The sequence below is a fragment of the Chryseobacterium taeanense genome (assembly GCF_900099685.1).
In the GTDB taxonomy this organism is placed as follows: Bacteria; Bacteroidota; Bacteroidia; order Flavobacteriales; family Weeksellaceae; genus Chryseobacterium; species Chryseobacterium taeanense.
On the sequence record NZ_FNDW01000005.1, the window covers coordinates 1 to 57,671 of the forward strand.

Genomic DNA, 57,671 nt, shown 5'->3' on the forward strand with positions numbered 1-57,671 from the left:
CGTTTAAATATTTGAATGTCAGAAACTTAAATATACGAATTATTGCTATTTTTTACAAAGTTTATCTCAATTATTATCCCGAACTCAGGTTAAATAGTTTTGTCCAGAGCAAAACAGATTATCTGGATGGTTTCCAGTACTTAACAACTGGCTCTGATGTTCTATGTGTGGGGTGCCCGGCACCATCATCGGAACTCCAGTTTGTCCCAACGTCGGAGGGTTATTTTGATTTTGTGGAAAATAAGTATATTTACAATTATGCAGATCATTTGGGAAACGTACGTGTAAGCTACTTTAAAAATGGCAGTGGAATAGAAGTTCTTGGAGAAAACAATTATTATCCTTTTGGATTAAGGCATGAAGGGTACAATGACTTTGATGGAAATCCTTCGTATCAGTACAAGTACAACGGAAAGGAACTGCAGACAGAAACAGGAATGTATGATTATGGCGCAAGATTTTATATGCCGGATATTGGAAGATGGGGTGTGCAAGATCCATTGGCGGAGAAGTACACTGCTTGGAGCCCCTATAACTATGTTTTCAATAACCCTATTAATTGGATTGATCCAGACGGAATGGATCCAGACCCACCCAAAGGAAATCTTAGATTTATAATTAATTTGGGAGGTGCAGCTGATGCCGCAGATGCTGCAAAAACCAGATATAATGAAATAAAAGAGTCTTATCCTAATGACAAAATTGTAATGTTGAATTTGGATGATTTGGGTAAGTTAGAAGGTCTCGTAGAATCTAATGTTAAAAAGGCACAAAAAGAAGGTTATGGTAAGACAGTTGAAGCTTCTTTTTATGGTCATGGAGGAACAGATGGACCTGTAGGAACTGAGCCTACTTCAAAAAATTCTTTAACAGATGAAACTGGAGAAAATTTAGATAAACATCAATTGTCTTCAGAGGGATGGAAAAACATAAATTGGAATTTTGACTCTAAAAAAAGTATAGCTGGTTTTTATGGGTGTAATACCTCTGACTTTGCTACATTATCATTTGTACCTACAGCTGAAGGCTACTATAATTTTGAAAATAATAAGTATATTTACAATTATGTTGACCATTTGGGAAATACAAGGTTGAGTTATTTCAATAATGGCAGTGGAATAGAAGCTCTTGAGGAAAGCAACTACTATCCTTTCGGATTGAAGCATGCAGGGTATAATGCATTGGCAGGGAATTCTGCTTATCAGTACAAGTATCAAGGACAAGAGTTACAGAATGAGACAGGTTGGTATAGCTTTAAATGGAGAAATTATATGCCCGATGTAGGAAGGTTCTTTAATGTCGACCCGCTTGCCGAAGATTATTCTTATCAATCACCTTATAATTTTGCCGAAAACCAAGTTATTGCTTTTGTGGAGCTTGAAGGTTTAGAGAAAGGACTTCCTTGGTATCTAAACAAAAGTAAAAGCGGAGGAAAGCCCGTCTTAACATTAGGTGCTCATAATATCAAACTTCCATACTATAATCGTAACGAATATGGTGGAAGTGTTGCTGGAGATGTAGGAACTTTTGCTACTAATACATTAGGGTCAATATATAATGGTGTTGCGTCTTCATGGAATGAAGCTATGGAGGGCAAGACGCTTGGATAAATGGCACAAGAGGGAGATCGTGATATGGAGACTACTTTGAATGACATTTCAAGGAATGGACCAAAAAATGGAACATGTTGAAAATTTGGCGGCAGCTGCAATTGTTCGTAAAACAGTAAGAGGTTCAAATAAACTTAGTCCTAATAAAGATGCTTCAGGAGATCATACTTCATTTGATAGAGATGTTAATGGAAACATTTATAAGTATGAGACTTATGAAAAAACTAAATCGGGGCATTTTAATCCTACTAAGAGGTTTGATGGTGGACAAAAGGGTGGAACTCCAGGTGCACCGCATATTGATAAAACCACAAAAAAACCAGTCACAACACCTCATGTGCAAACTAAAAAAGAAACAAGAAAGCCAACACCTGATGAAACACTTAAAAATTCTAGATTTCAAAAATGAAAAATATTGAAGCAATACAAGAATGGTTTAAACTCCAATGTAATGGCGATTGGGAACATGAGTATGGGGTAAAGATTCAAACCATCAATAACCCTGGTTGGAATGTGCATATAGATTTATCAGATACTGTTCTTGATGGTTTTAAAATTGATGAAAATTTGGATAATGGTGATAGAGATTGGTTTTTCATTCAGTCAGATGGGAAGGTATTCTCCGGATCGGGTGATTCCAATAAATTGAATACAATTTTAGATAAATTTGTTACATTCGCATTAGATAATATTGGTAAATCGGATTGTGTATATACAGTATACGCAAGAATTAATTTACCTTCTAATGTAGAAGTATTTAGACCATTAGAGGCAAAAATGATTGATTTATCAAGCTTTGAAATTGTATCTATTCCAGATGTGAATTTTAAAGATTTAAAAGTTTTAAATATTGATGACTTTGAAAAATTAGATTTTACTAAATTAAATTTAGATATAAATTTTAATATAAGCGATAATGTAAAATGTGATTTAATATATTTTTATGATCACCCTAGCTTAATCATATTGTAAATAACAGCTTCCATACGATTTTAGCGTGTAGCAGATAACACAAACCCACCACAAAGCGGTGGGTTTTGTGTTTTATAGTGCGGCTACATTTTTATTAAAGAAGTCTTGCAGCAACAAAGTTTTATGATACAATAAAGTTAAAGGCACTTTTCTTGTCAACCACATGATTTTCATCCCACCCCAAAATAAAATACATTACAAATTTGCGCACCCAATTTTTTAAAAGTAATTTTGCATGAATCTAAAATAAAAGTAAAATATGTCAACTTACGTAGTTGTAGGTCTTCAGTACGGAGATGAAGGGAAAGGAAAAATAACGGATGTTTTATCGGCGAAATCGGATTATGTGGTGCGTTTCCAAGGTGGAGACAACGCAGGTCATACCGTATATGTAGGCGATGAAAAATTTGTTTTGCACCTTCTTCCGTCGGGAGTTCTTCAGTGCAAAGGGAAATGTATCATTGCCAATGGAGTAGTGGTAAACCCTAAATCTTTCATTAAGGAGGTGAATCAGATCGAAAGCAAAGGTCTTAGAACAGATCATATTTTCATCAGCAGAAGAGCGCATGTCATCATGCCTTATCACATTCTTTTGGATACCTATCGTGAAGAAGAGCACGGAGGAACGCAGATCGGTACGACCAAAAAAGGGATCGGACCTTGCTACGAAGACAAAATTGCAAGAGTGGGAATCAGAATGGTAGACCTTCTGAATCCTGAAATTTTAAGAGAGAAAATAGAGAAGAACTTGAAAATTAAGAATTCTCTTTTTGAAAAATATTATGATAAACCGACTTTAGACGTTGAAGAAATTTACAACGAATATTTAGAGATCGGAAAGCAGCTTCAGGATAGAATTGTTGATACCGAACTGGAACTAAATGAAGCAATCCAGGAAGGTAAAAACGTTTTGTTTGAAGGAGCGCAGGCTTTGATGTTGGATATTGACTTTGGAACATATCCATACGTAACGTCATCTTCTCCGTCAACCGGAGGTGTTTGTACAGGGGCAGGAGTTCCACCAACTTCACTTCAGAATCTGATTGGTGTGGCAAAAGCATACTGTACAAGAGTAGGAAACGGTCCTTTCCCATCGGAATTAGATAACGAATTAGGCGAGAAAATCAGACAGATTGGTCATGAGTTTGGAGCAACAACAGGAAGACCAAGAAGAACAGGATGGCTTGATCTTGTTTCTTTAAAACATGCTTGTATGATTAACGGTATCAATAACTTAGTAATTACTAAATTAGATGTTCTTACGGGAATCGATACGATTAAAATTGCGACTCATTATAAAACGGAAGACGGCAAAATCATCGATTATTTCACTTCTTCAACAACAAAACTGTACGACTATGAAGCCATTTATGAAGAGCTTCCGGGTTGGACGGAAGATATTACCAAAGCAAGAAGCTATGATGAACTTCCTGCAAATGCTCAGAAATATATCGAATTTATCGAAAAATATTTAGGCATCAACGTTTATCTTGTTTCTGTAGGTCCTGAGAGAAGTCAGAACATTATCAGAAAAGAATTATTCTAAAATATTGTATTAAAATATATCATGAAAGGCTGTCATTAGACAGTCTTTTTTTTATAAACTATTTGATAATGAAGAGGATATTTTAATGTTGATGATTTTTATTGAGCTTTATTTACTTAAGATCTGGTTATTTATTTTGTTATTTTGAGCATAGTTAAATTTTAGTATTGTCATATAATTTTTAAAATCGTTGTAATTTTAACATATTTTTGGCAGATATTTTGATGTTGAATTAATAACCATGGATTAAAGGTGATAAACTAATAATCTAAATTTAACATTAAATATTTATAAGGATGAAAAACATGCATCAGAATCAGGAATTTCGTTTTAATGAAGTTCTATTTGAGCACCGTAACAAACAATATGGTGCATATGTACTAAGAAATGAATCAGACAGAATTTTAACAAAAGCGCTTTTTATAGGAGCTAGCTTTTTGGCGGCAGTTTCTTTGACACCTTTAATTGTAAATGCTTTTAAAAGTGATCCTGTTATAGAAAAGACTATTTACGACAGAGAGCATATTTTTAAACAAGTTGTAACTCCTGAAAAAGATCCTCCTCTACCGGTAAAACCTCAACCGGTTCCTGAAAAAATAAAAACAATCGATAAAACAGTACCGGAGCCTAAGGCGATTGTAACTAACGAGAAAAAAGTAGTAACTCCCAAGGATGAGCAAAATGCTGCTGCTGGTTTACAAACCTCGGAAGGAAAAGAAGTACCTACAATAAAATACGTTCCTATTGCACCGCCGATTAATAATGGAGCAGGTACCCAGCAGATAGAACAGCCAAAAGTGCAACCGAAAGAAGATAATTCTCCCAGAGTATCTGTTGATGTAGAAGCCAATTTTGTCGGTGGCCTTGATTCATTCAGGAATAAAGTGATGAATAATTTCGACGGATCAGGATTTGAGTCCGGAGATGTAATGAAAACAATAATTACTTTCATTGTTGAAAAAGATGGTACGATCTCAGGTATTAAAGCTGACGGAAGAGACGCAGATTTTAATAGCGAAGCGATGAGAACGATTAAAAGTATAAAAGGGAAATGGGTTCCTGCAAAAGTAAACGGGCAACCCGTAAGAAGCTACTTCAAATTTCCAATTTCTATGAAGTTTGATAATTAATTAATAATACATATCCTGAACACTTATCCACAAAGAATTTTTTTTGTGGATAATTTTTTTTAGCCTTAAAAGGCTTGTTAACAATATTTTAACTCATTTTTCGTTTTATCGGTTCATCAATAGCAAGGAAAAATGTGTATTTTTGAAACTTAAAGTTCTAAGAATGGCAAAAATCATAGGTATCGCTAATCAGAAAGGAGGCGTTGGAAAAACAACAACAGCTGTTAATTTGGCAGCGGCATTAGGGGTATTGGAAAAGAAAATATTAATCATTGATGCTGATCCTCAAGCTAATGCAACTTCAGGTTTAGGGGTTGATGATGTTCAGTATTCTACATACAATTTATTGGAGCACAGTGTTGAAACACAAAAATGTATCAAACAGACTGCAACTCCCAATCTGGATATTGTTCCGTCTCATATCGACCTTGTAGCAGCAGAAATCGAACTTGTTGACAAGGAAGACCGCGAATATATGCTGAAAAAAGCCTTACAAAGTGTTCGGGACAATTATGATTATATTATCATCGACTGTGCACCGAGTTTAGGGTTAATTACCGTGAATGCTCTTACTGCAGCCGACTCTGTGATTATTCCTATCCAATGCGAATATTTTGCACTGGAAGGTCTGGGTAAATTATTGAATACCATCAAAAACGTACAGAAAATACACAACAAAGATCTTGATATAGAAGGTTTGCTGCTTACCATGTACGACAGCAGATTAAGATTGTCTAATCAGGTAGTGGAAGAGGTAAATGCGCACTTCCCTGAAATGGTTTTTGAAACGATTATCAGCAGAAATGTAAGGCTAAGCGAAGCGCCAAGTTTTGGAGAAAGTATTCTGAACTATGATGCGGAAAGTAAAGGAGCGGTTCAGTACATTCAGCTTGCAGAGGAAGTTTTGTTGAAAAATGAAAAATTAGTAAAGAACTAAAAAGCCGACAGCGGTAAGCTGAAAGCCAGAAAAAAATATGAAGGATAAAAAAAGAGCGATGGGACGTGGTTTAGGTGCTATTCTTAGTGCCGAATCCAAAGCAACGATCAATTCTGCTACCGATGAAGGAGCAGATAAGTTTGTAGGGAATATCGTGGAAATTTCCCTGGAAGATATTTATCCAAACCCGACCCAGCCAAGAACTTATTTTGACGAAAAAGCATTAAATGAACTTGCTCAGTCTATCAAAAACTTAGGAGTAATTCAGCCGGTTACTCTAAGGAAAGATGGGGAGAAGTTTGAAATTATATCGGGAGAAAGACGTTACAGAGCTAGTAAAATAGCCGGTCTTGAAACAATTCCTGCTTATATCCGTCTGGTGAACGATCAGGAGCTTCTTGAGATGGCGCTTGTTGAAAATATCCAGAGAGAGGACCTTGATGCGATCGAAATTGCGCTTACCTATCAGCGATTGATGGATGAAATAGGTCTTACTCAGGAAAATCTCAGCCAGAGAGTAGGAAAAGACAGAAGTACGATTACAAATTCTATCAGATTATTAAGGCTGAACCCTGATATTCAAAATGCTATCAGAAGCGGGGAAATTTCCGCAGGACACGGTAGAGCCATTATAAGTCTTGAAAATGAAGAACATCAGCAAATTCTGTTTGATCTCATCATTAAGGAAAAACTGAATGTACGCCAGACCGAGCAGGCTGCTACAGCGTTGAAAAATCCAAAATCTGCTGCTGCAAAAAGAGCCAAAGCTGAGCTTTCCAATAATTATAAAAGAGCACAGAAAACAATAGCGGATATACTGGACGTAAAAGTAGAAATCAAAACCTCCGGAAACGGTAAAAAAGGTAAAATTGTTCTGGACTTCAAGAATGAAGATGAACTGGAATATATTTTATCTCATATTAAATAAATGAAAAAATTACTTTTCACATTTTTTCTGTGTATTTCTGTAGTTGTCTTTTCTCAGGTCAATCCTAATGACACGATCCGGGTAGAATATCATCCGAAAGACAGTGTGTCGGTAGAGAAAAATAATACGAAAACGACGGAAAATGTAGTTTCTGATCTGGAAGGAGCAAATGGACCTACGAATAAAACACTTAAGCTTAATCCTACAAAGGCAGGACTATATTCTGCTGTTTTACCAGGATTAGGACAGTTCTACAATAAAAAATACTGGAAAATCCCTATCGTGTGGGGTGCTGTGGGTGCCGGTGTAGGTATTGCTGTGTGGAATGACAATCAATACCGGAGATACAGAGAATATTATATTGCCAAGCTCAACGGAACTCCCAGCGAATTTGTCGACAGTCACCCGTGGCTGGATAAAGTTGCCTTAGGAAATGCCCAAGACAGAGCCAAGAGACAGAGAGATTATGCTATTGCGATCACAGGATTGATTTATATTCTGAATATTGTGGATGCAGTGGTAGATGCTCATTTGTATGAAAGTCGTCACGATCCGGATCTTTCGTTCAGTCCCGCAGTCATTCAGGATCAGTATGGAATTGCTCCTCCAAAAACAGGAATCAGTTTAAGTTATAAATTTTAGTAAAAATATAAAACTGCATTAATTAAATACGCCTTTGCTGAGTGAAACGCCTTTGCGGAACGAAAATATAAAGGAAGATTTTGAACAAAACTTTGCGATTTTTGCGTTAAAAATACAGGCAGGAAAACAAATAAATAAAATGAAAATAGCACTCGTTGGATACGGCAAAATGGGTAAAATCATTGATGAAATTGCCACTAAAAGAGGTCATGAAGTTGTTGCCAAACTGAAAGAAACTCCGACTGCTGAAAATCTCAATAATCCGGATGTAGTCATAGAATTTTCATTACCGGAAGTCGCGTATGAAAATATCAAAGTATGCCTTGAGAATAAAATTCCTGTCATCTGCGGAACAACCGGCTGGCTTGAGAAAAAACCTGAAATTGAACAGATGGCAGTTGCAAATGAAACGGGCTTCTTATATGGTTCCAACTTTAGTTTAGGGGTTAATTTATTTTTTGCTTTAAATGAAAAGCTTGCCGATTTAATGAAAAATGTAGATGAATATTCCTGTCAGCTGGAAGAAATTCATCATATCCATAAAAAAGATGCTCCGAGTGGTACAGCAATTTCTATTGCGGAAGGCATTTTTAAAAACAATCCGAAATTTGATTCGTGGAAACTGGAAGAAACTCAGGGTAATCAGCTTGGGATTTTTGCGATCCGTGAAGATGAGGTTCCCGGAACGCACAGCGTATTCTACAGAAGTGAAGTGGATGAAATTGAGATCAAACATACGGCGTTTAACAGGAATGGTTTTGCGTTAGGGGCTGTAGTCGCAGCAGAGTGGATTAAAGACAAAAAGGGAAATTTCACAATGAAAGATGTTTTGGGGATTTAATTGTAACAAAATTCCTACATTGCAAACTAATACGGTGAATGGTGAATCGTCAATATTGTTCTGATCATTTATCGATCATTATTCATCAATTATATTATATAGATTAGGCACAGAAATTTATGAATTATTTTTTAACGTATACAGTTTATGTTCTCATTCTGTCTGTACTGATGGGAATTTCCACTTGGAAACTGTTCAAAAAGCTCGGGTATAACCCTCTATTTGCTTTTATTCCTTTTTACAATTATTTTCTTATTTTAAAAGAAACCAAGCATCCGAAATGGTGGGCGATTTTGTCTTATTTACCGATCGTAGGGCCAATTATGATGTCGGTGTTTCATTTATATTTAATGAAAAAATTCGGAAAAACACTTTTCAAGGATAAGCTTCTTACCGTAATTCTTCCTTTTATCTACATGGCAACGGTGAATTACAGCAAAGATGCAGAGGTGGAAGATGAAAATGAATTGTTCCTGACAGATGAAGAAAAGAGTGAAAAAAAGAAAGACTCTTTCATTGGTTCTGTTACTTTTGCCGTAGTTTTTGCAACAATTATCCACGTTTTTGTAACGCAACCTTTCGGGATCCCTACAGGATCTATGGAAAGAACTTTATTGGTTGGAGATTTTCTTTTCGTAAACAAATGGAGCTATGGTTACAGACTACCTATGCGACCTTTAGCTATACCATTCCTTCAGGGAACGATTATGGATACCGGTGAAAAAGGTAATCCTAAAGATGATCCGAAATCTTATGTAGATGCTGTAAAACTTCCTTACGAAAGAATTTTACAGTTTAATAAACCGCAGCGACATGATGTAGTGGTTTTCAATTATCCTCAGGATTCTGTGCATACGGCGATTGACAGAAAAGATCCTTATGTGAAAAGATGTGTAGCGGTAGCCGGTGACACTTTCGAAATGAGAGCTGGGAGACTTTATGTAAACGGAAAACCGGAAACAGTTTTGGGAGACCAGGAAATTCAACACGCTTATTATGTGGAGACTGGAAGCGAACTTGATATTAAAGATCTTTTCAAAAAATTAGAATATATTTCAATTATTCAAGTGGATAATTCTAGCCGTTATTTTGAAGAAGCTGTTAAAAAATATGGTATTAATCCAGCAAATACAGTGTATTTAATGCAGCTTACAGATAAGAGATTAAAGGCTATTAAGGAGCTTCCTCAGGTTGTGTCTGTTCATGAAGATGTGATGCAAAAGGGATATGCATCTATTAACTATAGGGATGCAATGAGAACGAAAATAGATACAACACAATCTATTTATCCTATTAACAAACCTTGGAACCAAGACTGGTATGGTCCTCTTAAAATCCCCAAAAAAGGAGATGTTGTAACTATTAATCAGGAGTCTCTTCCAATGTATCAATGGATTATTTCTGAATATGAACATAACAGTTTAGAAAATAAAAACGGGAAAATTTTCATTAACGGAAAAGAAACCAATCAGTACACAATTAAACAGGATTATTATATGATGGTCGGTGACAACAGAGATGCTTCCCTGGATGCAAGATTCTTTGGTTTCGTTCCTGAAGAAAATATTGTTGGAAAGCCGATGTTTACTTGGATGAGTATTGAAGGGGTATTTAAAGATTCTAGCTCTTCTTATCAAGCAGACGGGTGGAGAATCCGTTGGGACAGAATGTTCAAAGCAACGAATACAGGTGAAGCCAACAAAACTTCATACTGGTGGATTGCAGCGATGATTCTTATTTTATTCTTCGGCTGGGAATATTTCGTGAAACTATTTAAAAAGAAAAAAGCAGAAGACGATTAATATCTGATGTTTAAAAATAAAATATTTAATAGAGTTCTCCTTGCGGGTAGCTTTATTGTAACAATTTTAATTATTGCAAAACTCTCCGGGGTTTTGCAATATGCTTATGTACCACAGGCTGGTGGTGAGCCCAATATTAAGAAAAACTCATTTGTAATCATTACAAATATTCTTCCTTATGAGAAATTTAAGCTGTTAACTTATAATCAGAATTCCAAAGAGTTTGGTAAAGGTGTTTATGTCCAAAGGTTAGTGGGGATAGAAGGAGATAAGGTTAAGATTAAAAATGGAAACCTGTTGGTAAATAATGAATTAGTGAGAACAGGAATTAATTTAAAACATTTATATAAAATTGACAGAGCATTTGTCAATGATTTGATGTTAAAAGGAATGTCAGAAAAAGAATTCTATCAGTTTGATAATGACTATTTTCTGACTAACCTAAGTGGAAACGAATTGAATGATAATTTCTTTTATGAAAGGTTTATCAATCCCAACCCTGATCCGGAGATTGTCAAAATGTATCATAAAAACTGGAATGCAGATAATTTTGGGCCAGTAACAATTCCTCCGGGAAAAGTCTTTTTTCTTGGCGACAATCGAAATGCAAGTTTAGATTCAAGATATATAGGATTTATTGATGAAAGTGAAATAATCGGAAGAATTATTTATCCTAAAAATTAAAGTATGAACAATATATTATTACCGGTATTTTATTTACCGCCAATTTCCTGGTTTTCGGTATTCCTGAATCCTGAAAACGAAATTTTATTTGAACAGTTTGAACATTTTCCGAAACAAACTTATAGAAACAGAGCCAATATATATGGCGCAAACGGAAAATTATCTTTAATCATTCCGATTTCCCATAATGGAAAAAGAGAATTTAAGGATATCGAAATTTCTTACCGCGAAGACTGGAGAAATCTTCATTGGAAATCTATTAAAACAGCCTATCAGAGTTCTCCCTATTTTGAATTTTATGAAGATAAACTTAAAAAAATATTCGAGATAAAAGAACAAAATTTATTGGATTTTAACCTTAAAGCACTTGAGGTTATTCAGCAAATTCTTAAAACAGAAAAGGCATGGTCTTTGAATGCAGAATACATCAAAAATCCTCAGGAAATCAATTTCAGAGAAAAATTTTCAGCTAAAAACCCATCAGAATTTGAAGTGGAAGAATATTATCAAACATTTTCCGATAAATCAGGTTTTTTAGAAGATTTGTCCATTTTGGATCTTATTTGTAACAAAGGGCCTGAATCCCTGACTTATATTAAAAATATTAAACAATCATACTAACATGAAAAAGGTATTATTAGCCGCTGTTTTTTTAGTGGGATTCGGCTTCTCGCATGCGCAGGAAACTAAAGCAAGCGTTGATCCTATGAAAGATAAAGATCTTATGACATGGTATCATAAAGACTTTTCTGCTACGAAGGTTTATGGAGTAAATACAGAAAACGCATATAAATATTTAGAATCTAAAGGTCTTAAACCTAAAACGGTAGTTGTAGGTGTTCTGGATAGTGGTGTTCAGGTAGATCATCCTGGATTGGCTAAAAATATATGGTCAAATCCTAATGAAGTTCCGGGTAATGGAAAAGATGATGACGGTAACGGATATATCGACGATGTTCACGGATGGAACTTCATCGGTGGAAAGAACGGAGATATTGACATTGATAATATGGAAGTAACACGTGTTGTTGCTAAATACAAGCCTGTTTTTGAAGGAGAAGATTCTACAAAAAACAAAGCAAACCAAGCTAAAATGCCAGAGGAATTTGCGATGTATATGAAATCCAAGGAAATTTTTACCAAGAAAAGTGTAGAAGCAAGACAAGGTTTTCAGACTTATACAATGATTAATGAAGCAATTCCGACAATGGTGAAGTTGCTCAATGGTAAATCCATCACTCCTGAAAATATTGCGTCAATAAAGCCTGCAGATCAAAAAGAAGCTATGGCAGTTACGGTTTTGAGTCAGGTTGCCCAAAGTCCTGAATTTAAAGGTAAATCTGCTGCAGAATTTGAAAAAATAATGCGTGATCAGATTAAAGAAGCATTAGATTATTTTGGCCCACAGGAAAAACAATATAATCTTGATTATGATCCGAGAAAAGAGATTGTAGGAGATAATTATGATGATTACTCTGAAAAAAATTACGGAAACAACCATTACGAAGGCCCTGATGCAATGCACGGAACACACGTTGCAGGAATCATTGCAGGACTTCCAAACGGAACTGAAATACAATATGGGGTAGCTTCAAAAGTGGCTAAAATCATGTCTGTAAGAACGGTTCCGAATGGTGACGAAAGAGACAAAGATGTTGCGAATGCCATCCGATATGCGGTTGATAACGGTGCAAAAGTTTTGAATATGAGCTTCGGAAAGCCGGTTTCACCAGGTAAAAATGTAGTTTGGGATGCTTTCAAATATGCTCAGGATAAAGGCGTTTTATTGGTAAAAGCGGCGGGTAACGAGAATGAAGATGTTGCAGAGCATTTGGCTTATCCTACTAATTTTAAAAATGTAACCGATGAGAAACCTTTTGTAGATAATGTAATTGTCGTAGGAGCCAGTACCAATGATAACAATGCTCTAAGAGCAGGCTTCTCAAATTACAATAAAAAGATGGTTAATGTATTCGCTCCGGGTGATGAGATTTATTCTACCATTCCACACAACGAATATAAATATCTTCAGGGAACCTCGATGGCATCTCCTGTTGTAGCAGGTGCAGCCGCCGTTTTATTGGCATATATGCCTAATCTTACACCGGCCCAGATTATTGAATCTTTAGTGAAGTCAAGCAATCCGAGTACAGCAAATGGATTTGCCGATTTCTCTCAGGCGGGCGGAGTTATTGATGTAAAAAAAGCCGCAGAATATGCTTATACAAATTTTTATAATGGAAAATCAGCTTCAGGAAAAAGAGTTCAAAAATCCGTAAAAAAGGCTGTTAAAAAATAACATATCAATCTGTAATTAAGGTTGAATCATACAAAGTCCGAAAATTTCGGACTTTTTTTATTTTTATCTTTCAATTTTGGCACGGTTTTTTGTAATTTTATTATAACAAATAATAATAAACTACAAAATGAAAAAGTTACTATTTACAGGGATGTTAGGTGCATCACTTTTTGCGGTGTCTTGTTCCGGAGTAAAAAATGCCCAAACGGCTCAAAGTCAGAGGTCAGAATTTCTAAAAATGAAAGGTGACTGGCAAATCGTTAGTATCAATTATGATAAAGAATTTAAAATTAAACCATTTGATGATGGCATTGATGCGCAGTGCTTTGTAGGAAGTCACTGGAGACTGATTCCTAATAACTGGACAGGTGCTTACACCGTGAACGGGGGAGGAACGTGTGGCGCAGGATTTACACAGCCTATCAAAGTTGATGTGACAAGCGGAAATACTTTCAGTTTCAAGAAAATAGCAGAAGGTACAAAGGCAAAGCAAAATACTATGGGTTATACACTTACCCTTATCAGTCAGTCGACAGACCAGTTTTCACTAGAACAGAATATTCCTTTTGACGGAGAAAATGTAAGAGTTGTTTACAACTTTGAAAGAACAGGAATGAAGTAATTAACATAAAATAATAAACAATGAAATTTACAAAAACAAATATAGGAGGCCTATTTTTAGCGTCAGCATTAGTACTTACCAGCTGTGAGGCAGTAAAGAACTCAAATCACCAGCAAAGAGGGACCGCAGTTGGAGTAGCATCAGGAGCCGTAATCGGAGGTATTTTAGGAAATAATGTAGGAAAAGGAGGAAATGGTGCTATTGGAGCAGTTTTAGGTGGAGTAATTGGTGGTGTCGCCGGTAATGTAATCGGTTCTAAAATGGATAAACAGGCTAGAGAAATTAAAGAAACATTGCCTGGTGCTGAAGTGGAAAGAGTAGGAGACGGTATTAAAATTACATTAAACGAAAGTATCGTAAATTTTGATTTCGATTCTTCTGCACTTACAGGTGCTGCCCAGAACAATCTTGATAAATTAGCTCAGGTTCTTATCAATAATCCTGACACCAATATCAATATTTACGGACATACAGACAGCAAGGGCAGCGATTCTTACAATATGTCTCTTTCGGAAAGAAGAGCAAATTCTGTAAAAAGCTATCTTATAGGTAAAGGAATTGCGTCAGGAAGAATGTTTGCAAAAGGGGAAGGCGAGAGTATGCCAATAGCAACAAACGATACCGATGCAGGAAGAGCAAAAAACAGAAGAGTGGAGTTTGCCATTACAGCCAATGAGAAAATGATTAATGACGCAAAGAACGGACAATAGTAATTAAACATATAAATATTTTCATCAATAACCGCATTTGCGGTTATTTTTGTATTTTTATCGTAATATTCTCTGAAAATTATTATTTTTGTATCTGAAATAACATAGATGAAGAAATATTTAAAACTGCTCCGTGTCGAGCAATGGGTAAAAAACCTGTTTGTTTTTGTTCCGTTATTTTTCTCCGGAAACATAAAAAATATCGATTTACTTACTAAAAGTATTTTCGCGTTCATTATTTTCTCTTTGGCGGCAAGTGTCGTTTATATTCTGAACGACTATAATGATATCGAAGCAGACCGCAAACATCCCGAAAAAAGAAAAAGGCCTCTGGCGAGTGGCGCGATTTCAAAATCTCAGGCTATAGGTATTTTCGTAATCCTTATAGTTCTTGATATTTCGCTGGTGTTTTTTGCACAGTCTTATTTTCATGAGAATCTCTGGAAATTCGCAATCATCATAGGATCTTATTTTTTAATGAATCTGGCTTATACATTCAGATTAAAGCACGTTCCTATTATTGATATTTCTATTATTGCTTTGGGGTTTGTTCTCAGAGTTTTAGCAGGAGGATACATCACCGGAATTACTATTTCCCAATGGGCTATTTTACTTACTTTTGTGCTGGCGTTGGTACTTGCCATCGGTAAAAGGAGAGGAGAACTTATCAATGCCCAGGTTTCTGGAAAAACAAGAAAAGCTTTAGACGGATATAATGTGCAGTTTGCTGATATTGCTCTTTCAATTTCGGTAACGCTGGCAATCGTCTGTTATATTATGTTTACGCTTTCACCGGAAGTTCAGGCAAAATTCCATCAACGTGTTTTTTATACAGTAATATTTGTTGTATTTGCTTTTTTGAGATATCTGCAGCAAACGTTGGTGTACAACAGAACAGAATCTCCTACCAAGATCGTCTACCGCGACAGGTATATTCAGATCACTTTACTGCTTTGGGTTGCTACATTTTTAATTCAAATTTATTTTAAAAAATGAAGCCGAATTTTATACAGAAAGTGACCAATTGGGGAAATTATCCGATTGTAGAAAAGGAAATGAGGTCTGATGACAGTTTCCGGAAAATAAAAGATTTTGTATTAAATAATAATGAGGTTATTGCAAGAGGGAATGGTAGGTGCTATGGAGATGCTTCATTGGGAGAGCATATATTTTCTACAAAAAAACTAAATAAATTTATCAGTTTCGACAGATTGAACGGAATCATTGAATGTGAATCCGGCGTTCTGCTTTCTGATGTTCTTGAAATTACAGTTCCACAGGGTTATTTTCTGTATGTAACTCCAGGTACAAAATTTATTTCTGTAGGAGGTGCCATTGCATCAGATGTTCATGGTAAAAATCACCACATGGAAGGTTGCTTTTCAGAATATGTTGTTGAGTTTAAATTAATGATTGAAAACGGCGATATTATCACCTGTTCTAGGGAAGAAAACCAAGATAAATTCTGGGCTACCATTGGAGGAATGGGACTTACAGGAATTATTCTTACTGCAAAATTCCGCTTAAAAAATATTCAGACAGCATATATACGCCAGGAAAGTATTAAAGCGGAAAACCTTGATGAAATTTTCAGTTTGTTTGAAGAAAGTGAGAACTGGACTTATACTGTAGCCTGGATCGACTGTCTTCAGAAAGGGAAAAATATCGGCAGAAGTATTTTAATGAGAGGCGAACATGCTTTTCAGCAAGAGCTTCCGCAACATTTAAAAGAAAAACCTCTGAGGCTTAAGAAAAAGTTTGAACCAACCGTGCCGTTTTATTTCCCGGGATTTGTTTTAAATGCCTTGACGGTAAAGATTTTTAATTTTTTTTATTTTAAAAAACAGTCTAAAAAAGAAGTGACGAATATCATTGATTATGAAACATTCTTTTATCCTTTGGATTTCGTAAAAGACTGGAATAAAATTTACGGAAAATCTGGGTTTATCCAATATCAGATGATGATCCCGAAGCAGACAGGTAAAGAAGGAATGAAAAAAATTCTCGAAACCATTGCCAATAGCGGAAACGGATCTTTTCTGGCTGTTTTGAAGCTGTACGGAAAAGAAAATCCACAGGCTTACAACTCTTTTCCTTTTGAAGGATATTCTTTGGCGCTGGATTTTAAGGTAAATTCAAAACTAAAAAAACTGATTGACCAACTGGATGATATTGTTGAAGAGTATAATGGAAGAATTTATCTTACCAAAGACAGTATGAGCAGGTCTTCGCTTACCAATTATCTCAAAAATGTTCAAAGTTCAAAATTTGTGTCTTTGCAGCATAAAAGAATTATTAATAATATTTAACACAGATGATTGTTATAGGGAGTACATCGGAAGTCGCACAGGCTTTTGTGGAAGAAGCTTTGAGGGAAGGAGAAAAATTTGAAAAAATTTATCTTATCACCTCCAGTAGGGATACTTCTGAAAGATTTGCAAGGCATATTGATGTAAAGTTTCTTCAGCAGGCTGAGGTTATTGAGATTGATCTAATGAAAGATATCGATTACAGCCAGTTTGAAAATATCAGTTCAAACGTTTTGTTTTGCGCCGCAGGATACTTAGGCGACGGGACAGAAGATGGATTGTATGATAATAAAAATACGGAAAGAATAATTGACATCAATTATGCGAAGCTGGTGCCGGTACTCAATTATTTTGCACAAAAATTTGAAAGCAGGAGGTCAGGGACAATTATCGGGCTTTCGTCTGTAGCAGGAGATCGTGGGAGGCAAAGTAATTTTATTTACGGCAGCGCAAAAGCAGCATTTACAGCCTATCTTAGTGGCTTAAGAAATTATTTTTCCGACAAAAAAGTACACGTCCTTACAGTGAAACCTGGCTTTATGGCAACAAAAATGACGGAAGGACTGCCTTTAAACCCTAAATTGACAGCAACGCCCGAACAGGCTGCGCGCTGTATCTTTAAAGCTTTTAAGAAAAAGAGAAATGTGGTGTATGTATTGCCTATTTGGGGTGTAATAATGTTCGTTATCAGAAATATTCCTGAGTTTATTTTTAAAAAATTAAAACTGTAATTACTTATAATCAAGTTTTTTAAAATGATTTTATTTAATTGAAATTATTTTTAATAAAAATATCTTTACGACATTTGCGTTACAATAAATTAAACGAAAAATTCCAATGAAGAAATTGTATTGTTTTGATTTTGACGGAACTCTGACTTATAAGGATACTATGTTTATGTATCTTAAGTTTTATGATCCTGTGAAATTCAGATTACAGTTTTTAAAGCATATTCCGCTTTTTGCTTTACTAAAGTTCAGGCTTTTAGAAGCCGAAAAAGTAAAAAAGAGCTTTATTGGTTCCATTCTTAGAGGACAGACACAGGAAAAAATAGAAAAAAAATCCAGACAGTTTTTTGAACTGCATTATCCGAAAATCATAAGGGAAAATGCATTGGATTTTATCCAGAATATCGACAGAGAAAATACGCACAGTCTTTTGGTAACCGCTTCTCTTGATATTTGGGCTAAACCTTTTGCTGAGGCATTTCAAATGAAGCTGGTAGCGACAAGAGCCGAGTTCAAAAATGGTATTTTTACTGGAAATTTTATTGGCAAAAACTGCAACGGAAAGGAAAAACTGATCCGGATTCAGGAAGAAATTATCAATAAGAAATATGATAAAACCATTGCTTTCGGAGATACTTCAGGAGATAAGCCAATGCTTCAATGGGCAAATGAGGGACATTATCAATTTTTTCACTAATTTTGGGTACTGAAAATGAATGTATAGGATTTAGCTTTTACTTAAGCTAATATAGTCCTTATGTATGTGTTTTCAGGTGCAATCATATTCCGTAGAAATAAAATCTTCAAAGTAAAATGAATAAAATATACTTAGATAACGCTGCTACAACCCCTCTTTCAGAAGAAGTTATCGATGCCATGGTAGATACCATGAAAATGAATTTTGGAAATCCTTCTTCAACGCACAGTTTTGGTCAGGAAGCAAAGATTCTTATCGAAAATGTAAGGAGACAGGTGGCAGATTATCTTCACGTTACTCCTGCCGAGATTATCTTCACCTCTTGCGGTACAGAATCCAACAATATGATTATCAAATCGGCTGTTGAGCATTTGGGAGTACACAGAATCATAAGCTCTCCTCTGGAACATAAATGTGTTTCTGAAAGTATTCTCGATATGAAGAATAGAAAGGGAGTAGAAGTGAACTATATTCGGCCTAATGAAAAAGGAGATATTGATCTTGCGAAACTGGAAGAATTACTGAAATCTTCGGATAAAAAAACATTGGTAAGTTTAATGCACGCCAATAATGAAATAGGTAATCTTACTGATATAAAAAAAGTAGCTGAACTGTGTAAGACCTATCAGGCGCTTTTCCATTCGGATACAGTACAAACGATGGCTCATATGGCGCTGGATTTTTCTGACATACAGGTGGATTTTGCGTCATGCAGTGCTCATAAATTTCATGGACCTAAAGGTATAGGTTTTGCCTTTATAAGAAAATCAAGCGGATTAAAAGGAATTATTACTGGAGGACCACAAGAAAGGACTCTAAGAGCGGGTACAGAGAATGTGGCGGGAATTGTTGGTTTAGGAAAAGCTTTGGAGATTTCTCTTAATAACTTGGAAGAATATGCCAGTCATATGCAGGATATTAAATCTTATGCCGTAGAAAAACTTACAGAAGCCGTTCCCGGAATTAAATTTAATGGCAGAAGTTCAGAAAAAGATACAAGTCTTTACACCGTGTTAAGCGCTTTACTACCTTACAAAAATTCTTTAATAGGTCTTCAACTGGATATGATGGGGATTGCAATTTCACAAGGTAGTGCATGTTCTTCCGGTGCTTCAAAGCCTTCTATGGTCATGATGATGGTTCTGTCTGAAGAAGAAATAGATCATTGTACTCCTCTAAGAATTTCGTTTAGCCATCTTACTACAAAAAATGATATTGATGCTTTAGCTGATGCCTTGCATGAAATTTCTAAAGATTTTGTTATAGAAAATACAAATGTCGAGCATAGATAATTCTATCGCTTAAATGGCGTAATTTTGGGTTTCTATTCATGGAGATAAGAATATAATATTAATTTAAATAAAAAAACAAAAAATGGCTTTAGAAATTACAGACAGCTCATTTCAGGAAACGGTTTTAAAATCAGATAAGCCGGTATTAGTAGATTTTTGGGCAGTATGGTGTGGACCTTGCAGAACATTGGGACCAATCATCGAAGAGGTGGCAACAGATTTTGAAGGGAAAGCAGTAGTAGGAAAAGTAGATGTAGACAACAATCAGGATATTTCAATGCAGTATGGTATCAGAAATATTCCTACAGTCCTTATCTTTAAGAACGGTGAGGTTGTTGATAAATTAGTTGGAGTAACTCCAAAACATGTGATCGCTGAAAAACTAAGTGCTCACTTATAAAATAATAAGTTTGATAATGAATGCCTTCCAATTTTGGGAGGCTTTTTTTTGGAAAATAATTTGCACGTAAGGAAAAAAGTCGTACTTTTGCCATCACAAAAAAGAAACAAGCTCTTTATAAAAAATGATCCGGTAGTTCAGCTGGTTAGAATGCCGCCCTGTCACGGCGGAGGTCGCGGGTTCGAGTCCCGTCCGGATCGCAGAAGTTTTATCAATTTCTTTAAAAAATTGATCCGGTAGTTCAGCTGGTTAGAATGCCGCCCTGTCACGGCGGAGGTCGCGGGTTCGAGTCCCGTCCGGATCGCAGAAGTTTTATCAATTTCTTTAAAAAATTGATCCGGTAGTTCAGCTGGTTAGAATGCCGCCCTGTCACGGCGGAGGTCGCGGGTTCGAGTCCCGTCCGGATCGCAACTATTACATCAAAATAGTACAAAACGCTTTAAAATGTATGTTTTAAAGCGTTTTTTTATTCCTTCCTGTTTATCCCATAGATTAAAAAATTAAACTCAAAATCTTATCCACGCCTAATCTGGTCTGACTGCTGATGGATGAATTTTGATGTTGCTTTTATAGTGCTAAAATTTTTTAATATCAGTAAACTAATCTGGTAGAAACAATTCGGATAGTTTAAATCTCCTAAAAACAGCCAATTCAAACTCAATAAACAAATTACTCTGTAAAATGGAATCGAGTGAAGTGAACGAAAGTTATCTGACAAAAAAGAAAGATTATTTTGGACATCTCCGGAAAAAGGTATAATTTTCTCTATAACTGAAAAAGCTTAATTACCAAACCAAATTTTATGAGAAAAATTCTACTTACCGGAGCTACCGGATATATTGGGAAACGAATGATTAATGTAATTGCAGCTCAGGGCTATCAGGTTATCTGCTGTTGCAGAGATAAAAGCCGCTTTTCCAAAAGTGTAGATGTAGACGACGCGCAGATTGAAGTGGTAGAAGTAGATTTTCTGAAACCTGAAACACTGGGAAATATTCCGAAAGATATTTGCGGAGCGTACTATCTGATGCATTCAATGAGCAACAGCAAGGATTATGCAGAAATTGAAAGACAATGTGCGATTAATTTCTCTAATTATATTGAGACGACCGACTGTAAACACATCATTTATCTTTCCGGTTTGGCAAATGAAAAAGAGCTTTCTAAACATCTGAATTCAAGATTTGAAGTCGAAAAAATTCTGATGACATGTAAAGTTCCGGCAACGGTTTTAAGAGCGGGAATTATTATTGGTTCTGGAAGCGCTTCTTTTGAAATTATCAGGGATTTGGTAGAGAAATTACCGGTAATGATCGCTCCAAAATGGCTTCACACCAAATGTCAGCCTATAGGAATTGCCAACGTTCTGGATTTTCTGATTTTTACCCTCTTTAAAGAAAAAGCTTATCATAAAAATTTTGACATTGGTTGTGATGATGTGTTGACGTATAAACAAATGCTTTTAGAATTTGCTAAAATAAGAGGATTGAAAAGAAAAATTTTCACTGTTCCCGTAATGACTCCGAAGCTGTCTTCATATTGGCTGTATTTTATCACTTCTACGTCTTACAATCTTGCTTCTGCTTTGGTTGGAAGTATGAAAATCGAAGTCGTCTGCAGACCCGAAAGTCTTTCTGAAATCAAACAAATTACCGGAGTCAAACCATTTTCTTATGATACGGCTTTAAGAAGAACTTTAGCAAAAATTCAGGATAATGAAATTATTTCCAGTTGGAAAGATAGTTTTGTCAGCAGCAGAAGCGATTCAAGTCTGAAAGATTATCTTGATGTGCCTAAACATGGTTGTTTTACAGATTTGCGGACAGCTGAATATGATGACCGTGAACAGTGTGTCAATAGAGTTTTTTCGTTAGGGGGAGCTAACGGCTGGTATGGGCAAAATCTCTGGAAAATTCGTGGCTTTCTGGATTTACTGGTTGGCGGACCAGGTTTGAGACGTGGACGAACACATCCTGATAATCTACATGAAGGCGATGCGCTGGATTTTTGGCGCGTTCTGTATGCCGATAAAGAAGAGGGAAAGCTCATTCTATTCGCAGAAATGAAACTTCCGGGAGAAGCTTGGTTGATGTTTAAGGTTTATAAAGGAAAGCTCTGGCAAAAAGCAGTTTTCAGACCACATGGATTGACGGGAAGACTGTATTGGTATTCTGTCCTGCCGTTTCATGGAATCATTTTTAAAGGAATGGTAAGAAAACTTGCAGGAAGGTAAAAGAATAAATTTGATAGTAATACTATTATTAAAAATAATTTTACTATAAATGGTATAAATATTGCTATTGATAAAAGTAGTATTAATAGTAATGGAATTTCAATTAAAATTTAAAGTCAACGAGCATCTTTACCTTAAAGATCCTGAAAATAGCGAAATAGGAAAAGCCATCGTGAAGAATTCTATAGAATTAATTCATGAAATGGGCTTTGAAAATTTTACATTTAGAAAACTTGCTCTGAAGATAGGTTCTACAGAAGCAACAATTTATCGTTATTTCTCTTCCAAACACAAGTTGCTTACCTATATTTTGAACTGGTACTGGTCATATCTTGAATTTATCTCAAAGTTTCGATTATCGGAAATAAACGAGCCAAAAGATAAAATAGAAAAGCTGTTGAACATTATCACACATCATGAGGACTACGAAAATAATATTGAAGATTATGATTTGCGAAAGCTTCATGATATCGTTATTTCTGAAAGTAGCAAATCATATCTTGTAAAGGATGTTGATGAAATCAACAAAGAGATGGTTTTCAGTCCATTAAAAAGCCTGTGTAATTTTATAGGTGAAATCATTATACAGGCAAAGCCTGATTTCCCTTATCCTAAATCTTTTGCAAGTACTTTACTGGAAACCTCTCATAATCAGCATTTTTTTAGTGAGCACCTGCCAAGGCTTACAGATAATGATGTAGAAAGAAAAGGACACAAAAAATATGTTTTGGATTATTTGCGTTTCATCACTTTTACTCTGATAAAATAAAAATACACAAATGGAAATCTCTTCTAAAAAATATGGTTATAATCTTTTTAAATATATTACAAAAGAAAAAAAAGATGTTACCAATGTTTATTTTTATGCCATACTTAATGGTTTGGTGCAACTGACTGTTCCGCTCGGGATACAATCCATTGTGAGTTTTGTAATGGGAGCCACTATGGCTACTTCTATCTATATCCTCATCGCATTCGTTGTTTTGGGTACATGGCTGGTAGGTTATTTTAGGCTCAAGGTAATGCAGATTATAGAAAAGATCCAACAAAAGATATTTGTTGAATTCTCCATAGCATTTTCAGAAAAACTTCCTAAAATTAATCTTTCTGAAACTAGGAAATACTATCTGCCAGAGTTGGTTAATCGGTTTTTTGATACGCAAAGTCTTCAAAAAGGGATATCAAAAATTTTACTTGAAATTCCCACTGCATTAATTCAGATTTTTTTTGGCATCCTGTTGCTTTCATTTTATCATCCGCTGTTTTTGGTTTTTGGTGCGCTCGTTATCATTTGCGTGGTTATTATCTTCAGATTTACAATGGAGAGTGGAATTAAATCAAGCATCGAAGAAAGTGACAAAAAATATGAAGTAGCTTCCTGGCTGGAAGACATTGCGGCATCCATCAAGACTTTTAAACTTAATTCCCAAACCGAAATTCACCTCAAAGGAACAGATGAAAGGGTGGTTGATTATCTTGACCATCGAACATCTCATTTTCGCGTTTTGATTTTTCAGTATAAAACCATCATTGCTTTTAAAGTAATAATTACGTTGTTAATGCTTGTTATCGGAACTTACCTTTTAGTGAATCAGCAGCTTAATATAGGGGCATTTATCGCTACTGAAATCGTAGTTCTCAGCATTATGATGGCTGTGGAAAAACTGATTATCAGCCTTGAAAGTTATTATGACGTTATTGCAGCATTGGCAAAACTTCATAAAGTAACAGAACTTCCGGAAGAAAATACGGGCACCCTTACTTTTGAAGAACAGAAAAGTGGTTTTGATATCAAGTTTAAGGACGTAAATTTCACCTTCAACGACTACCAGAAAATTCTTGAAGATGTAAATTTTAATATTTCTGAAAATACGTTAACTATTATATCAGGGCAATTAGGTTCAGGCAAATCTTTACTTATCAATATGATGACCGGCTTTTATGAACCCACCTCCGGAAGTATTCTTTTTGATAAAATTCCACTGAAAAATATTGATAAAATATCACTTAGGAACCAGATAGGAATGTATCTGGAGGATATGACCATCATCAAAGGAACAGTATATGAAAACATTATTCTTGGCCACAATGAAACATCTGCAGAACAGATTCTGGATATTGCAGAAGAGATAGGCATTGAAAACTTCTCAAGCCAGTTCAGCAACGGGTTTTTTACTGAAATCAGCGAAACAGATACGGAAATATCATTGAGTTCGAAAAAGAAAATTCTTCTTTTGAGAGCTTTGGCAGGTGGAAGAAGATTATTGATTCTTGACGACCCGCTTGACGGAATGGATGATGACTTTAAAACTAAAATGACATCATATCTCATACGACGTAAACAAACGACTACAGTTATTATCGTATCACAAGACCAGATGCTTATCAGTAATGCAGATCAGCATCTTCATCTGGAAGAAGGAACTGTTAAGAATTTATTTAATAAAAATTAAAAAATGAAACTGAAATCTTTAGATAAAATATATCTCATCAATAAAAAATCAAGAGTAAAAAGATGGTTTCTCTTTATATTTATCGGAGGTATTATCGTTTTATTTTTGCCCTGGACACAAAATATAAAAGTTACAGGAAATGTAAGTACGCTCTATCAGGAACAGCGTCCGCAACAACTGAATTCCCCGATTCCGGGAAGAATTATCAAATGGTATGTGAAAAATGGAGATTATGTAAAAAAAGGCGATACTTTGCTTCAGCTCTCTGAGGTAAAAGAAGATTATCTGGATCCGCTTTTGGTAAAGAGAACGGAAATACAAGTGGAAGCTAAAAAAGGTGTGAGAGATTATTACGAAGCCAAAGTAGGAACTACCAACAGCCAGATCCAGGCTTTGAATTCTGCGAGAGATTTAAAATTAAACCAGCTTAAAGTAAAAATCAGTCAGCTAAACAATAAATTGGCAGGAGAGGAGGCCGAACTGGAAGCGGCGAAAAACGAACTTAGAATGACATCAGATCAATACGAAAGACAGAGAAAAATGTATGATGAAGGTCTGGTATCACTCACACAATTCCAGCAAAGAAGTATCTCTTATCAGAACGCGCTGGCAAAAAAAACGGCAACCGAAAATAAACTGGCGCAAACCCGTCAGGAAATTGTAAATGTGGGTATCGAACAAAGCACTACCATCCAGGATTATAATGAAAAACTGAGTAAAACCGAAGGTGATCGTTTTCAAAGTATGGGGCAAATTGAAGGAAGTGACGGCGATATTGCAAAGCTCGAAAATCAGGTGGCCAATTACAGAGCCAGACAAGGATTGTATTTTGTGATTGCTTCGCAGGACGGACAGTTAGTGCAGATCAACAAAGCCGGAATAGGGGAGATTCTTAAGGATGGTGAAAGTATTGGTGTAATTGTACCTGAAAAAGTAGATTATGCTGTTGAAATTTATATCAAACCTGTAGACCTGCCTTTGATAAAAGAGGGACAACGTGTGATGTGTATTTTTGATGGTTTTCCGGCGATTGTTTTCTCAGGATGGCCCAACTCAAGCTACGGAACTTTTGCAGGTAAAGTAATTGCTGTAGAAAATAATATCAGTGCTAACGGAATGTTCAAAGCTTTGGTGATTCAGGATAAAAATGAAAAACAATGGCCACCGAAAATCAAAATGGGAACAGGTGTACAGGGCATTGCTATTTTGAATGACGTTCCTGTCTGGTATGAATTATGGCGAAATATCAACGGATTTCCACCGGATTATTATGAAGTGAAAAACGAAAAATCTGCAAAAGATGAAAAGTCTAAAAAATAAAATTTCAGCGCTTCTCATTCTGTTGTGTATTCAATTTTCTTTTGCGCAGGATTCTCTGAAACTTTCTCATCAGGAATTTCTGAATATTGTGAAGAATTATCACCCGCTGTCTTTCAAATATCAACTTCAGAATAAAATCGCCAAAGCAGAGATTACCAAAGCAAGAGGTAATTTTGATCCGGTCATTGCCGGAAAACTTGGCGAGAAAAATATTGACGGAACACAATATTACGAACAGAAAAATGTAGAGCTTGGAATTCCGACCTGGTACGGAATCGACCTTACCGGAAGTTATAATTATTTGGATGGAGAAAAAATTAATAACAGCGATACAAAAGGAGGCTTGTATCAATTCGGGATCACAATTCCTCTGGCAAAAAATCTACTGTATGACAAGAGAAGAGCAATGCTAGATCAGGCAAAATTCGGATTGAAAATGACGGAAGCCGAACAGACCGTTCTCACCAACAACCTTCTTCTGGATGCTGAAAATACGTATTGGGAATGGGTGAAAAATTATGAAATCTACAAATTACAGAAATCTGCGGTTGAAATTAACCGAAAAAGGCTTAATCTTACCAAAAAAACGTATGAATTCGGAGAAAGACCGGCAATTGATACGGTGGAAGCTTCATCTCAATTGCAGAGTTTTGAGCTTCAGGAAAGAGACGCTTATTTGAATTTTGTAAAAAGCACTCAGGAACTTCAGATGTATTTTTGGAAACAAAATCAGGAGTTTTATGAAATTGGAAAGCTTATTTTCCCGTCTTCGGGTCTTGAGGAGCATTCCGCATATACCGATTATGAATTTCTGGTGCAGAATTTAGAATCTAAACAGCTTCAGAATCATGCTTCACAGGAATATTATTTTCAGAAACAGAATATACTGGAAAGCGAAAGAAGGCTGAAATGGCAAAGTTTTCTTCCAAAATTAGATTTCACGTATAATTTTTTCAATAAAGAGAATTACCGTGCCGATTTTCTTCCTTTGTTTGATAATAATTTTCAGTACGGACTAAAGCTGGAAATTCCAATATTTCAGAGACAGGCAAGAGCAGATTATGAAATTGCCAAGCTGAAAATTTCTCAAAACCAGCAGGATTCTCAGCTTAAAATTCGTGAACTGAGCACAAAAATTGAAACCTATAAAAATGAAGTGAATAATTATTTCACACAGATTGATATTTCTACGAAGAATCTGAATAATTATCAAAGACTTCTGAATGCAGAAGAAATGAGATTCAGCAATGGGGAAAGTTCATTATTTCTGATCAATTCGAGAGAAAATAAACTTTTGGAGGCAAAAGAAAAGAACCTTGAACTCAAAGCTAAATTCCTTAAAAGTTATAATAAACTTAAATGGCTGAATGAGAATTTTTTGAGGTGAGAATTTTAAATGATATGAATAAGAAAGTGTTTATTTTATTCGCTATTAAATTTTGATAGTAAACTTGTTTAAACTAATTTCAGCATTAACCGCAAAAGTTGCAAAAGATAATCACAATGAAATGATTGTATATTTAAAGTTTTTAAAAGAATAAAAATCGAAGATTTTTTAAGCTATTGTAATCTTTTTCATTTGTAATTATCAACTTTAAATAAAATTTAAGCTCGTCTTTTGCAACTTTTGAGGTCATATAAAAGTTTAAACAGCCATAGTATTAAGATTAAAAAGTCTTTAAGTCCAATGGATATAGATTCTTTAAAGAGAAATAATATCAAAATATTTCATGGGAAATTGTTAACAGAGCAGATTCCGTTAACAGTCAATGAAATGTGACTTTAGTATAGAATTCAAGAAACAAATACTCAAAATCTAATATTTTACAACATCATTGTTTTATAAACTATCTTTTGGAACTGAGCCGAACAACTAATACTTTGGATGAAATAAATGTTAATTCTTAAATTTCATTAATAAACTTCAGTTGCAGAACCATTTTTAATGTCCTTTCTCAGGCAGTCTCCGTTTTTTTACGGTATTTTATGCTTGTGCTTTTATTATTCAGATTTAGGTCTGATATTTGTACTGAGTAGCAAAACTATTTCGGTAATTTTATTTATGAAAAACATATCTGTAAAAAAATCATTTCTCTACACATTATTTATCGCTTCATTACTCGTTTCCTGTAAAAAAGATATTGAGAAAATTAACGATAAGACCAATGATACTACATCAGCCGTTGCGGAAAATTCTGAAGAAAAAGATTCTTCAATAGTAAAAAAAGATTCTGTAATACAGAAAGAATCGTTACCACCGGCAGTTCAGGAGTATGGTTTCTATAATGCTTACATTTTTCCTAAAGATAAAAAAGTTAGAGATTCTCTTTTCGCTTCATTCAATAAGAAATTTACAGAGAAAGAGCGCTATGCAATTCTCGCGTTGAACAGGCTTGATTCTAAGAATAAATGGAATGCCGATACCTTGGTAGTTCCTGCCAAAATCGACACCACTTTAATGGAATATTCTCCGTTTCCGATGCAGCTGGATGTATTGAGTCCTGTTAAAAAGTTTGTTGTATTCTCATATCCTATTCAGGCTTATGGGGTTTATTCCAATGGAAGCCTGGTAAAATGGGGTCCGACGAGCATGGGGAAAAAGTCTGCCAAAACAAAAACCGGCCTTACTTTCGCCAACTGGAAAAAGAAGCTTGCTATTTCCACCGTAAGCAGCGAATGGAAGTTACCTTATAATTTTAATATTTTCAACCTTGATGGTATCGGATGGCATCAGTATGATCTTCCGGGATATCCTGCATCGCATTCTTGTTTAAGATTACTGTTGAACGATGCAAAATGGCTCTACAGCTATGCAGATACATGGGTTCTGAATCCGGGAGGAGCCACTACCAAAGCAAAAGGAACGCCTGTCCTGGTGTATGGAGATTATCCGTGGGGCAAACGCAAACCTTGGAGAAAATTACTCAATGACCCAAATTCCAACAATATTTCTGTTGACGAAATGACCAAAATGATTGAACCGAATATCGAGAAAATCCTGAAAGAACAGGACAACAGAGAGAAGGTAGTAGATTCCATCAAAGCAGCAAAAGCAGTGATTGAACAAATGCCACAGACTACAAGAACAGTTGAACCTTAAATAAGTTTTAATTATTATATAAATATTTCCGCTATCAGAAAACTGATGCTTTGAAGTGCAATAAAAAGTGCGCAGGTTTTACCCAAAACCTGCGCACCTTTTGATCAAAACCTAAGCACCTTTCCCCTAAAACCTGCGCAGCTTTTTGTAGATGGCAGGAAGTTGCTTCATAATAATTTCTTAACATCTCTGATTTTTTAGCGATTACGAATATTCAATCAATCTAATTAATCTTTTCAAATTGTAAAGTAGATTCCTCGGCAAATCTTCTTAGCTTCATCATTTCGTCTTTAGCTTTATGTTGCCCGAATCTTGCCGCGGCATAGGTAACTAAAATGCATATAATCATGGCAAAAGAAGCATTCAGCGCCCAGGGAAACTCCTTGCTTTTAATCTGCTTTTCTACATAAAACATAGAGAAAAATACCATCCACAAAATAGAAAAGGAAAAATAAAGAAACATGAAAAATGTCCAGACCGCAGAACTTGGGCCGAAAACCCCACGTATTACGATCTGATCGTCTTCTGTTTCTATCCGTAAAGAAAGTCTGGGTTTCCAGTAGCCTTCATCTTTTGTTTCTACACAGATAGTAGCCACTTCTTTATTGATGTTTCCTGAAAATTCATCTTTATGCGCTGCAAGATATTTTTTGAGATTTTCCGCATACTCTTCTTTGGTGAGATGGGTAAACATCTTGAACCGTGGTCTGGTTCTTATTTTGTCAAGTGTTGTTTCTTCTGTATTCATATTATTCTTGATAAGGTATTGGATCTTCGAGGGTGAAGCGTAAAGACATTTGCCTGTTTTTTCTTTCAATAAGCATCTCTATTGTTTTTCCTTCTTCAGATTTCATGAGTTCCATTATTTTCTGCAGGGTCATATCGGCAGTTTTCTTTCCGTTAATGCTTATCAGCCGGTCATCTTTCTGCAATCCCGCTTTTGCTCCCGGCGAATTTTTACGGACACCGGCAATCGAAAATATAGGCTTTAAAGTAAAATTATATTGCAGATTATTATTTAAAACTTCAACACCTCCCGACAGGTTACCTTGGTTTTTGGCAGGAAGGTTTACCAGATCTTTTGTCCATTCCAGGCCATCTTGTCTGAAGTCCAAGCCACTCATATTAAAATGGAAGGGATCATTATAATTCCGGTTTTTCCTTAAATATATTTTTTCATGAGGATAATCAAAAACAACCGTAAAACGTCTCATAATGTCTCCGCCTAAAGATCCTTTTCTGTTTTCAACAAGATTGACATGCTGAATAGAATATTCATCAGGCATTGCGGTAAGAGGTTTTTCAAACTTAAAATTGCCTAAATAAAAATTATGAATTCTGCTTCTCTTACCATAAATATCACCATTAAAACCTCTTCCGAGAAAATCATCAATATTAGGACGGTTGTAAACAAAATCTTTGATAAGTTTGGGAAAGAGCCAGATCGGGTCGCTGTTTCCGAGGTCGATCAGAAGTTTGGAGCTTTTTCTTTCCCTGATCATCTCTACATCGGCAGTGATGTAAGGTTTGCTTTTTTCAATGCTTATATCCAATTCACTAAAATTCCTGATTTTTTTCCAGAATAGATTTTCATCCTTATAAATGGTAATCTTTTTTGAAATATAGTCGATAAAGACAGGATGATTCTTAAAAAAATGATACCCGATAATTCCGTTAACGGGAATTCCGACATGTGAAGAAATGTTGAAATCCTGATCCATAATGATGAATACGGTCATAGAATTATTGACGAAGTTCTTTCCGATTTTCCCGATATTATCATCCGACCGAAAACCGTCAATGCTTTTGTCACCACCCAAACCCGAAAATTTTATTTTTTCAATGTTGGTAAGCTGTACTTCTTTATTTTCAAGACTGAAAATAGAGGTCTCCGCAACTCCTGTATCCAGCAGAAAGGTAAGGTCCGCGCCGTTGATGTTTACCGGAATAAATATTAAATTGTTGATAAATTTAAAAGGAATCACTGTTTTTTTTCCTTCCTGAATTTCAAATGCATTTTGGGCGTTCGTAAGAATACCAAAGAAAAATACCAGGAAAAAATAATTCAGTTTCATTTACTGAATTTAATCATTTTATCTTTACAAAAAGAAAAAAGCACTCTCGAATGTAAGAATGCTTATCTATTTTATATTGAATAAGTGGAATATATGAATTTTTGCAAATCTTATTTTGAGAAGAATTCCATCAGATCCATATAGTTTTTCTGGTTTACACCGTGTCCGCTCATATATTCTCTGAAACTGAAGTAACAGCTGAGGTCATAGAGCAGATCCGCTGCTTTTCTTCCCCATTCCAGAGGAATTACCGCATCATCAGTACCGTGCGAAATGAAGAAGCGCAGTTTTTCAAGCTTTTTCTTGTCTTTTACGATGTCAGTTAGTAATTTTTCTTCGGGATAACTGCTCAGGCAGGCTACCAAATTGAACATTTCAGGATATTTCAGGGCAAGCGCATAACAAAGAATTCCTCCCTGGCTGAAACCGCAAAGATGGGTTTTCCCCTCTGTGATTCCGTAATGATTGATAATTTTAAGAATGCTTTCCAGAACACTGTTTAATGATTCGTTTGCCTGCTTGGTATCCACAAAACGGTCAGGATTGTTGAAATCGATATCGTACCAGGAATATCCTTCAAACTGAGTCGATCTCGGTGCCCGGAAACTTACAATGATCCAATCTTCAGGAAGTGTTTCCCTGAAGCTGAAAAGATCCTGCTCATTACTTCCGTATCCGTGAAGCATAAATAAAATAGAGGTTTGCGGTGTGATATTTTCGGGTTCTCTTACGATGTAATCTAAATTCATGAAGCAAAGATAATTAATAATGACTTATACTATAAAAATGAGACCATCTGAAATGTGATGACAATCTGTCTTATTTCATCAACCATTTTTAATTTGAGTAAAAATACAGTTTTGAATATTTATTAATTTAGCATTATTTGTAAATCTTCGTTGGAAATTTTTCATAAAACGTATTTTTATATTGATAAAAAACCTATATTTGAAACATTAAAAATCTATTTGGAAAAATGAAGCAATTTTACAAATCAAAAAGTTTACTTAGGCTTTCTTTTTTATTCGCCGTATTATTTTCGGTAATTTCTGTTCTTAACTCCTGTAAGGATGACAATGAAGACGAATTCACAGATCATATTGTGCAGTTCGAGGCAAAAATAAACGTGAATGGTCCGACTCCTGCACCGTCTACACCTCCAACAGTGAATTTTAAAGCTGTTGTCACCCAGATAGGAACAAGTCCTGAGACAACTTTCGATCCAACAGGATTAATTTGGACATCAGGAGATCAGTTTATCAACTCAAGTCAGTCTCAGTTAAATCTTGCTGCAAATGCAGTTCTTCCATATTCAGATTCTGAATTGGTTGTAAATATCTACGTTGACGGAGAGCTAGCCAAAACGAATAAAGTAACCGGGTCAGGAGAACAAAACGTTTCCACTTTCTACAGTTTCTTAGAATTATAAGAATAAAATTATTCAAACATAAGAGAAAGGCCGCTTTTAGCGGTCTTTTTTATGGAGTGGATTTGATTGACTAAATGTGCTATAAAAATCGGCGCGGAATTGAAAATTCCGCGCCGATTTTCTTTATGAATAAGAAGTCCTAAATTACTTTTACAATAAAATAATTTTTCTTTCCTTTTTGAAGCAATAAAAATTTACCATCAATAAGATCACTCTCATTAGCCGTAAAAGTATCATTTACTTTCTGTTTGTTTACGGAAATTGCATTTCCTTTGATCTCTCTGGAAGCTTCACTCTTAGACTTTAGAAATCCTGATTTTTCAGAAAGAAGATCAATAATATTTATTCCCAATGCATCCTCTTTTCCGATCTCTTTCTGTGGAACACCATCGAAAAGTTCAAGGAAAATTTCTTCATCCAGACTTACCATATCTTCAGCGGTAGAACGTCCGAAAAGGATTTCAGAAGCTTTAAGAGCTTTTTCATATTCTTCTCTTCCATGAACCCAAACCGTTACTTCTTCCGCTAATTTTTTCTGAAGTTTTCTTTCGTTTGGAGCGGTTTTATGTTCTTCAACTAAAGTTTCAATTTCTTCTTTTCCTAAGAATGTGTAGAATTTAATGAATCTTTCGGCATCATCGTCCGTTGCGTTCAACCAGAATTGGTAGAATTTGTAAGGTGAAGTTTTCTTTTTATCGAGCCAGTAGTTTTCTCCGCTTTCTGATTTTCCGAATTTAGAGCCATCAGCTTTAGTAATTAAAGGAACAGTTAATGCAAATGCTTCTCCCTGAGCTTTTCTGCGGATTAATTCCGTACCTGTCGTGATATTTCCCCACTGGTCAGAACCTCCCATCTGAAGCTTTACATTATTGTTTTGATATAAATGCAGGAAATCATATCCCTGAATCAACTGATACGTGAATTCCGTAAAACTCATTCCTTCAGCACCGGATTCTCCTGAAAATCTCTTCTTCACGGAATCTTTTGCCATCATATAATTCACCGTAATATTTTTTCCTACGTTTTTTGCAAAATCTAGGAAAGAAATATTTTTCATCCAGTCGTAATTATTTACCAACTCGGCTTTGTTGGACTCGTTCCCTGAAAAATCAAGAAATCTTGAAAGTTGATTTTTAAGGCAGTCAACATAATGAAGCAGCGTTTCTTCATCCAGAAGATTTCTCTCCGCAGACTTCCCTGAAGGATCACCGATCATTCCTGTGGCACCGCCAACTAATGCAATCGGTTTATGACCATGCTGCTGAAAATGAGCAAGTATTTTTATCTGAATAAGACTTCCGATATGTAAAGAATCTGCGGTAGGATCAAAACCGATATAAGCCGTTGTCATTTCCTTATTCAGTTGTTCATCCGTTCCGGGCATCATGTCTGCAAAAAGACCGCGCCATTTCAATTCTTCAATAAAAGAGTTCATTATTTTTAACTTTAAAATTTAATGTGCAAAGATAATCATTTCAGGGAAATAAGGACTAAAGGAACATCTTCATTTATAACTCATGGAAACTTTTAATTTATTTTTCAGGAGCTATTTCCTGCTCTCCGCACTCGCTATTTTTTGGGTTTCGGGGGCGCGGCAAAGCCGCGCTCCCGAAACCCAAAAAATGAGCTCAGACAAATGCTGCGATCAGGGCTAAACTTCATTCGGTAATACAAACTTTACATAAAAATTCATTTCATATCATGCTCATTGTATTTTCAGCTGAAAACGATTATATTTGTTAATAATGAACGACGAACAATTATTCCAGCTTATTGCTAAAGCAAAGGAAAAAGACCAGAAAGCTCAGACCAGGCTCATCAACATCTTTTGGGTTGATGTTTTTTCTTTTGTAATGAAAAAAGTTCATGATGAAAATGATGCCGACGAAATTACGGTGAATGTTTTCTCTAAGGTTTTGTCAAAGCTGGATATGTATGATCCTCATTTTCAATTTAAAACCTGGGTGCTTACCATTGCCCAAAATACGATCATTGATTTCTGGCGAAGAAAAAGCCGTGAAAACCAGGACCCTACCGAAAATCTAGAGGAAGTAAAAAATCAATATGCTAAATCTCCCGAAGAACTCATGATTTCAGACGAAGAACAGAAAAAGATTATTAAAATCATTGAGTCTTTAGATGTGAATTATCAGGATATTATCAGATTACGATTCTTTGAAGAAAAAAGTATTAAAGAAATTGCAGAAGAATTGGGAATTTCTGTTGCCAATACAAAAGTTCGCGTGATGCGGGCAAAAAAGGTTTTGGCAGAGCTACTTAAGAATAATGAATTTAATGATAATTAAATTTGAATAATAATCTGATTATAACTTTCATCAATCCTGATCTTTGATTGTTTCGATAAAAAAATCACTAACTTTGACCCTCAATTTGAGATGTACATGGAGGATTTAATTCAAAATACAACTGTTCAGAAACCAAAATGGATCCGTGTAAAACTTCCTACCGGTAAGAATTACAGAGAACTGCGAACTTTGGTTGATAAATATAAATTAAATACAATCTGCCAGAGTGGAAGCTGCCCGAATATGGGAGAATGTTGGGGAGAAGGAACGGCAACTTTCATGATTTTGGGAAATATCTGTACCAGAAGCTGTGGATTTTGTGGGGTAAAAACAGGAAAACCACTTGATGTAAACTGGGATGAACCTGAAAAAGTAGCTCGTTCGATAAAATTAATGAAAATCAAACATGCTGTTTTAACCTCGGTTGACCGTGATGATTTGAAAGATATGGGATCAATTCTTTGGGCGGAAACCGTAAATGCAGTAAGAAGAATCTCCCCGGGAACGACAATGGAAACATTAATTCCGGATTTTCAGGGAATTACGAAACATATCGACAGATTGGTTGATGTAGCACCAGAAGTGATTTCCCACAATATGGAAACCGTAAAACGTCTTACGAGAGAAGTGAGAATCCAGGCAAAATATGAAAGAAGCCTAGAAGTTTTACGATATCTGAAAGAAGCAGGACAAAGAAGAACGAAAACCGGCGTAATGCTTGGTTTGGGTGAAACTAAAGATGAGGTTTTCCAGACTATTGAAGACATCCGAAATGCAAATGTAGACGTTATTACTTTAGGTCAGTATTTACAGCCAACGAAAAAACATCTTCCTGTAAAAAGATTTATCACTCCCGAAGAGTTTGATGAGCTAGGAGACTTTGCGAGAAGTTTAGGTTTCAGACATGTTGAAAGTTCGCCTTTAGTCCGAAGTTCTTATCACGCAGAAAAACATATTCATTAAAATATAAATCGCTTCATTCCGGAGCGATTTTTTTTTAACACCTAAAGTAATTAAATATTATATTTAATGATGTTTCAGATTTTAAGATTATGTTCTTTTTTAATTAATACTTAGTTTAAATTTGACTTTATAGGTTAATATAGTAGAAGTTTATATCATTTTGGTTAAAGCAAAAATGATTATTTCTGCCGAATTTTGCACTTCTAAAGAAGATAATGAAAATAGATAAAAAAATTCTTCCGCTGGCAATCGGTGGTCTGGGAATAGGGACAACAGAGTTTACCATTATGGGGTTGCTTCCGGATATGGCAAAATCTTTACAAATCAGCATTCCTGAAGCAGGACATCTGATCTCGGCTTACGCATTCGGAGTTGTGGTGGGAGCTCCTTTACTGATCGGCTATTCGGTCAAGTTTCCACCGAAAAAAGTACTGATGGCACTGATGGTCATCTTTACCTTGTTTAATGCCTTATCTGCAATAGCACCAGACTATACCACGATGATGATTATTCGTTTCCTGTCCGGACTTCCGCATGGTGCTTTTTTTGGAGTAGGAACCGTAGTGGCTGCCAGAATGGCGACGAAAGGAAAAGAAGCATTTAATATTTCACTAATGTTTACAGGACTTACGATAGCCAATCTTGCCATGGTTCCTTTGGTTACCTATATTGGTCATACTTTTCACTGGAGATGGTATTTTGCCATTGTTTCGGTGATAGGTGTGGCGGCTCTTCTGTTTCTGAAGCTTTGGCTTCCTACGTTAAAGTCTGATGAGGAAACGCACTTTATGGAAGAGATTAAATTTCTTAAAAGAAGACAGGCATGGTTTGTATTGATGATTACGGCAATTGGATTTGGTGGTTTATTTACCTGGTTTAGCTATATCACTCCACTTATGACTATTATTTCGGGGATAAAAGAAAGCTATATGGCTTATGTGATGATTCTTGCCGGAGCGGGAATGGTTGTAGGAAACCTTGTTGGAGGCTATCTTTCGGACAGGTTGAGTCCTGAGAAAACATGTTCTTTATTATTGTTTTTAATGATGATTTCTTTGATCGGCGTATTTTTTCTTTCGGAGTATCGCAATGTATCGCTTACGCTTACTTTTATATGCGGTGCTTTGTCGATGTCTGTTGCTGCACCTATCAATATTATGATGATGAAAGCCGCTCCAAAAAGTGAAATGATGGCTGCTGCCTTTATGCAGGCTGCTTTTAACATAGCCAATGCGATGGGCGCATTTCTTGGTGGGATTCCTTTAGAGAAAGGATATGCATACAATTATCCTCCATTAGTCGGAGTGGTAATGACCCTCATAGGCTTGATTATCAGTATGAGATACAAATATCTTTATGCGTCGCAGGTGAAACCTGATCAGATTGCGGAATGTGCTTCCTGCGAAAAATAAAAACAGGCTGTCTCAATATTGAGACAGCCTTTAGTTTTTTTTGTATTGTTGAATAGGGTGCTTACGCATCTACTTCATTGCCGTTTTTGCACCAATATAAAGCGTTGTAAAGATTTCCTTTCGGAAAAGATTTAAATTCCCCGGGCATTAGAACACTGAAAATATCAGTAAAGTTCTGTACGCCTTCTTTGTCTGTAACAATTGCAGTTCTGTTCCACTTTGTTAAATTTTTTAATCCTACAAGCGCATCCTGTAACCAGGCTCCCATCGTAAAATTATCCAGATCTGTATCAAGATATAATAGATAATTTAGTTCGTTAAATTGATCCACCTTCTGTTTTACCCTCGGAATTACCAGGTTTTCAAAATCTTCTTTGGTCACTTCTCCTGTTGCATTGAAAGCCGCAACATTTTCCGGAGCTTCTGGAATAATCGTTATCATATTATAATATTTTTATTGTGGTTTAGATTTTAGGTTGATAACAAAAAGCAAACCATAATTAATATTCAGTTAATATAAAATTCAAATCTTTAAACATTGTGGTATTTTTTATTCTAAATCCAATATAAGTTTATTGTAAAGGCATTATTTTTGAAGCCTTATATACCACACAAATATTTTTATTATGAGAACCATTTACAAAATAGTTATTCCCGTTTCGTTGGGAATGATAGGTTTATTTATCTTAAGTTCATGTTCGGTAGGAATTCCAAAAGGGGCAACTGCCGTACAAAATTTCAATGCCGACAAATATCTTGGAAAATGGTATGAGATCGCCCGCTTCGATTATAAATTTGAAAAAAATATGGATAACGTAACAGCTACGTATTCCAAAAATTCGGACGGAACGATAAAAGTAGATAATAAAGGATATAATTACATTAAAAAAGAATGGAAACAATCTGTTGGTGAAGCAAGATTTGTTGATGATAAATCGGTAGCGCATCTTAAAGTTTCATTTTTTAAACCAATCTGGGCGGGCTATAATGTAGTCGATATTGACGATAATTATCAATATGCTCTGGTAATGGGAAACAGCTTAAAATACCTTTGGATTCTTTCCAGAACTAAAGAAATTCCTGAAAGCATCAGACAGAGATTTTTAGAAAAAGCAAAAAAAATAGGTTACAATACCGACGAACTCATCTGGGTAAAGCATAATTAATTCAAAAATGAGAAGCGGAAGCGTCAACAAGATTGATGCTTTCGCTTCTCATATAAAAGATGTATTAATTTACCCCTCTATATTCCTTCCACTCCTCAAAACGATAATCAATGATCTGTTTCATAAGATCATAATTTTCGTATGTATCTTCAATATGATAAAAAGTTTCGTATTCATAATCATTTTCTTCAGCTTTAGCATCAAAAAGATTGACATAATCATCGGCAAATGAACTGAATTTGTTGCCGAAATCTGTCTCGTCTTTATAATAATCTTCCGCAAAAGCATTTCCCATTGCATTCAGGTCGTATTCTGAAAATTTCCCGTCCATTGCATCCATAACAAACTCTGCTCCGGTGATTTTTCTATGCTTCAGTTGCTCGATTTCCTCTTGTGAATCCTCCAGCAGTTCCTTTGATGCTAGCCCTTTATCAATACACCAGTTGATAAACATTCCCGTGTGTGTGGCTCCGTTTTTCTCGACTAGACCTTCAGGGAAATCGCCGCCGTAATGCCAAGAAGCATCGTCATATTTCGACATATCTTATTTATAGTTTTAAACAATTTTAACCAAAAATAGAAAAAATCAATTTATATTGCCGGTCATGGAGAATTTTCCGTCATTTGCGGAGAATTTTTTTCAATGTTTAATATATGAAAAATGCTGTTCTCATTACTATTGGTGACGAAATCCTTTCCGGAAATACAGTAGACACCAATTCTAACTTCATCGCGAACGAACTCAAAAACATAGGAGTAAGAGTTTCACAGATACTTACTATCTCAGATGAAATTGAAATTATTAAAAATGCTATTAAAGCTGCTTTCGAAATTGGTGATTTAATCATCACAACCGGAGGATTGGGACCTACAAGGGATGATAAAACCAAGAAAGCGATTGCAGAATTTTTCAATGATGAAATAGCTCTTGATGAAGAAACTTTTAATCACCTCAAAGCTTATATGGAACGACGTGGGCGTTTAGAAATTCTGGAAAGGAACCGCGAGCAGGCTTTCGTTCCGACAAAATCAAAAGTTTTTCAGAATCATTACGGAACGGCACCGTGCATGATGATGGAACAGGACGGGAAACTGCTTTTCAGCCTTCCGGGAGTTCCTTATGAGGTAAAACCGCTTATCAAAGATCAGATTATTCCTTATCTTCAGCAGAAGTTCAGCCTGAATTATATTTCTTCAAGAATCGTTTCCGTAGTGGGAATTCCCGAAAGCATTCTGGCCGATATGATCGAGGACTGGGAGCTGGCTTTACCACGGAATCTGTCGCTGTCGTATCTTCCTGTCGGAACCCGTGTTAAATTGCGACTCACGGCAACCGGCGAAAATGATGCAATTTTACAGCAGCAGCTTGAAGAGGAAATTCAGAAAGTATTGCCTTTAATTAAAGATCATGTCATTGCCACTTCAGAAGATAAAATTGAAAAGATTTTGGCTGAAATTTTATCGGAACGGAAACTGACGGTTTCAACGGCGGAAAGCTGCACAGGTGGAGAACTTGCGAAGATGATTACGTCGAATCCAGGCAGTTCTACCTATTTTCTGGGAGGAATTGTTGCGTATGCAACAGAAAAGAAGGTCGAGATTTTAAAGGTAAAAAAAGAAACGATAGAAGAATTTACAGTAGTCAGTGAACAGGTTGCTGCAGAAATGGCGGAGGGCTGCCAAAAGCTATTCAAAACTGATATTGCTTTATCTACAACAGGCGTTGCCGGTCCCGGAAAAGGAGAAGATGGTAAAGAGGTGGGAACCGTTTTTTATACCATTAAAGTTAACGAAAAAGTGGTAACCTCAAAACTCTATATGCCGCATCTGGATCGCCTGGATTTTATGCATTTTGTATCACAGAAGGTGATTCAGGATCTGGTTGGTATTTTAATTTCAGATAAAAACCATTCATAAAAAATATGAATTAAAATATTTTAAAAACAGAAAATTTTAAAGTAACAAATTTTAAATTAAACATACATATTGTATAAATTGTAATTATAATGAAAAAAATAACGCTTTCTTTGCTTTTAGCAGCAGGGATTTGTTCACAGAATGTGAACGCGCAAACTTCAGACAAAGGCTTGGATCTTAGTCTGATGGATAAAACCGTTCGTCCTCAGGATGATTTTTATAACTATGTGAGCGGAACATGGATGAAAACGGCTAAAATCCCTTCTGATAAACCGACTTGGGGAAGTTTCAACAAGCTTGCGGAAGATACCGATAATCATTCCATGACCATCCTGAATTCTTTACTTAAAGATAAATTTGCTGATGGAACAGAAGGTAAAAAAATCCAGGATCTGTATGCTACCTACATGAATATGCAGAAGAGAAATGCAGATGGAATTAAACCTATTCAGGCAAATATCAAGAAAATTGATGCTATTAAAAACCTTACAGATCTTCAGAATTATCTGACTTCCGTGACAAAGGAGGGTGAAAATACATTCTACGGCTGGGGAGTAGATGCAGATCTGAAAGATTCTAAAATGAATGCAGTTTATTTAGGAAATGCATCATTAGGATTGGGAAGAGATTACTATCAGAAAGTAAACGAAAAAAATACGGAAGCTCTTAACGAATATACAAAATATGTGGCTTCCATGTTGAAAGAGTTAGGATACAAAAATGCCGATGCAGCAGCAAAAGGTATTGTAGACTACGAAAAAAGCATTGCTCAGACCTATCTTACTAACGAGCAAAGCCGTGACAATACGCTTCAGTATAATCCTGAAACAATGGCCGAACTTAAGGCCCTTGTAAAAAATGTAGACCTTCCGACTTATCTTAAGAATGTTGGTGTCAATACAGATAGGGTAATTATCGGTGAATTAGGATACTACAAAAACTTAGATAAATTTATCAGCACTCAGAATCTTCCCGTGATTAAGGATTATCTTAAATTCCACATGATTAATGGAAGTGCTTCTTACCTAAGCGAAAAATTAGGGGATATGAGATTTGCTTTTTATGGTAAATATTTAAGAGGTCAGCAGGAACAGAGAGCTTTAAACAAGAGAGGTTACGAACTAATCAACGGAACCTTGGGTGAAGCTTTCGGGAAACTTTATGTTGAAAAATATTTCCCTGCAGAAGCCAAAGCACAGATGGTTGAGCTTATCGACTATTTGAAGAAAAGTTTTGCCGTACACATCAATAATTTAGCGTGGATGTCTTCTACAACAAAGGAAAAAGCAATGCAGAAATTAAATAAATTCACTGTGAAAGTTGCATATCCTGATAAATGGAAAGATTATTCTAAATTAACGATCGTTCCTGAATCTAAAGGAGGGAATCTTTATTCAAATCTTCAGAATATTACAGAATGGCAGTACAATAAAGATTTAGCTAAAATCGGAAAACCGGTTGATAAATCAGAATGGGGAATGACTCCACAAACGGTGAATGCTTACTACAACCCGGTAAACAACGAAATTGTATTCCCTGCAGCAATCTTACAGCCGCCTTTCTTCAATCCTAAAGCTGATGCAGCGGTGAATTTCGGTGGAATCGGTGCCGTTATCGGTCACGAAATGAGCCACGGATTTGATGATTCCGGTGCACAGTTCGATGCAGACGGAAACCTTGTTGACTGGTGGACTCCGGAAGATAAAGCCAACTTTGAAAAAGCTACTAAAGCCCTTGCCGCACAGTACGACAAATATGAACCGGTAAAAGGAACTTTCGTAAACGGAACATTCACCAATGGTGAAAATATCGCCGATTTAGGTGGTGTAAATATTGCTTACGATGCTCTTCAGATGTATTTAAAAGATAAAGGAAACCCTGGACTCATCAGTGGTTATACACAAGATCAAAGGTTCTTCCTTAGCTGGGCAACCGTTTGGAGAACAATGTCTAGTGAAAAATACATGGTAAACCAGGTAAAAACAGATCCGCACTCTCCGGGATATTTCAGAAGTTTCGGACCTATTATTAATGTTGATGCTTTCTACAAAGCATTCGACGTGAAGCCGGGAGATAAATTGTATAAAGCTCCTGCAGACAGAATTAAAATCTGGTAATCATTACCCAAGAATAGTAAAACCGTTCAGCAATGAGCGGTTTTTTTATTTAATGAATTATAAAAAATAAATTCAACATAAATAATATCTTGAACTTTGAATCTGGAACCTTTTCACTATTTATTGATTATCATTAATCACTTATCATCAAAATTTGTATATTTGGTAAGTTTGTGTAAGAATCAAAAATATTTTTAATGAAAAAGCTAAATATTGGAATACTTGCCTTCTCAGGACTTGTATTTTTAAATTCATGTGGTACAGCAAAAACAGCAGATACGCAAAAACCGAAAACCGTGGAAGAAGTTGTTGCAAAGCCGGTAAAAGAGCAAATGAAAGAAGAAGGAATCAATTTATCATACATGGATAAAACCGTTCGTCCACAGGATGATTTTTTTAGCTATGTGAACGGAAATTGGGTGAAAACCACTCAAATCCCATCAGATAAAGCTAGTTGGGGATCTTTCAATGCACTGAGAGAAAATGTAGATGATGCTTCCTTGGATATTTTAAACAAAATTTTATCCGAATCTTATCCTGCGGGTTCTGAAGGTCAAAAAATCCAGAATCTATATGCCTCTTTTATGGATACGGCGAAAAGAAATGCAGAAGGTTTGTCACCAATCAAAGGAGATTTAGCAAAAATTGATGCCATCAAAAATCTTAATGATTTGCAGAATTATTTACTTGAAGCTACTAAGCTGGGAGATAATTCTTTCTATGGATGGAGAGTAGGTGCAGACATGAAGAACTCTAAAATGAATGCCGTTTATCTTGGTGGCCCTGATCTTGGTTTGGGAAGAGATTATTACCAGAAAGTAAATGAAGCCAATGCCAAAACCCTGGCGGAATATCAATCATATGTAGGGAAACTCTTTGGCGTTTTAGGGTATAAAAATGCTGAAACTTCTGCCCAAAATGTAGTTGATTTCGAAAAACAGCTGGCCAATTATTTATTAACTCTTGAGCAAAACAGGAATGCTAATCTGAGATATAATCCAAAGAACGTTTCTGAACTTCCGGCTCTTGTGAAAAATGTAAACCTCGAAAAATATCTTAAAGAAGCAGGTGTTAATACAGACAGGGTAATCATTGGAGAACTGAAGTATTACCAAAATATGGATTCTTTCCTTACGCAGAAAAATCTCCCTCTTTTGAAAGATTATCTTAAATACCATCTAATTAATGGAAATGCAGGTAATCTGGATGAAAATCTCGAACAGATCAGATTTGATTTCTATTCTAAATATCTTCAGGGACAAAAAGAACAGCGTCCGATGAACAAGAGAGGACTTTCTCTCGTAAACGGTGTTCTTGGTGAAGCTTTCGGTAAATTATATGTTGAAAAATATTTCACTCCGGAATCTAAAGCACAGATGGAAACGTATATTGATTACATTTTAAAATCATTTAAGCAACATATAAATGATATGGATTGGATGTCTCCCGCAACGAAAGTGAAAGCTCAGGAGAAATTATCTAAATTCACGGTAAAAATTGCCTATCCGGACAAATGGAAAGACTATACCCAGCTGAAAGTAGAATCTCCCAAAGCTGGCGCAACATTATACTCCAATCTTCAGAATGTTTCCGCATGGCAATATCAAAGAAGTCTGGATAAAATAGGAAAACCTGTAGACAAAACAGAATGGGGAATGAGTCCGCAAACAGTAAATGCATATTACAGCGGATCAAACAACGAAATCGTTTTTCCGGCAGCAATCCTTCAGCCTCCGTTCTACAACCCAAAAGCAGATGCAGCAGTTAACTTCGGCGGAATTGGTGCAGTGATCGGTCACGAGATTTCCCACGGATTCGACGACAGTGGCTCCAGATTCGATGGAGATGGAAACCTTAATAACTGGTGGACAGATGAAGACCGTAAGAATTTCGATGCAAAAGTTGCTCAATTAGCAGCTCAGTACAGCGCTTATGAGCCTGTAAAAGGAAGTTTTGTAAACGGTAAATTTACCAGCGGTGAAAATATTGGAGACCTTGGTGGAGTCGCGGTTGCTTACGATGCACTTCAGATGTATCTTAAAGATCATGGAAATCCAGGGTTAATCAGCGGTTTTACGCAGGATCAGAGATTTTTTATGAGCTGGGCAACCGTTTGGAGAACAAAATCTACGGATCAGTATATGACCAATCAGGTGAAAACAGACCCGCACTCTCCGGGAGTATTCAGAGCATTTGGCCCTTTGGTGAATCAGGATGCATTTATAAAAGCATTTGATATAAAACCTGGTGACAAAATGTACAAAGCTCCTGAAGACAGAATAAAAATTTGGTAAGAAAAACCAAAAATTGTTAGAAGAGAAAAACGCATCAGAAATGGTGCGTTTTTTTATTTATTTTTTCATAGATTAGTGATATCGTAAAATGTTGATTTTTGATTAAAATTTATTATTTAAAGTAAATATTTCAAGAAAAATCTTAACAAAATTTTGTATGTTACAGTTTTTTTTTAAATTTAAACATTGGATTGGTCAGTTATTTGATGCTGATAAATACGATTCACACCAAAATAGAAAATCTCAAAATAACAATAATATGGCAATGTTTAATTATGGCGTTGGCGGAAACGAAGTGAAAGTAGATGCTAATGAAGCTATTCAGAACATACAGGAAAATAAATCTCTGATCGTGAGCCAGCTTACCACAGATGAATCTTATGTTCCTGAAATTGTAACAGGTCTAAAGACTGTGGATGACGTCTTCAAACATTTCCAGCCTTCTGTAAGTGTGCAGCACGAAACGGAAGACGGCAATGTAGTAGAAGAGGAATTCCGTTTTCAGAATCTTGCGGACTTCACCCCGAAAAATCTTACCCAGAAATCAGCGTATCTTCAGCAGCTCAGCATGGAGCAGGAACAGTACAATAAGATCGTACGTCAGCTGAAAACCAATAAAATTCTGCGTAATATGCTGGAGAACGATCAGACGAGAGCTGCGTTTATCGAAGTATTAAAGGAAGTGGCCCAAGAACTTGAAAAATAATCTAAAGACTTACATTAATCATGGATAGTAAATTACAGGCAGCTGAAAACCAACAACAGGGACAACAGCAACACGCAGGGCAACCTAAGGGCAACCCGCTTGCCGAACTCAATAAAATAGGTGGTTTCGGTTTCGTAGAATCCGTTGTAGACGGTATCGCAAACATGAATCCTACAAGAAAAGCCAGAAAAGAAATTTTCCTTACTGATGGCAATAAAGAAGAAGAGAGAAAAGAGCTTCTTCAGAAAATAAATCTTTGGGTAAATCTTCTGGAAGGCAACGATTCGGCCGATAAAATGGCTGAAACGTGCAAATCTAAAGCTCAGGCCGCAGACCAGAGTTTAAAATCAAATCTTAAAAATACATTAGACGCAGTGCGTCAGCTGGAAACAAACTACAGAACCGTAGCCCAGTTTTATAAAAATACAGAACTTGATAAGGTTGATAATGTTAGCATTGTCAATGCAAGCTTAGATCAGGTTTCCGATCTTGATAATCCTTTGTTTATTGATGCGATTGCAGAAGAATTTAAAAACTATTACGATCGCCTTGATCTTAGGGATAACTATTCGATTTTAGCAATTCCGGGATATTTAGGATCAAATAAAGTTATCGAAAAATGGGCGAAGATCTGTAATGAAAATAAGGTAATGATGGTTACCGATTTTGCCAATCTTGACAAACCGGATGATGTGGTAGATCTTTTCCATTCTGCAAATCTTACGGGAGGTGAACTTCACAGAAGTAATGTTATTATGACGTGTAATTGGCTTGTGGGACGTGGTAAAGCAGAAGAAGTAGGGGAGGAAGAAAATGTAGAACTTCCGCCATCGACTTCACTGGCAGGAAAAATTCATAAAACACTGATGTCTCAGGTGGCAGCAGGTAAAAAGCATGGTAATATCAATGAAGTAGATGCCGTAAAATTTGAGTTAAAGAAAAGCGAAATTTCACAGCTGGAAAAAATGGGACTTGTTCCAATGGTTAATGAATACGGTAAGATCATGGCGTTTTCAGCGAAAACATTGTTTACTGGAGATAATATCGGTCTTCAGACATATTCTGTTGTTCGGGTTTTCGACTACGTAACTAAAGTTTTATTGGATTTCCTAAACAGAAGAGCTTTCGAAAACTGGAATGCTAAAAATGAAGATGATCTTAGAAGACAGATTGTTCAGTTCCTGGATAATATTAAAGGTCCGGATAAACTGATCGAGAAATTTAAAATTGTTCGTTTTGAGCAGGATAGAGTCAATAAAGACAGAGTTTGGCTGGATATTCGTCTTACACCGTATTTCCCGACAAAGAGTTTTGTTATCAAACTTGACGGTCATAAAGGAGATGATGGAAACGAATGGGATGCAGAATACGCTCAGGAATAAAAATACAATATACAATAAAAACCGATGAAAAATACATCGGTTTTTTTCTATCAAATCATTAAATATTTCAACATGAAAGGCAGATTATTATACTTTTTGCCGTTAATTATTTTTCTTTTCGGTTGTGAGGAAAAAAAACTCCAACAAGAACACAAAATTGATCTTTTTGCAGACGAACGACAGGAAGGGAAAGCATACATTATGAACGAACAGGAATGCTTTGATGCCAGTGATCTAGTGTTATCAAGCTCTGACATTAAGCTTACCGACAGTTCAACCGGTCGTGGACGCGCAATTTTTATCTATAAAATAAAATCCGGCGAAGTATTAAAAACAACAAGAGATTCAGTGATAAATTTTCCTGTGCAGATTCTGTCTGATCAAAGGCTGAAACTGAAATCTCCGATGTACGTTTATCTCAAAAAACTTGAAGGTTACCGATTCATCGCAAAAGACAAACATCTTAAGTATCAATGGCTGAAAGCAGCTCCCGTTTATTCTGTAAAAGCTGAAAAATAAAATTTTATCTTTGCATACTCCAAATCTTTGGGTTATCAGAATCATAAAGATTTAATTTAAAAAGAAACAAAAGCTTGAAAAATACAACTTCAGCAAACTTTAAACACATCGGCACCAAACTGTTGAACTGGTATAAAATAAACGCCCGAGATCTTCCTTTCCGGCAGACAAAAGATCCGTATAAAATATGGATTTGTGAGATCGTTTTTCAGCAGACAAGAATTAATCAGGGGCTAAACCACTACAATAATTTTATTGCAAGATTTCCTGACGTTAAAACATTGGCAGAAGCTGATGAAGATGAGGTTTTGCTATATTGGAAAGGATTGGGATATTATTCAAGAGCTATCAATATTCATAAAGCGGCACAGCAGATCATGAATGATTATCATGGAATTTTCCCGCATGAATACGAAGAGATTCTAAAGCTGAAAGGAGTCGGGAAATATACGGCTGCAGCAGTTTCCAGTATTTGTTTTAACGGTAAAATTCCGGCGGTTGACGGAAATTTTTATCGAGTTCTCAGCCGGGTTTTTGCTGATGATTTTGATATTTCCAATTCACGGGCTTTCAGTTATTTTTCGGAATTGGCTCATTTAATTTTACCGGATAATGTCGGTGATTTTAATCAGGCAATGATGGATCTGGGCTCTGAAATTTGTAAGCCGAAAAATCCACTGTGTACAGAATGTCCTTTAAACGATGATTGTCTGGCTTTTTCTTTAAATAAAATTTCGGAATTTCCTGTTAAAACAAAAAAAACAAAAGCAGAAGATTTAGCTTTAAAATATTATTTCGTTCACAGAAACGGAGAATTTTTAATTCAACAGAGAAAAGATGATTTTATCTGGAAAAAATTATTTGAATTTCCGCCTGAAATTTCTGATGAATTAATTCCTTTTATCAAAAGTGTAAAAACGGTCAGTCATAAATTAACTCACAAAAACTTAAGCATCGAAATTTTTAATGTTGAAGTTGATACCGAAGAAATCTGGCAGAATTTTATAGCTGAAAATAATTACATCATTACTGATGTTGAAGGATCTCACGAAAAGTCCTTCCCAAAACCATTGGAGAATTATATTGAGAGTTATGATACAGCGTACAGAATCTTGTAATATGCAAGAAACATTCATAATATTTCTTGCTGAGTGAAACGCCTTAGTGAACTTGAAATATATATTACAACTATAAAAAAATCTTCATGCGCTTTGCGTTAAAGATCAAAGTTTTCAATCAATATCTAAATTCAATTCAAAACCCATTGAAATCCTGAAATTTGTATTCTCAAATCTAAAATGGAATTTGTATTTTTGCAGAATGTTTAAAAACGCCATTTTTATTTTTGCAGCTTTGTTTTTGGTATCTTGTGGCAAAGATCCTGTTCCAAAGCCTTATGGAGAGCTTCGCCTGGAATATCCTGCGCCGAAATATCAGAAGTTTGAAAATAACTGTGCCTATACGTTTGAATATTCAGATTTTGCCAAAATCTCAGATGCTAAAAGACCGTGTTGGTATTACCTGAATTATCCTAAAATGAAAGCAAAAGTATTCGTGACTTATTATCCGATAAAAAACGATTTTGCAGCACACATCCAGGAAGCGGAAAAAATGGTCTACGAACATACAATAAAGGCGAGTGCTATTGATACAAAGTCATTCGAATATCCTGAAAAAAAAGTGTACGGAAACTTTTACGAACTTAAAGGGCAAAGTGCTTCTAATCTACAGTTTTACATTACCGACAGTACAAAGCATTTCGTAACGGCTTATTTATATTTCAATACAAGACCAAAACCGGATTCTTTGGCTCCGGCAGTAGATTATATCAAAAAAGATATGAAACATCTGCTTGACACATTTGAATGGAAAAATTAATTTACTTTAAAAATATTTTGAAAATAATATGAAACTTTTAGTTGTAGGAAGTGTTGCATTCGATGCAATCGAAACACCATTTGGAAAAACTGATAAAATTTTAGGAGGGGCAGCAACATATATAGGGATCACTTCATCTGTTCTGGGAGTAAAATCCGGAATTGTTTCTGTTGTGGGAGGAGATTTTCCCCAAGAGCATCTGGATATGTTTACTGACAGAGGTGTAAATATAGAAGGAATTGAGATTGTAAAAGACGGAAAGACTTTTTTCTGGTCAGGAAAGTACCACAACGATCTCAATACGAGAGATACGCTGGCTACAGAAGTAAATGTTTTGGAAAACTTCGATCCGAAAATTCCGGATTCTATGCAGGATGCTGAGATTTTATTATTAGGGAATCTTCACCCGGGCGTACAGCTTTCCGTTCTTGAAAAAATGCACAACCGTCCGAAACTGGTCATCCTTGATACCATGAATTTCTGGATGGATACCGCATGGGATATTTTAATGGATATGATCGCGAAAACAGATGTTATCACCATTAATGATGAAGAAGCAAGACAGCTTTCCGGTGAATACTCTTTGGTAAAAGCCGCGAAAAAAATTCATGAAATGGGTCCAAAATATGTAATCATCAAAAAAGGTGAGCATGGTGCTCTGCTTTTCCACAACAATAAGATATTTGCCATTCCTGCATTACCTTTGGAAGATGTATTCGACCCTACAGGAGCAGGAGATACTTTCGCAGGTGGTTTTGCAGCTTATCTGGCGAAAAAAGGTAAAATTGATTTCGAAACCATGAAGTCTGCTCTAATAGTTGCTTCTGCAATGGCTTCTTTCACCGTAGAAAAATTCGGAACAGAAAGAATTCAGGAAGTAAATGAATCTGATATGTTCGGAAGATTAAGACAATTTAAAGAATTAACAACTTTTGATGTAGAACTACAGTAAATACTTCTTTTTTAAGAAATATTTATAATAAAAAATTTAGTGTAATTCGTTAAGAATTCTAAATTTGCAACTTGTTTAAAATAGTAAAATGACAAATAAACTTAAGATCACTTTTCTTTTTGGAATTTTCATCATGTTGTTTGGTGGAAATACAATGAATGCTCAGCTGAAACAAGGAGATTTAGTGGATGGTATTGCTGCTGTAATCGGTGATGAAATTGTTTTGGAATCTGATGTGAATGAACAGATGAATTATGCAAAACAGCAGGGAGCTTCTAACATGGATAAGTGTGATTTTTTGGAAAACCTTCTCAATAATAAACTTCTTGTCTACGAGGCAAAAAAAGACACATTGATTGAAAACCGTTCTGCTGCCATCAAAGAGCAGGCTAATGCAAAATATCAGCAGCTACTTTCTCAGTTTCCTGACGAAAAAACCATGCTTGCCGCTTATAAATTCAGAAACGGATACGAAATGAAAAATGCGATCGAGAAAATCGATACGGATCAATATTACGGACAGGCAAAATACCAGAGAATTACGGAAAAAGCCGATGTTACCCCTAATGAAGTAACGGACTTTTACAATATGTATAAAACTCAGTTGCCGGAAGTTAAAGATGAAATTTCATTGTCGCAGATCATGGTATTTCCTAAACTTACAGATGCACATAAAGACGATCTTATCAACAGGCTCAAAAAAATTAAAAAAGATATCGAAGGAGGAGAAAGTTTCGAAAGCCAGGCAAGGATTTATTCTGAAGATCCGGGTTCTGCATCGAACGGAGGTCTGATGAAAAACATCTCCAAAGGGCAAATGGTAAAACCTTTTGAAGCCGCCGCACTGAATCTTCAGGAAGGAGAAATTTCAGATCCTATAGAATCTGAATTTGGATATCACATCATACAGCTGGTGAAAAAATCGGGTAAGATTTACGATGCAAGACACATTCTTCTGATGGCAACACCTACGGATGAAGAAGTCAAAACTGCAAAAGCAAAATTAGACAGTATCCGAGGATTGATTATCAACGGCAAAATGAGTTTTAAAGATGCTGCTTTTAAATTTTCTGATGATAAAAGAACAAAATTTAATGCAGGAGTGATTACTGGGGCAGACGGTTCAAGTAAAATAGAAAGAGAAACGGTTCCGGGTAGCATCAGTTATGAATTGGCTGGTCTTAATAAAGGCGATATTACCAATGCTTTTGAAGACAAGGACGAAAGAGAAAGAAAGGTAGTAAAGATCATTAGAATAGATGACGTAATTCCTGCACACAAGATAACGCTTGAAACCGACTACGACAGAATCAAGCAGTTGGCACTCAACAAGACAAGAAACGAAATGCTGGAAAAGTTTGTTAATTCAAAACTTCCTACCACATTTATTTCCATTGACGGCCGCTACGACAGCTGTGCTTTCAAAGGAAACTGGAAGAAAGATTCAGTGAAAAAATAATAAATTGCCTTCAGAAATTTCTGAAGGTTTTTTTATGCCTGAAAGTCCCGTAAAATCACAGGTTTTATTATTTTTACAACATGAGCAATTTTATAGATTTTAATTCAGCAAAAAAGCTTCACGAAATGCAGTCACAGCAAAATAAAATTACAGAACTGTTTAATATACAGTATCCTATCATTCAAGGAGGCATGATCTGGCATTCCGGGTGGAAGCTGGCTTCGGCAGTTTCAAATTGCGGAGGTCTTGGTTTGATAGGTTCTGCAAGTATGTATCCTGATATTTTGCGGGAAAATATTCAGAAATGTAAGAAAGCTACTGATAAACCTTTTGGTGTAAATGTAGCGTTGCTTTATCCCAATTTACAGGAAATTATAAATATCATTCTGGAAGAAGGTGTAAAGATTGTTTTCACATCTGCCGGAAGTCCTAAAGCTTACACAGAAACTCTTCAAAAGGAAGGAATAAAAGTAGCTCACGTAGTTTCATCTACAAAATTTGCCATGAAATGCGAAGATGCCGGAGTGGATGCCATTGTCGCAGAAGGTTTTGAAGCAGGAGGTCACAATGGGAGGGACGAAACGACTACTTTCTGCCTGATTCCGAACGTTAGAAAACATATTTCAAAGCCATTAATCGCTGCCGGAGGAATTGCCTTAGGATCTCAAATAAAAGCTGCCATGATTCTCGGGGCAGATGGGGTACAAATCGGATCCCGTTTTGCGGCAACAGCAGAAGCAAGTGCGCATGACAACTGGAAGAAGAAAATAACCGAACTTCAGGAAGGTGATACACACCTTACGCTGAAAGAACTTGCGCCTGTAAGAATGGTAAAAAACAAATTCTTTAATGAATTGGAGGAAATCTATAATATCGGAAGAAATAAAGAATCTTTGATAGCTTCTTTAGGCCGTGCAAGAGCTAAACGCGGAATGTTTGAAGGTGAAATGGAAGAAGGTGAGCTGGAAATCGGACAGGTTTCTGCTTTAATCGATGAAGTACTTCCGGTTGAAACTGTTTTTAAAAATTTATTAAACGAATTTGAAGCAGCTAAAATGCCTGTATTTTAACGTTTAATAATTTACATTCATAATGCATTATTGAACATCAGTAAAAGAAACGAAGCGGGCTTTAGTCCGCTTTAATTTTTATAGACGTAAAAATTGCTTTTAGCCTAAACTTAAAGATTCAATTTCAGATAAAATATTTTCTCTTGCACGGAGTTCATATTTTTCTTTAAAATATTCAGTTTTAAAAATACTTTCATACTTCAGAAAATGTTCAAGTACTTTTTTTCTTCCCGGTTTATATAGAAGGTCAGGATATATGGAGTATTCTTTTCTGATTTTTTGAGTGTAAGAGACATATTTTTCAGACTCACTTCCGAGAATCGAAAGATCTGCATCAAGAAGATAATTGATATCATTATCATCAGACTGTTTGTGAAATTTTGTAGCAATGATCTGATCAGAAACTTTTTGAATAAAAGTTGAATCAAAACCTAGCTTTTGAAGGTTTTTTCTGGCAACTTCTGCACTTTTTTCTTCATTGGATTTTGAAACAGCATTATAAATCACATCGTGATAGAATACAGCAAATGAAACAGCTTGAAAATTTTCAATGTTATTCTTTATATCATCAAGTTCGGAAAACATACATTTAAGATGGTCAAAATTGTGATAGAATCTGCTCTTTTCACAGTATCTTTTATCTAATTCAGACCACAGGTTTTCAACGAGTTTTAAATCTCCTGTTAAGCGATTACAGCATTTTGAAAATCTTTCTTTAAGGAACATTCTAAAATTTTTAAGATAAAAAAAGGAACTTTTTAAAAAGTTCCCTGATTTGCTTCTATAGCCTGTTTCAGCTCTGCCCAGCCACCACCATTATGACCGTCTTTTAAACCTTGTGAATTCAGATATTCCAGCGCTTTTCCGCTTCTGTTACCACTTCTGCAGAAAATGACCACCGGCTTTTCAATAGACAGAATCTCTTCCTGTCTGTCTTCTACCTCACCCAAAGGAATATTTTTAGCTCCTTCTATATGTCCGTCCATCTCAAGCTCCATAGGCTCGCGAACGTCGATTAATTCATAATTTCCTGATTTTAAAACTTCTGCTAAAGACATAATGATTTTGATTTATTAAATACTTAACGAAATTACGTAAAATTAATGATAATTAACTACGTGTTCTAGAATAATGTGTACCCTAAAATAAGAGAAATGGTCTGATATTTTGAAGTCATGTAAAGATAATTTTGTAGAAGATTTCTTTGCGTTGTTGCACGCAATTCGACCAAAAATCTGTCATTATATTTATATCCGACACCAAATGCAAGATTACTGCCGGAATCAATCTTAATTTCTGTGAAATCCATTTTAAGTTTGGAATTAAGCTCAAGATCCATTATGTATGCAGCGTTTAAGAAAATCTTTGATTTGTTATTTAGAAAGAAATAATATCTCACCCCAAACGGAACTTCTATGGATTTATAATCCACCTCTCTTGTCGATTTTGTTTCAAAATACTGACCAGCATATGCAATCGATTCTTTCTCAGTCTTATAGTATTGATAAGTTGGCTCAACAAACAGAGCCCATTTATTTTTGTTGAATGGAAGTATAAACTCCGCCTCAATTCCTATTCTGAAAGATGTTTTACGATCGAATTTCGTAGTTTCAGCTGATGAATATGGTGAATATAATGAATTGGTAACTTCAAATGAAGAGAAATTAATTCCAGGTCTGATATTTAAATTGAAAAGATCTGCCTTTTCCGCCGGTTGATTATAATTTATTGCAACATTCCCATCACTACAAGAGTTATATCTCATAAATAAGTTTGCAAGATCTTTGGTCTTGTATTTTGCTGCATCAATTTTTTTGTTTTCAACCCCGCAATTTAAAATTTCAGCAAGTTGCTTTTTATAATCTTCATTATGTGCAATTTGGTTAGTGTCAATATAATAAGATTTATAGATTAACTGCTTTGTTTCAGAGTTGTTAATGTTGAAAAAAAACTTTTGGATTTCTGAGTTTTCATAATATAAAAGATCAGCCTTTCCGTCGATTATGTATTTAAGAAATACTGTTTTCTCTTCAAATTGGGGCTTTCTTTCATAGGACATATCGGATAACTGCTCAGATGAATAGTCAATCATTACCTTTTTTCTGACATATTTGCTTTCACTACCGATTCCGAATTCCTGAATGTTTGCAATGTTTTCTCTTTTAATATCAGCCGACCCTTCGATTTTATATTCAAATTCTGTGGGATTATTTTTCCAGTCAAGATTTTTAATTAAAACTTCACTCTTTTTACCCGAGTTATTAATAAAATATCCTTTTTCGAATTTGATTTGCGCATTGAATAGGCTAACTGAGGAAATGCAGGCTAATAGAATTATTTTCTTCATGGTTATTATGAATTTCTCCTTATGAGATATTAATTATTAAAGCCGCAAATTTATAAAATAATCTTAGTTTTGCAAGGTAAAATCATGAATTCAAACGCAGAAAAATATTCACAGCTGATAAAAGCCAGGGCACAAAGTTTTGGATTTCAGAGTTGTGGTATTTCGAAAGCTGGTTTTTTGGAAGAAGAAGCCCGTCCTTTAGAAGCTTGGCTGAAAAATAACTTCCATGGCGAAATGAAATACATGGAAAATCATTTTGATAAAAGACTGGATCCGAGATTACTCGTAGAAGGTTCAAAATCAGTAATTTCACTGTCTTATAATTATTTCCCTGATGAACAGATTTCAACACTGGATAACTTCAAGATTTCAAAATATGCCTATGCAGAAGATTATCATGAAGTAATAAAAGAAATCCTGAGAGATATGGTTTCCGGGCTTCAGGAAGAGATTGGCGAATTCGCATTTCGGGTTTTTGTAGATTCTGCACCCGTTCTGGAAAGAAGCTGGGCCAGAAAATCAGGAATTGGATGGGTCGGTAAAAATGCAAATCTTATTACTAAACAGAACGGATCATTCTATTTTCTGGCAGAAATCATCTGCGATCTGGAACTGATTCCCGATCATGAAACAACAGACCATTGCGGCACGTGTCGAAAATGCATTGATGCCTGTCCTACAAATGCTATCGTTTCCGAAAAACTGATTGATGGAAGCAAATGTATTTCTTACGCTACCATTGAATTAAAAGATTCTATTCCCGATTATTTTAAAGATAAAATGGATGACTGGATGTTCGGTTGTGATGTGTGTCAGGATGTTTGTCCGTGGAACAGATTTTCAGCACCTCATCATCAAACCAAATTCAGACCTAACGAATCATTAAAAAATTTCAAAAAAGGAGAGTGGAAAGAACTTACACAGGAATTGTTTTCAGAAGTATTCAGAAAATCACCGGTTAAAAGAACCAAATTTGCCGGCTTAAAAAGGAATATTGAATTTTTGGAGAAAAAATCGGATAAATTGTAAGATATTTTTGGGGGATAAAATCCTGTCTGGAATTTTTCAGGTTCCAAAATAAAAAGGGTAAACAACCATTCCTTAAATTCAATATTTAAAGAGGTTAAGATTTTGAAAGTTAAAAGCTAAAAAAAAAAGACTTTCAGGAGATTATATCTCACCGAAAATCAACGTTTTTTTTGTACTCTTTTAGGAGCAACTTTTACTCTTATTTTAAATCTTTTGTTTGATTTAGAGTTTTTCTGCATATTTGTGAACAATTTGTACTTAAATTTAAGAAAAAATTAATTTAAAACAAATACTTTTGAGAAAATTAATATTAAATTTTTATTAACTATATTTAAAGAAAAGGCTGTGAAAAAGATGCTATTTATCATTCTTAAAACCTTGGGTGTCATTGTCGGAATTGTTTTGCTGTATGTTGCTTTGGGATATCTGTTGCCTTTTATTGAAATTTCGGCTAAAGATGACGGCCAGGAGAAAGAAATTCCTATTTATATTTATACTAATGGGGTACATACGGATATTGTGATGCCTGTAAAAAATAACCTTCACGACTGGAGTGCTGAAATCCCATTTGAAAATACAAAATCAAAAAAAACAGATTACCGTTACATAGGAATTGGCTGGGGCGACAAAGGTTTTTATCTTGATACGCCTACTTGGGCAGATCTGAAGTTTTCTACAGCTTTCAAAGCTGCGTTCTGGCTTAGTGAATCTGCGATGCATTGTACTTACTATCAGAAAATGAAAGAGGGAGATGACTGTAAAATGATTTTGATTAGCAGGAATCAGTATAAAAAGTTGGTACAATTCATAGAACATAAGTTTGATAAGGATCAAAATGGAAAATTTATCCTGATTCCCACCAAAGCGGTCTATGGTGATAATGATGCATTCTACGATGCCAAAGGAAAATATAGTTTTCTCGATACCTGTAATACCTGGGCGAATAACGCTCTGAAAGCGGCAGAGCAAAAAGCTGCACTCTGGACTCCTACCGATTACGGTATATTTTTGCACTATAAATAATTTTCTAGAAACGACAATGTAAAAATGATGGTGTTCAGAAATATCTATATAATTTTGAACATGGAAATATGATATATTCGACCACTTTTTATAAAGTGGTTTTTTATTTTGAGTCTGTAAAGTCTGGAATGTGGTATTTTTATTGCATTTCCAAATAAAAAAATAATGAAACATAGACTTTTTCGCGAGCAGCAGCTGAATTGCGATATAGACACAGCCTGGAAGTTTTTTTCTTCTGCGGCCAATCTCTCCAAAATTACTCCGGAAGATATGAATTTCGTTGTCCTGACGAAATTTGAGAATGATGAAATCTACGAAGGGATGATTATCGATTATTTTGTTTCGCCATTGTTCGGAATTAAAATGAAATGG

The 57,671-nt window shown here is 35.6% G+C and carries 55 protein-coding genes and 3 tRNA genes (1 of these 58 running past the window's edge); 49 read left to right on the plus strand and 9 right to left on the minus strand.

The window, feature by feature from the left end; translation table 11 throughout:
• The 30 genes from BLR30_RS17900 to BLR30_RS08730 all read left to right on the plus strand — a co-directional run.
• A partial coding sequence (locus BLR30_RS17900; protein ID WP_317041390.1) for an RHS repeat domain-containing protein occupies positions 1-1,610 on the plus strand: 1,610 nt, incomplete at its 5' end.
• Between the two features lie 67 nt (positions 1,611-1,677).
• Positions 1,678-2,019: a polymorphic toxin type 24 domain-containing protein gene (locus tag BLR30_RS08590; RefSeq protein WP_228400747.1), complete on the plus strand. Its 342-nt coding sequence runs from the start codon at positions 1,678-1,680 to the stop codon at positions 2,017-2,019.
• Positions 2,016-2,582, plus strand: a complete 567-nt coding sequence (locus tag BLR30_RS08595) for an immunity 53 family protein (RefSeq protein ID WP_089857190.1) — start codon at positions 2,016-2,018, stop codon at positions 2,580-2,582. The genes BLR30_RS08590 and BLR30_RS08595 overlap by 4 nt, the downstream gene beginning before the upstream one ends.
• A gap of 259 nt (positions 2,583-2,841) precedes the next feature.
• Entirely contained in the window at positions 2,842-4,128 is a 1,287-nt protein-coding gene (locus BLR30_RS08600; RefSeq protein ID WP_089857193.1) for an adenylosuccinate synthase, read from the plus strand.
• A gap of 296 nt (positions 4,129-4,424) precedes the next feature.
• A complete protein-coding gene (locus BLR30_RS08605) occupies positions 4,425-5,258 on the plus strand; it encodes an energy transducer TonB (RefSeq protein WP_089857196.1) in 834 nt (277 codons plus the stop codon).
• A gap of 163 nt (positions 5,259-5,421) precedes the next feature.
• On the plus strand, positions 5,422-6,195 hold the full coding sequence (locus BLR30_RS08610; protein ID WP_089857199.1) for a ParA family protein: 774 nt from the start codon (positions 5,422-5,424) through the stop codon (positions 6,193-6,195).
• Between the two features lie 37 nt (positions 6,196-6,232).
• Positions 6,233-7,123 (plus strand): ParB/RepB/Spo0J family partition protein, encoded by an 891-nt coding sequence (locus tag BLR30_RS08615; protein WP_089857202.1) that lies wholly within the window; start codon positions 6,233-6,235, stop codon positions 7,121-7,123.
• Complete coding sequence (locus BLR30_RS08620) at positions 7,124-7,765, plus strand: DUF5683 domain-containing protein (protein ID WP_089857204.1); 642 nt, start codon at positions 7,124-7,126, stop codon at positions 7,763-7,765.
• Positions 7,766-7,904: 139 nt separating this feature from the next.
• Complete coding sequence (gene dapB / locus BLR30_RS08625; RefSeq protein WP_089857590.1) at positions 7,905-8,606, plus strand: 4-hydroxy-tetrahydrodipicolinate reductase; 702 nt, start codon at positions 7,905-7,907, stop codon at positions 8,604-8,606.
• Positions 8,607-8,725: 119 nt separating this feature from the next.
• The gene (gene lepB, locus BLR30_RS08630; RefSeq protein ID WP_089857206.1) at positions 8,726-10,408 is read left to right on the plus strand and encodes a signal peptidase I; all 1,683 of its coding nucleotides are present in this window, start codon (positions 8,726-8,728) and stop codon (positions 10,406-10,408) included.
• A gap of 6 nt (positions 10,409-10,414) precedes the next feature.
• Positions 10,415-11,092: a signal peptidase I gene (lepB, locus tag BLR30_RS08635; protein WP_089857208.1), complete on the plus strand. Its 678-nt coding sequence runs from the start codon at positions 10,415-10,417 to the stop codon at positions 11,090-11,092.
• A gap of 3 nt (positions 11,093-11,095) precedes the next feature.
• Entirely contained in the window at positions 11,096-11,713 is a 618-nt protein-coding gene (locus BLR30_RS08640) for a WbqC family protein (RefSeq protein ID WP_089857210.1), read from the plus strand.
• A gap of 1 nt (position 11,714) precedes the next feature.
• On the plus strand, positions 11,715-13,391 hold the full coding sequence (locus tag BLR30_RS08645; protein WP_089857212.1) for a S8 family serine peptidase: 1,677 nt from the start codon (positions 11,715-11,717) through the stop codon (positions 13,389-13,391).
• A 127-nt stretch (positions 13,392-13,518) separates the two neighbouring features.
• Positions 13,519-14,013 carry a lipocalin family protein gene (locus BLR30_RS08650; RefSeq protein WP_089857214.1) on the plus strand — a complete coding sequence of 165 codons (495 nt, stop codon included), beginning with the start codon at positions 13,519-13,521 and terminating at the stop codon, positions 14,011-14,013.
• A gap of 20 nt (positions 14,014-14,033) precedes the next feature.
• Positions 14,034-14,723 carry a YiaD family glycine zipper/OmpA-like lipoprotein gene (locus BLR30_RS08655; protein WP_089857216.1) on the plus strand — a complete coding sequence of 230 codons (690 nt, stop codon included), beginning with the start codon at positions 14,034-14,036 and terminating at the stop codon, positions 14,721-14,723.
• Positions 14,724-14,831: 108 nt separating this feature from the next.
• Positions 14,832-15,719: a decaprenyl-phosphate phosphoribosyltransferase gene (locus tag BLR30_RS08660; protein ID WP_089857219.1), complete on the plus strand. Its 888-nt coding sequence runs from the start codon at positions 14,832-14,834 to the stop codon at positions 15,717-15,719.
• Positions 15,716-17,032: an FAD-binding oxidoreductase gene (locus BLR30_RS08665; RefSeq protein WP_089857221.1), complete on the plus strand. Its 1,317-nt coding sequence runs from the start codon at positions 15,716-15,718 to the stop codon at positions 17,030-17,032. Before BLR30_RS08660 ends, BLR30_RS08665 begins: the two co-directional genes overlap by 4 nt.
• A 5-nt stretch (positions 17,033-17,037) precedes the next feature.
• Positions 17,038-17,763, plus strand: coding sequence for an SDR family NAD(P)-dependent oxidoreductase (locus BLR30_RS08670; protein ID WP_089857223.1), 726 nt, complete (start codon positions 17,038-17,040; stop codon positions 17,761-17,763).
• Between the two features lie 106 nt (positions 17,764-17,869).
• Positions 17,870-18,457 (plus strand): HAD family hydrolase, encoded by a 588-nt coding sequence (locus BLR30_RS08675; RefSeq protein ID WP_089857225.1) that lies wholly within the window; start codon positions 17,870-17,872, stop codon positions 18,455-18,457.
• Between the two features lie 116 nt (positions 18,458-18,573).
• Entirely contained in the window at positions 18,574-19,749 is a 1,176-nt protein-coding gene (locus BLR30_RS08680; protein ID WP_089857227.1) for a cysteine desulfurase family protein, read from the plus strand.
• A gap of 82 nt (positions 19,750-19,831) precedes the next feature.
• The gene (gene trxA, locus BLR30_RS08685) at positions 19,832-20,149 is read left to right on the plus strand and encodes a thioredoxin (protein WP_042721093.1); all 318 of its coding nucleotides are present in this window, start codon (positions 19,832-19,834) and stop codon (positions 20,147-20,149) included.
• 126 nt (positions 20,150-20,275) lie between these two features.
• Positions 20,276-20,349: transfer RNA gene (locus BLR30_RS08690), tRNA-Asp, on the plus strand.
• A gap of 30 nt (positions 20,350-20,379) precedes the next feature.
• Positions 20,380-20,453: transfer RNA gene (locus BLR30_RS08695), tRNA-Asp, on the plus strand.
• Between the two features lie 30 nt (positions 20,454-20,483).
• Positions 20,484-20,557: transfer RNA gene (locus tag BLR30_RS08700), tRNA-Asp, on the plus strand.
• A gap of 394 nt (positions 20,558-20,951) precedes the next feature.
• Complete coding sequence (locus BLR30_RS08705) at positions 20,952-22,382, plus strand: SDR family oxidoreductase (RefSeq protein WP_089857229.1); 1,431 nt, start codon at positions 20,952-20,954, stop codon at positions 22,380-22,382.
• 91 nt (positions 22,383-22,473) lie between these two features.
• A complete protein-coding gene (locus BLR30_RS08710) occupies positions 22,474-23,151 on the plus strand; it encodes a TetR/AcrR family transcriptional regulator (RefSeq protein ID WP_089857231.1) in 678 nt (225 codons plus the stop codon).
• Between the two features lie 10 nt (positions 23,152-23,161).
• Positions 23,162-24,835 (plus strand): peptidase domain-containing ABC transporter, encoded by a 1,674-nt coding sequence (locus tag BLR30_RS08715; RefSeq protein ID WP_089857233.1) that lies wholly within the window; start codon positions 23,162-23,164, stop codon positions 24,833-24,835.
• 3 nt (positions 24,836-24,838) lie between these two features.
• Positions 24,839-26,155, plus strand: coding sequence for an HlyD family secretion protein (locus BLR30_RS08720; protein WP_089857235.1), 1,317 nt, complete (start codon positions 24,839-24,841; stop codon positions 26,153-26,155).
• Positions 26,136-27,542, plus strand: a complete 1,407-nt coding sequence (locus tag BLR30_RS08725; protein ID WP_089857238.1) for a TolC family protein — start codon at positions 26,136-26,138, stop codon at positions 27,540-27,542. Before BLR30_RS08720 ends, BLR30_RS08725 begins: the two co-directional genes overlap by 20 nt.
• A gap of 675 nt (positions 27,543-28,217) precedes the next feature.
• Positions 28,218-29,255 (plus strand): L,D-transpeptidase, encoded by a 1,038-nt coding sequence (locus tag BLR30_RS08730; protein ID WP_089857240.1) that lies wholly within the window; start codon positions 28,218-28,220, stop codon positions 29,253-29,255.
• A 223-nt stretch (positions 29,256-29,478) separates the two neighbouring features.
• On the opposite strand, the gene BLR30_RS08735 is transcribed toward BLR30_RS08730, so the two are convergent.
• The 3 genes from BLR30_RS08735 to BLR30_RS08745 form a co-directional block, all read right to left on the minus strand.
• A complete protein-coding gene (locus tag BLR30_RS08735; RefSeq protein WP_089857242.1) occupies positions 29,479-30,003 on the minus strand; it encodes a hypothetical protein in 525 nt (174 codons plus the stop codon).
• Between the two features lies 1 nt (position 30,004).
• Complete coding sequence (locus BLR30_RS08740; RefSeq protein ID WP_089857244.1) at positions 30,005-31,330, minus strand: PDZ domain-containing protein; 1,326 nt, start codon at positions 31,328-31,330, stop codon at positions 30,005-30,007.
• Between the two features lie 110 nt (positions 31,331-31,440).
• On the minus strand, positions 31,441-32,079 hold the full coding sequence (locus BLR30_RS08745) for an alpha/beta hydrolase (protein ID WP_089857245.1): 639 nt from the start codon (positions 32,077-32,079) through the stop codon (positions 31,441-31,443).
• A 227-nt stretch (positions 32,080-32,306) separates the two neighbouring features.
• Between BLR30_RS08745 and BLR30_RS08750 the strand changes: the two genes are divergently transcribed.
• A complete protein-coding gene (locus BLR30_RS08750) occupies positions 32,307-32,759 on the plus strand; it encodes a hypothetical protein (RefSeq protein WP_089857247.1) in 453 nt (150 codons plus the stop codon).
• 139 nt (positions 32,760-32,898) lie between these two features.
• Here BLR30_RS08750 and tyrS read toward each other — a convergent pair whose 3' ends face one another.
• Positions 32,899-34,194 (minus strand): tyrosine--tRNA ligase, encoded by a 1,296-nt coding sequence (gene tyrS / locus BLR30_RS08755; RefSeq protein WP_089857249.1) that lies wholly within the window; start codon positions 34,192-34,194, stop codon positions 32,899-32,901.
• A gap of 310 nt (positions 34,195-34,504) precedes the next feature.
• On the opposite strand from tyrS, the gene BLR30_RS08760 reads away from it, so the two are divergent.
• The 3 genes from BLR30_RS08760 to BLR30_RS08770 all read left to right on the plus strand — a co-directional run bounded on the left by BLR30_RS08760 (position 34,505) and on the right by BLR30_RS08770 (position 37,440).
• Positions 34,505-35,065 carry an RNA polymerase sigma factor gene (locus tag BLR30_RS08760; protein WP_089857252.1) on the plus strand — a complete coding sequence of 187 codons (561 nt, stop codon included), beginning with the start codon at positions 34,505-34,507 and terminating at the stop codon, positions 35,063-35,065.
• 96 nt (positions 35,066-35,161) lie between these two features.
• Positions 35,162-36,028, plus strand: coding sequence for a lipoyl synthase (gene lipA / locus BLR30_RS08765; RefSeq protein WP_089857254.1), 867 nt, complete (start codon positions 35,162-35,164; stop codon positions 36,026-36,028).
• Positions 36,029-36,243: 215 nt separating this feature from the next.
• A complete protein-coding gene (locus BLR30_RS08770) occupies positions 36,244-37,440 on the plus strand; it encodes an MFS transporter (protein ID WP_175443632.1) in 1,197 nt (398 codons plus the stop codon).
• Between the two features lie 61 nt (positions 37,441-37,501).
• Here BLR30_RS08770 and BLR30_RS08775 read toward each other — a convergent pair whose 3' ends face one another.
• Positions 37,502-37,882 carry a SpoIIAA family protein gene (locus tag BLR30_RS08775; protein WP_089857256.1) on the minus strand — a complete coding sequence of 127 codons (381 nt, stop codon included), beginning with the start codon at positions 37,880-37,882 and terminating at the stop codon, positions 37,502-37,504.
• Between the two features lie 184 nt (positions 37,883-38,066).
• On the opposite strand from BLR30_RS08775, the gene BLR30_RS08780 reads away from it, so the two are divergent.
• On the plus strand, positions 38,067-38,606 hold the full coding sequence (locus BLR30_RS08780; RefSeq protein ID WP_089857259.1) for a lipocalin family protein: 540 nt from the start codon (positions 38,067-38,069) through the stop codon (positions 38,604-38,606).
• A 64-nt stretch (positions 38,607-38,670) separates the two neighbouring features.
• On the opposite strand, the gene BLR30_RS08785 is transcribed toward BLR30_RS08780, so the two are convergent.
• Positions 38,671-39,147 (minus strand): DUF7832 domain-containing protein, encoded by a 477-nt coding sequence (locus tag BLR30_RS08785; RefSeq protein WP_089857261.1) that lies wholly within the window; start codon positions 39,145-39,147, stop codon positions 38,671-38,673.
• A gap of 113 nt (positions 39,148-39,260) precedes the next feature.
• Here BLR30_RS08785 and BLR30_RS08790 point away from each other — a divergent pair, with 113 nt between their 5' ends.
• From BLR30_RS08790 to BLR30_RS08840, 11 genes are all read left to right on the plus strand, one after another.
• A complete protein-coding gene (locus BLR30_RS08790; RefSeq protein WP_089857264.1) occupies positions 39,261-40,523 on the plus strand; it encodes a CinA family nicotinamide mononucleotide deamidase-related protein in 1,263 nt (420 codons plus the stop codon).
• A gap of 89 nt (positions 40,524-40,612) precedes the next feature.
• Entirely contained in the window at positions 40,613-42,640 is a 2,028-nt protein-coding gene (locus BLR30_RS08795; protein WP_089857266.1) for a M13 family metallopeptidase, read from the plus strand.
• A gap of 197 nt (positions 42,641-42,837) precedes the next feature.
• Positions 42,838-44,934 carry a M13 family metallopeptidase gene (locus tag BLR30_RS08800; RefSeq protein ID WP_089857268.1) on the plus strand — a complete coding sequence of 699 codons (2,097 nt, stop codon included), beginning with the start codon at positions 42,838-42,840 and terminating at the stop codon, positions 44,932-44,934.
• 157 nt (positions 44,935-45,091) lie between these two features.
• The gene (locus tag BLR30_RS08805) at positions 45,092-45,640 is read left to right on the plus strand and encodes a type VI secretion system contractile sheath small subunit (RefSeq protein WP_089857271.1); all 549 of its coding nucleotides are present in this window, start codon (positions 45,092-45,094) and stop codon (positions 45,638-45,640) included.
• Positions 45,641-45,660: 20 nt separating this feature from the next.
• The gene (locus BLR30_RS08810) at positions 45,661-47,022 is read left to right on the plus strand and encodes a DUF5458 family protein (RefSeq protein WP_089857272.1); all 1,362 of its coding nucleotides are present in this window, start codon (positions 45,661-45,663) and stop codon (positions 47,020-47,022) included.
• 24 nt (positions 47,023-47,046) lie between these two features.
• Positions 47,047-47,541, plus strand: a complete 495-nt coding sequence (locus tag BLR30_RS08815) for a hypothetical protein (RefSeq protein ID WP_139164608.1) — start codon at positions 47,047-47,049, stop codon at positions 47,539-47,541.
• Positions 47,542-47,615: 74 nt separating this feature from the next.
• On the plus strand, positions 47,616-48,659 hold the full coding sequence (mutY, locus tag BLR30_RS08820) for an A/G-specific adenine glycosylase (RefSeq protein ID WP_089857276.1): 1,044 nt from the start codon (positions 47,616-47,618) through the stop codon (positions 48,657-48,659).
• Positions 48,660-48,861: 202 nt separating this feature from the next.
• Positions 48,862-49,419 (plus strand): gliding motility lipoprotein GldD, encoded by a 558-nt coding sequence (gene gldD, locus BLR30_RS08825; protein ID WP_089857278.1) that lies wholly within the window; start codon positions 48,862-48,864, stop codon positions 49,417-49,419.
• A 28-nt stretch (positions 49,420-49,447) separates the two neighbouring features.
• On the plus strand, positions 49,448-50,371 hold the full coding sequence (locus BLR30_RS08830; protein ID WP_089857280.1) for a PfkB family carbohydrate kinase: 924 nt from the start codon (positions 49,448-49,450) through the stop codon (positions 50,369-50,371).
• A gap of 88 nt (positions 50,372-50,459) precedes the next feature.
• Positions 50,460-51,830 carry a peptidylprolyl isomerase gene (locus BLR30_RS08835; protein ID WP_089857282.1) on the plus strand — a complete coding sequence of 457 codons (1,371 nt, stop codon included), beginning with the start codon at positions 50,460-50,462 and terminating at the stop codon, positions 51,828-51,830.
• A gap of 80 nt (positions 51,831-51,910) precedes the next feature.
• On the plus strand, positions 51,911-52,900 hold the full coding sequence (locus tag BLR30_RS08840) for an NAD(P)H-dependent flavin oxidoreductase (protein WP_228400748.1): 990 nt from the start codon (positions 51,911-51,913) through the stop codon (positions 52,898-52,900).
• 99 nt (positions 52,901-52,999) lie between these two features.
• On the opposite strand, the gene BLR30_RS08845 is transcribed toward BLR30_RS08840, so the two are convergent.
• The 3 genes from BLR30_RS08845 to BLR30_RS08855 form a co-directional block, all read right to left on the minus strand.
• A complete protein-coding gene (locus tag BLR30_RS08845) occupies positions 53,000-53,626 on the minus strand; it encodes an HD domain-containing protein (RefSeq protein WP_089857284.1) in 627 nt (208 codons plus the stop codon).
• 32 nt (positions 53,627-53,658) lie between these two features.
• The gene (locus BLR30_RS08850; RefSeq protein ID WP_089857287.1) at positions 53,659-53,958 is read right to left on the minus strand and encodes a rhodanese-like domain-containing protein; all 300 of its coding nucleotides are present in this window, start codon (positions 53,956-53,958) and stop codon (positions 53,659-53,661) included.
• 65 nt (positions 53,959-54,023) lie between these two features.
• Positions 54,024-55,247, minus strand: coding sequence for an outer membrane beta-barrel protein (locus BLR30_RS08855; RefSeq protein WP_089857290.1), 1,224 nt, complete (start codon positions 55,245-55,247; stop codon positions 54,024-54,026).
• A gap of 84 nt (positions 55,248-55,331) precedes the next feature.
• On the opposite strand from BLR30_RS08855, the gene queG reads away from it, so the two are divergent.
• The 3 genes from queG to BLR30_RS08870 form a co-directional block, all read left to right on the plus strand.
• On the plus strand, positions 55,332-56,276 hold the full coding sequence (queG, locus tag BLR30_RS08860; RefSeq protein ID WP_089857292.1) for a tRNA epoxyqueuosine(34) reductase QueG: 945 nt from the start codon (positions 55,332-55,334) through the stop codon (positions 56,274-56,276).
• Positions 56,277-56,621: 345 nt separating this feature from the next.
• Entirely contained in the window at positions 56,622-57,299 is a 678-nt protein-coding gene (locus BLR30_RS08865) for a TIGR02117 family protein (RefSeq protein WP_089857293.1), read from the plus strand.
• 165 nt (positions 57,300-57,464) lie between these two features.
• Positions 57,465-57,671: the 5' portion of an SRPBCC family protein gene (locus BLR30_RS08870; protein WP_089857295.1), read on the plus strand. It continues 252 nt past the right edge of the window; 207 of the gene's 459 nt are visible here — the first part of the coding sequence; its start codon is at positions 57,465-57,467; its stop codon lies off the right edge, out of view.

Bases quoted from the DNA above. Each gene is read 5' to 3' on its own strand.
- BLR30_RS08725 (WP_089857238.1), top strand. From the start codon at position 26,136: ATGAAAAGTCTAAAAAATAAAATTTCAGCGCTTCTCATTCTGTTGTGT.
- BLR30_RS08835 (WP_089857282.1), top strand. From the start codon at position 50,460: ATGACAAATAAACTTAAGATCACTTTTCTTTTTGGAATTTTCATCATG.
- BLR30_RS08805 (WP_089857271.1), top strand. From the start codon at position 45,092: ATGTTACAGTTTTTTTTTAAATTTAAACATTGGATTGGTCAGTTATTT.
- BLR30_RS08590 (WP_228400747.1), top strand. From the start codon at position 1,678: ATGGAACATGTTGAAAATTTGGCGGCAGCTGCAATTGTTCGTAAAACA.
- gldD (WP_089857278.1), top strand. From the start codon at position 48,862: ATGTTTAAAAACGCCATTTTTATTTTTGCAGCTTTGTTTTTGGTATCT.
- dapB (WP_089857590.1), top strand. From the start codon at position 7,905: ATGAAAATAGCACTCGTTGGATACGGCAAAATGGGTAAAATCATTGAT.
- BLR30_RS08600 (WP_089857193.1), top strand. From the start codon at position 2,842: ATGTCAACTTACGTAGTTGTAGGTCTTCAGTACGGAGATGAAGGGAAA.
- BLR30_RS08830 (WP_089857280.1), top strand. From the start codon at position 49,448: ATGAAACTTTTAGTTGTAGGAAGTGTTGCATTCGATGCAATCGAAACA.
- BLR30_RS08800 (WP_089857268.1), top strand. From the start codon at position 42,838: ATGAAAAAGCTAAATATTGGAATACTTGCCTTCTCAGGACTTGTATTT.
- BLR30_RS08780 (WP_089857259.1), top strand. From the start codon at position 38,067: ATGAGAACCATTTACAAAATAGTTATTCCCGTTTCGTTGGGAATGATA.
- lipA (WP_089857254.1), top strand. From the start codon at position 35,162: ATGGAGGATTTAATTCAAAATACAACTGTTCAGAAACCAAAATGGATC.
- lepB (WP_089857206.1), top strand. From the start codon at position 8,726: ATGAATTATTTTTTAACGTATACAGTTTATGTTCTCATTCTGTCTGTA.
- BLR30_RS08760 (WP_089857252.1), top strand. From the start codon at position 34,505: ATGAACGACGAACAATTATTCCAGCTTATTGCTAAAGCAAAGGAAAAA.
- BLR30_RS08850 (WP_089857287.1), bottom strand. From the start codon at position 53,958: ATGTCTTTAGCAGAAGTTTTAAAATCAGGAAATTATGAATTAATCGAC.
- BLR30_RS08785 (WP_089857261.1), bottom strand. From the start codon at position 39,147: ATGTCGAAATATGACGATGCTTCTTGGCATTACGGCGGCGATTTCCCT.
- BLR30_RS08730 (WP_089857240.1), top strand. From the start codon at position 28,218: ATGAAAAACATATCTGTAAAAAAATCATTTCTCTACACATTATTTATC.
- BLR30_RS08675 (WP_089857225.1), top strand. From the start codon at position 17,870: ATGAAGAAATTGTATTGTTTTGATTTTGACGGAACTCTGACTTATAAG.
- BLR30_RS08670 (WP_089857223.1), top strand. From the start codon at position 17,038: ATGATTGTTATAGGGAGTACATCGGAAGTCGCACAGGCTTTTGTGGAA.
- tyrS (WP_089857249.1), bottom strand. From the start codon at position 34,194: ATGAACTCTTTTATTGAAGAATTGAAATGGCGCGGTCTTTTTGCAGAC.
- BLR30_RS08680 (WP_089857227.1), top strand. From the start codon at position 18,574: ATGAATAAAATATACTTAGATAACGCTGCTACAACCCCTCTTTCAGAA.
- BLR30_RS08665 (WP_089857221.1), top strand. From the start codon at position 15,716: ATGAAGCCGAATTTTATACAGAAAGTGACCAATTGGGGAAATTATCCG.
- BLR30_RS08640 (WP_089857210.1), top strand. From the start codon at position 11,096: ATGAACAATATATTATTACCGGTATTTTATTTACCGCCAATTTCCTGG.
- BLR30_RS08650 (WP_089857214.1), top strand. From the start codon at position 13,519: ATGAAAAAGTTACTATTTACAGGGATGTTAGGTGCATCACTTTTTGCG.
- BLR30_RS08610 (WP_089857199.1), top strand. From the start codon at position 5,422: ATGGCAAAAATCATAGGTATCGCTAATCAGAAAGGAGGCGTTGGAAAA.
- trxA (WP_042721093.1), top strand. From the start codon at position 19,832: ATGGCTTTAGAAATTACAGACAGCTCATTTCAGGAAACGGTTTTAAAA.
- BLR30_RS08855 (WP_089857290.1), bottom strand. From the start codon at position 55,247: ATGAAGAAAATAATTCTATTAGCCTGCATTTCCTCAGTTAGCCTATTC.
- BLR30_RS08790 (WP_089857264.1), top strand. From the start codon at position 39,261: ATGAAAAATGCTGTTCTCATTACTATTGGTGACGAAATCCTTTCCGGA.
- BLR30_RS08615 (WP_089857202.1), top strand. From the start codon at position 6,233: ATGAAGGATAAAAAAAGAGCGATGGGACGTGGTTTAGGTGCTATTCTT.
- BLR30_RS08705 (WP_089857229.1), top strand. From the start codon at position 20,952: ATGAGAAAAATTCTACTTACCGGAGCTACCGGATATATTGGGAAACGA.
- BLR30_RS08655 (WP_089857216.1), top strand. From the start codon at position 14,034: ATGAAATTTACAAAAACAAATATAGGAGGCCTATTTTTAGCGTCAGCA.
- BLR30_RS08775 (WP_089857256.1), bottom strand. From the start codon at position 37,882: ATGATAACGATTATTCCAGAAGCTCCGGAAAATGTTGCGGCTTTCAAT.
- BLR30_RS08595 (WP_089857190.1), top strand. From the start codon at position 2,016: ATGAAAAATATTGAAGCAATACAAGAATGGTTTAAACTCCAATGTAAT.
- BLR30_RS08720 (WP_089857235.1), top strand. From the start codon at position 24,839: ATGAAACTGAAATCTTTAGATAAAATATATCTCATCAATAAAAAATCA.
- BLR30_RS08645 (WP_089857212.1), top strand. From the start codon at position 11,715: ATGAAAAAGGTATTATTAGCCGCTGTTTTTTTAGTGGGATTCGGCTTC.
- BLR30_RS08815 (WP_139164608.1), top strand. From the start codon at position 47,047: ATGAAAAATACATCGGTTTTTTTCTATCAAATCATTAAATATTTCAAC.
- BLR30_RS08840 (WP_228400748.1), top strand. From the start codon at position 51,911: ATGAGCAATTTTATAGATTTTAATTCAGCAAAAAAGCTTCACGAAATG.
- BLR30_RS08740 (WP_089857244.1), bottom strand. From the start codon at position 31,330: ATGAAACTGAATTATTTTTTCCTGGTATTTTTCTTTGGTATTCTTACG.
- BLR30_RS08810 (WP_089857272.1), top strand. From the start codon at position 45,661: ATGGATAGTAAATTACAGGCAGCTGAAAACCAACAACAGGGACAACAG.
- BLR30_RS08710 (WP_089857231.1), top strand. From the start codon at position 22,474: ATGGAATTTCAATTAAAATTTAAAGTCAACGAGCATCTTTACCTTAAA.
- lepB (WP_089857208.1), top strand. From the start codon at position 10,415: ATGTTTAAAAATAAAATATTTAATAGAGTTCTCCTTGCGGGTAGCTTT.
- BLR30_RS08735 (WP_089857242.1), bottom strand. From the start codon at position 30,003: ATGAATACAGAAGAAACAACACTTGACAAAATAAGAACCAGACCACGG.
- BLR30_RS08620 (WP_089857204.1), top strand. From the start codon at position 7,124: ATGAAAAAATTACTTTTCACATTTTTTCTGTGTATTTCTGTAGTTGTC.
- BLR30_RS08770 (WP_175443632.1), top strand. From the start codon at position 36,244: ATGAAAATAGATAAAAAAATTCTTCCGCTGGCAATCGGTGGTCTGGGA.
- queG (WP_089857292.1), top strand. From the start codon at position 55,332: ATGAATTCAAACGCAGAAAAATATTCACAGCTGATAAAAGCCAGGGCA.
- BLR30_RS08715 (WP_089857233.1), top strand. From the start codon at position 23,162: ATGGAAATCTCTTCTAAAAAATATGGTTATAATCTTTTTAAATATATT.
- BLR30_RS08660 (WP_089857219.1), top strand. From the start codon at position 14,832: ATGAAGAAATATTTAAAACTGCTCCGTGTCGAGCAATGGGTAAAAAAC.
- BLR30_RS08795 (WP_089857266.1), top strand. From the start codon at position 40,613: ATGAAAAAAATAACGCTTTCTTTGCTTTTAGCAGCAGGGATTTGTTCA.
- BLR30_RS08750 (WP_089857247.1), top strand. From the start codon at position 32,307: ATGAAGCAATTTTACAAATCAAAAAGTTTACTTAGGCTTTCTTTTTTA.
- BLR30_RS08605 (WP_089857196.1), top strand. From the start codon at position 4,425: ATGAAAAACATGCATCAGAATCAGGAATTTCGTTTTAATGAAGTTCTA.
- BLR30_RS08745 (WP_089857245.1), bottom strand. From the start codon at position 32,079: ATGAATTTAGATTACATCGTAAGAGAACCCGAAAATATCACACCGCAA.
- BLR30_RS08845 (WP_089857284.1), bottom strand. From the start codon at position 53,626: ATGTTCCTTAAAGAAAGATTTTCAAAATGCTGTAATCGCTTAACAGGA.